Genomic DNA, 57,671 nt, shown 5'->3' with positions numbered 1-57,671 from the left:
AGAGGGCAGGCAACCCCCGTCGGGGGCAACCACGGGACCGAGCCCCTCGCGCTCGTGTTGCCACGGCACTGTTCATCCCCGGACCTGTTCCCACCTTCCGGTTGATGGAGTGGTGGACCGCGCCCTCCATCCAGCCAGTCAGCAGGAGGAGCCAGCCATGTTCCAGCGCAAAGACGTCAGGGAAGGAATGGCCGTCCGCAGCATCGACGGCGAGAAGCTCGGCAAGGTCTTCGCCATCGGCGACGACGCATTCCACATCGAAAGGGGCCTGTTCTTCCCGAAGGACTACCGGGTCGCCTTCACGGAGGTCAGCGAGATTCGCGACGGAGAGGTGATTCTCAACCGGGGCAAGGAAGCGCTCCAGCAGGTCTCCGACGCGGAGCGCGCCAAGGCCACCGCGGGCACGGGCGTAGCGGCCGGAGCCGTGGGCCTGGCCTCCGAGCGCACGACGACCACGAAGGAGACGCGGGTACGCGACGCGGACCTGGGCACGTCCCGGGGCTCCGTCACGTCGCTGCCTGGCGCGAACCTGGGCACGGACGCCAACTACGCGGCCAACATGCGGGCGGACACCGACATCCGCAGGGGCGACACCCGCCTGGAGACCGACAGGCGCCTGGAGACCGACAAGCGCCTGGGCACCGAGATGAGGCGCGACGCCGACGACATCTCCATCCCCGTCCACCGGGAGAAGCTGACGGTGGAGAAGCGCGACACGCAGGCGGGCGAGTTGCGCGTGCACAAGGACGTGGTGGAGGAGGAGGAAGTGGTGAAGGTCCCCCTGCGCCACGAGAGGGTCCGCGTGGAGCGCCGGGCGGCGACGTCGGACAAGCCCGTGGTGGGCGCGACGTTCAAGGAGGAGACCATCGTCGTCCCGCTGCACGCCGAAGAGGTGGACATCACCAAGCGCTCGGTCCTGGACGAGGAGGTCGTCATCCACAAGGACGTCGTCGAGGAGGAGCGCCGCATCACCGAGAGGGTGCGCCACGAGAACGTGGACATCCGCACCGAGGGCGAGGTCGACGCGCCTCGCACGCTCAACGCCACGCCCGACGACCCGTCGCTGCGTCGTTCATGAAGTGACGCCCGGGCACCTTCCGCCCGGGCGCTCGCTCGGCCTGGAATGGGGCGGGAGCCCCGCTCCGTCTTCTGGAGTGGGGCCGGCCCCCCCTGCTTCGACTCAGGTGGGGCCACAAGCCTTGCTCCGTCTGGAGTGAGCCCCGGTGCCCACCTGAGTCAGGGCGCGGCCTTCTTCTGGGGCATGGGGCGAGGCTCCGTGTCGATGTCCTCCTGGGGAGGCCACCCCTCTGGGGGAGCCCGCACGTCGCGGGACGCCACCGGAGGCTGTCCCCCGGCCTCCGTGCGGTCCAGCCGGTTCAGCTCTCGCAGCCGGTCCGGGAAGTGCCGGGCCATCAGCCGCGACAGCTCCGTGTCCTTCGCCGGCGTGACGATGTCCAACAGCCGCTCCGCCATCTCCTGCGCGCTCGCGAAACGCGCCGTCGGAGACTTGGCCAGCGCCACCTCGAGCACCTCCCACAAGGGACGGGAGATGGTGTCCGGCCGCGTCAGGCGCTCGTCGCAGATGGCCTGCATGGACCGCAGCTCGTCTCCCCTGTCAAAAGCGCGCCGCCCGGTGAGCGCCTCGTAGAGGATGAGGCCCATGGCGAACAGGTCGCTGCGGGCGTCCAGCCGCTGCCCCCGGGCCTGCTCCGGCGACATGTACAGCGGCTTGCCCTTCACGATGCCCGGCAGCGTCATCGTCCGCTGCGCGCGGACTTTCGCCACGCCGAAGTCCAGGACCTTCACCTGGCCGTCGAAGCCCACCATCAGGTTGTGCGGGGACAAGTCCCGGTGCACCAGGTGCATCGGCTTGCCGTCCTCGCCCTTGAGCAGATGCGCCGCGTGCAAACCATGCAGGGCCTGCACGACAATCGCCGCCGTCTGCTCGGGCGTCAGCGGCCCCTTCTGCGCGCGCAGCAGCCGGTCCAGGTCCACGCCCCGCACCAGCTCCATGGCGATGAAGTACGCCCCCTGGGCCTCGCCGAAGTCATAGACGTGCACGAGGTTGGGGTGCGACAGCCGCAGGCCGATGCGCGCCTCGTCCAGGAACTGCTGGACGATGGCCGGTTCCGCCGTCAGGTGCGGGAGGATGCGCTTGAGGGCCACCAGCCGCCCCAGGCCCTCCGGGCCTCGCGCCCGCGCCACCAGCACCTGGGCCATGCCACCGGTGCCCAGCGGCGTCAGCACCTCGTACTTGCCAATGCGCCCGCGCGGCACCGGAGTGTCATCCAGCGCCAGTTCGTCCAGCCGCTCCAGGGGCCCCTGCCCGTCCATCAGCGCCAGGAAGGCCAGCACGGCCGTGTCCAGCTGCTCGCCGATGGCCTCCACCAGCTTCATCACCAGCCCGCCACCGTCCGCGAAGCCGCCCTCCACCGCCAGCCCCAGGCCGCCCAGCTCCAGGTTCCCCAGCTTCAGCCGGGTGCAGAACAACATCCGCCCGTTCTTCAGCCGGTGGGGCCCCCGCCAGCTCGCGGCCTCGAACACGTCCGCGCCCAGCTCGCCCAACACCCGCGTCAGCACCGGCCCGCGCGTGCCCCGCAAGGACACGAAGCCCGCGGGCGCGTGCACCATGCGCGCGCACTGGGTGAGGAAGACATCCAGCCCCGCGTCCAGCGTCAGGCCGCGCTGGAGGCAGTCCTCGAGGATGTCGTCCGACATCCGATGAACCGCCACCAGGCCGCGCAGGAACGCGACCTCTGTCTCCAACGAAGGGAATTCCACGGGCCCATTACACACCCGCACGAGCTTCCCCGGAAAGTCTGGGGTTGCCGCTAGACGCGCTCGCGGTCCTTCAAGGACACGCTACCGGACACCCGCTCGGCGGTGGCCGAGGGCAGCGGCAGGGCACGACCGTCGATGAGGCCATGGACCTCCAGCACGTGCTCCAGGTGGGCCACGCGCGCCCTCAGCATGGCCGTGTCCGGGTGCTGGCCGAGCTGGGCCTCGCGCAGCCGGATGAAGGCCTCCATCACCGGCTTGAGCGAGAAGCGCAGCGTCAACCCGAGCAAGGGGATGCCGCACGTCATCGCCACCACCAGGACCATCACCACGCCTTCGACTGGATCCATGACTCGGTACCTCGAAACGGACAGGGGGTGATTCACCTACGCGGGAGGCGCGGAGATGATTGCACGCCCCCGTCCGAAATCCGGGGGTGCTCGTTCAGCTCGCCTGGCCGGTGTAGATGGCGTCGGCGATGCGGTAGGCGCTGCCCTCCAGGCGCTGGAAGGCCTCCTTGAGGGCCACCGCGTCGGAGGTGTTGAGCATGCCCTTGAGCCGCTCCAGGTCCGTCCTGATTTCCTCGCGGTCCTTCTCCGACAGGAGGCTGGCGTACTCCTCCAGGCTCTTCTCCGTCGTGTAGATGAGGCCGTCGGCGTTGTTGCGCAGCTCCGCCAGCTCCTTCTTCTTCTTGTCGTCGGACGCGTGCGCCTGCGCGTCGGAAATCATCCCCTGGATTTCCGCCTCCGACAGACCGGAGTTGCTCACCACGCGCACCTGCTGGACCTTGCCGGTGCCCAAATCCTTGGCGCTGACGTGGACGATGCCGTTGGCGTCGATGTCGAACGACACTTCAATCTGCGGCACGCCGCGCGGCGCCGGGGGGATGCCCACCAGTTCGAAGCGCGCCAGCGTCTTGTTGTCCGCCGCCATCTCGCGCTCGCCCTGGAGGACGTGCACGCTCACCAGCGGCTGGTTGTCCACCGCGGTGGAGAACACCTGGCTCTTCTTGCAGGGGATGGTGGTGTTCTTGTCGATGATCTTCGTGAAGACGCCGCCCGCCGTCTCCACGCCCAGCGACAGCGGCGTGACGTCCAGGAGGAGGACGTCCTTCACCTCACCCTTGAGCACGCCACCCTGGATGGCCGCGCCCACGGCGACGACCTCGTCCGGGTTGATGCCCTTGTGCGGCTCCTTGCCGAAGAACTCCCGCACCTTCTGCTGCACGCGCGGCATGCGCGTCATGCCGCCGACGAGGAGCACCTGGTTGACGTGCTGCGCGCTCAGGCCCGCGTCCTTCAAGGCAATCTTGCAGGGCTCGATCGTGCGGTCGATGAGGTCCGCGACCAGCGCCTCGAACGTGGAGCGGTCCACCGTCTCCGTCAGGTGCTTGGGGCCGGACGCATCCGCGGTGATGAACGGCAGGTTCACCTCCGTCTCCGGCGCGCTGGACAGCTCGTGCTTGGCGCGCTCGGCGGCTTCCTTGAGCCGCTGGAGCGCCATGCGGTCCTTGCGCAAATCCAGCCCGTTGTTCTGCTCGGCGAAGCGCTTGGCCAGATAGTCGATGAGCCGCTGGTCGAAGTCCTCGCCGCCCAGGAACGTGTCGCCGTTGGTGCTCTTCACCTCGAACACGCCGGCGGTCAGCTCCAGGATGGAGATATCGAACGTGCCGCCGCCCAGGTCGTAGACGGCGACGCGCTCGGTGCCGCCGTCCTTCACCTTGTCCAGGCCGTACGCGAGCGCCGCCGCGGTGGGCTCGTTGATGATGCGCAGGACGTTGAGGCCGGCGATGCGGCCTGCGTCCTTGGTGGCCTGACGCTGGCTGTCGTTGAAGTACGCGGGGACGGTGATGACCGCCTCGGTGACGGGCTCGCCGAGGTAGTCCTCCGCCGTCTGCTTCATCTTCATCAGGATGATGGCGGAGACCTCCGGCGGGCTGTGGCCCTTGCCGCGAATCTCCACCCACGCGTCGCCGTTGGGGCTGGTGGCCACCTTGAACGAGCTGACGCTGATGGCCTTCTTCGCCTCCGGCGAGTCGAACTTGCGGCCGATGAGCCGCTTCACCGCGAAGACGGTGTTCTCCGGGTTGGTGATGGCCTGCCGCTTGGCAATCTGGCCCACCAGCCGCTCACCGGAGTCCGTGAAGCCCACCATCGAAGGCGTGGTGCGGCTGCCCTCGCTGTTGGGAATGACCACCGGCTCGCCGCCTTCCATGACGGCGACGCACGAGTTGGTCGTTCCGAGGTCGATTCCTATCACCTTGCCCATGACGCTTACTGACTCCCCCCGGAAGTGCTGTCCGACTGCTGCTCGGTCGCCTCGGCACGCGGCTCACCGTCCGGCGAGGACGGCGCCTCCGCGGACTCGGGCGGCGTGTTTGACGTGGTGTCGACGGGCGCTGGCGCCTCCGGCGCGCGCGCGACGACGACGAGGGCCGGACGCACCAGCCGCTCGTTGAGGAAGAAGCCGCGCACCACCTCGAAGGCCACGTGGCCGACGGGGACGTCCGCCGTCTCCACCTGCTGGATGGCCTCGTGCATGCGCGGGTCGAACGGCTGACCCTTGGCGCTGAAGGACTTCACGCCGTGGCGCGCGAGCGCGTCCTCGAAGGACTTGCGCGTCATCGCGACGCCCTTCTGGAAGCTGTCGATGTCGGTCGACTTGGCCGCCGCCTCGAGCGCGCGGTCCAGGTTGTCCATCACCGGGAGCAGGTCCTTGAGCAGCTTCTCCGAGCCGAAGCGCTGGACCTCCTCCTTCTCCTTCTGCGCGCGCTTGCGGTAGTTCTCCAGGTCCGCGGCGGCGCGGACCATGCGCTCCTGCGCATCCTTCGCGCGCTCGTGCGCCTCGCGCAGCCGCTCCATCGTCTCGCGGCCCTTGGCCTGACTGAATTCGACCTGCGCCTTGAGCGACTCCACCTCCTCGCGCAAGGCGGCGACCTCTTCGGCTGTCGCCGGAGTCGCCACGGGGTCTTCGGGAATCGCGGAAGACTCGGGGGAGGCGACGAGGTCCTCGTCAGAGGCGGCGGCCTGGGGGGCCTCCACCTCGATGACGGTCACCTCGTCATCCTCCATTCGACGCTCGACGCTGCGGACCGCCGCGTCGATGACGTCCTGCCCGATTTCCGCCTGGATGCTGTCCTTTTCGCTGGAGCCGGCCACGGCGCGCACTATCTCACGCGCCGCACACCGTTCCAACTGGCGGGAACGACTGGCGGAACCCGGACCCGAGGTATGTGCGGGCGCGATTCAGGCGGAACGGAACTTCACGCTCCGGCGGTGGGCTTCTTGGCGCGGCCCATCGTCTTCTTGGAAGCCGGGGCGGCCTTCTTCGCCGCCCGCCCGCCCGCCTTCTTGGCGCGGCCAATGGACTTGGTGCCCGCCTTCTTCGTGGCGCGAGGCTCGGCCTTCGGAGCCGGGGCCTCGGCGGCCGGGGCTTCGGGGGCGCTGGCGCGGGAGGCGCCCTTGGCCTTCTTGCTGGCGGGAGGCTTGGTGGTGGCCTCGTCCTCCGGATGGAAGGCGCGCTCCACGGCGCCCTCGACCTGGCGCACGGCGGTTTCAATCTTCTCCGCCGCCACCTTGGTGGTGCTGGCCGCCCAGGTGCGCAGCTGCTCCAGGCCCTCCTTCACCTTGGCCTGCTTCTCCGGGTCCTTCACTTCCTTGAGGAGCCGCTGCGCCTCGCCGCGAAGGTCGTCGGTCGTGCGCTTGAGCTCGTCACCGGTGCGCTTGAGGAACTCCATCAACTGCTTGTCCCACTTCTCGGCCATTGAGCGTGTCCTCTCGTCGGGCGGCGGCAGCCCCCCATGGTTCCCGCGACTCTCGAATATGTCACGGACGACGCGGACGGCCATTGCCGTTCCAACGCAGCGCGACTTCCTGGGGCTCCGTCCGTGTTCGAGGGTGTCATCGTCGCGCAACAGGGATTTCGCTAGAGTGTCTCGTTTCAAATGCGGGCCCGGCCGATGGCTCGCCCTGCTGGAGCCCACATCCATGTCTCTCATCCGCGCCGCCGGGGCACTCGTCGTCCTGGCCTTCTTGAGCGCCTGTTCGGGAAGCCGCCACGATGACCCAGGCGGGGGCCCCAAGCTCCCCACCTCCGAGCTGACCGACACCACGGTGGGCGCCACCTATGAGGTGCACCTGACGGCCACGGGTGGCACCGCGCCCTTGAGCTACACGCTGGAGACGGAAGTCCCCCCGGGCTTCTCCTTCTATTCGGCCGACGGGAAGCTCACCGGCCCCGCCAGCGCCTCTGGAGAGTTCTCCCTCCGGGTGAGCGTGCGGGACGTGGAGAAGAGCGTGGATACGCGGACGTACAGCCTCAAGGTGTGGCCGGCGCCGGTGCTCTCCGCCGTCTCGCCGTCCGCCGCATTCACCGGCAACGGCTACACGCACACCTTCTCGGTGGCGGGCGGGCGTCCCCCGCTGACGTTCTCCGTGGCGGAGGGCTCGCTGCCCTCGGGCCTGTCGCTGACGCAGGACGGAGAGGTGACGGGCGTGGCGGAGCTGGCGGGCACGAAGACCTTCACCCTGCGGGTGCAGGACGCCAGCGGCGTGAAGGCGGAGGGCCGCTTCTCCCTGGAGGTGAAGCCCGGCACGGGAATCCCCGATGGGGGCCCTTCGACGAGCTTCCCGCTGGCGGTGGGCAACTGGAACATCGAGTGGTTCGGCTCCCCGACGGAGGACCCGGCGGACGACGCGCTCCAGCTCGCCAACGTGCAGTCCGTGATTGGCGACGCGGGCGTGGACGTGTGGGGCCTGGGGGAGATGGTCAACACGGCGCAGTTCAACACGCTGAAGGACCAGCTGCCCGGGTACGAGGGCTTCCTTTCCAATGACCCCACCGTGACGTTGGGACCCACCTACTACTCGTTCAACGAGCAGAAGGTGGGCCTGCTCTACAAGACGGGGCTGGTGGAGGTGCGCCAGGCGCAAATCGTCCTGAGCGAGTACGAGGATGACTTCGCCGGCAGGCCGCCGTTGCGCGTGGACCTGCGCATCACCCGAGGCGTCTCCAGCGTGGACCTGACGGTGCTGGTGCTGCACATGAAGGCCATGACCGGGGCGGACGACTATGCACGGCGGCTCGCGGCGGGGCAGCACCTCAAGGACTACCTGGACTTCAACCTCCCCACACAGAAGGTGATGGTGGTGGGTGACTGGAACGACGACGTGGACGGGTCCACCACGACGAACCCCAGCACGGGGGGGAAGTTCGACACACCCTACCGCGACTTCGTGGACGACACCGTGCGCTATGCCTTCGTCACCCAGGCCATGTCGCTCCAAGGGGTCGCCTCCACGGTGAGCTTCTCGACGTTCATCGACCACCAGCTCGTCAGCAACGAGATGCTGGCCCACTACGTCTCCGGCTCGGCCGCCGTGCTGCGGCCGAACATCCCCAGCTATGGCTCCACCACGTCGGACCACTACCCCATCATCAGCCGCTACAACTTCGGGGAGGTGCCGGAGCACACCGTGAAGCTCACCGCGCCCAACGGCGGAGAGTCATTGAGCGCGGGCGTGGCGTTCGACATCACCTGGACGTCGGCCGGGGTGAACACGGTGCGGCTGCAGTACTCCCTGGATGACGGGCTCACGTGGAGCGACATCGTCGCGTCCGTGCCCGCCACGCCCGCGACCTACACCTGGACGGTGCCCGCGGTGGAGTCCTCCACGGCACGGGTGCGCATCAGCGACGCGCAGGATGGCGCCCTCGCGGACGTGAGCGACAACGTGTTCCTGCTGAACCGTCCGGTGCCCACGTTGTTCATCAACGAGTACCTGCCCCACCCGAACAACGTCTCGGGGACCCCAACGGTGGACTTCGACAAGATGTTCGTGGAGATCCGCAACACCGGCACCACGGCCGTGGACCTGGGCGGCTACTCCATCCACGACGAGGAGTCGCGGCGGGGCGACAAGCCCGCGCGGCACGTCTTCCCCGGGGGCACGATGCTCCAGCCCGGCAAGGTCTATACCGTCTACTCCGGCGCGTCGGCGGTGCCCTCGGGCGTGCCCAATGTGGCGTACGCCAACGGCGGCGACGGGCTGCGCTTCAACCGGGGCCAAAACACGGGCAGCTCCGGCGACACCGCCTTCCTCGTCCGCCCGGACGGCTCCGAGCAGGACAAGGGCAAGTACGTCAACGCGACCCAGGGTGTCTCCTACAACCGAAACCCTGACGGCTCGGCCGCGGGGAGCTGGGTGCCGCACAACACGCTGTCCTCCTCGACCGCGTCTCCCAGAACGCGCGTCGACGGCTCGGCGTTCTGACCGGCCGAGGGTGAAGTCCGCTCGACGCCATGACGGCGGCCCGTACCCACGGGTCGCCCGGCGTCGGGCGGCCTCAAACTGAGATCTCCCCGAGGTCGGCGGCTCATGCCTGGAGACGCGGGACGCGCCTTCGCGGCAATGGGCCGGAGTGGCTGGACGCGAACTCGGCCGCCACCTCCGCACCGTCAGGGCCTGCCTTCGCACCGCGTCGGCGGGCCCTCCGGGCCCTGGCAACTCCAGACGCCACGCGCCCCCGCCCCACAACCCGCTCGATAGGAGAGACCCCATGACGGAGACACTCACGCTGTACCGCCCGGTGGGGCTGAAGGAAGCGGAGCTCGTCCTGGCCATCGACTGTCGCGGCTTTCCTCCCCGCCTGCCGGACCAGCCCTTCTTCTACCCGGTGATGAACGCGGACTACGCGCGGCAGATCGCCCGGGACTGGAACGCCCCGGACGCCGGCTCCGGCCACGTGGGCTTCGTCACCGCCTTCGACGTGGAGTCCTCCTGGCTCACCCGCTACCCCGTCCGGACGGTGGGCGCCGCGCGACACCAGGAGCTGTGGGTGCCCGCCGAGGAGCTGGAGGACTTCAACGCCCACCTCGTCGGCCCCATCCGCTTCATCGAGAGCTGGTACGGCCTGGACGCAGCCCACCGCGCCACCGTGCTCGCCCGGCTCCAGACCGCCTGGTCCCAGGTCCATCCCCACTCGGCCCTCCCCTTTTCTTGAGGCCGGCCCAGAAATAGTTCGAGGGCATAAGACCGCGTCCCGACAACTATTTCTGGGTCGTGCCGCAAGGAATTCGGCATCCCTTCGTTGACGTGGACAACCCATTTCGCGAGCAAGCTCCGTATCCCTTTCAAGGGTGACGGCTGGTCGGGCATTGGGCTCGAGCCGGCTCGCGTGGTGTCGGAGAGACCGTGCTGCCAGGCAATGACCGCTCCGTCCTGGAGTCCTTCCGTCGTGGGGATTCGTCCGTCCTCACCCAGGTGTACCGCGCCTATTCGCCGGAGGTGCTGCGCTACCTCTCGCGACGCTTCTCCGTGGGCCCGGATGGTGGGGCCACGCGCACCGTGTCCCTGTCCGCGCTGGACCTGGACGCGGCCCATCAGGAGACCTTCGTGCGCGCGTTTCGTCCCAACATGCGGCAGGCCTATGACGGGGTGCGGCCCTACCTGGGGTTCCTGCTGACAGTCGCTCGCTCGACGGCCATCGACCTGATGCGCGCGTCGGGACGGGTGTCCCGGGAAGCCGTCTCGCTGGACGAAGCACCGGAGCTCAACCAGTTGCCCAATGAGGGGCGCAGCCCGGAGGAAGAGGCACTCGGCACCGAGGTCCGGACGCTGGTGCGCCGCTTCCTGGAGACGCAGTCCGAGGAAGGTCGCGCGCTGGCGCAGCTGCGGTTCGTGGAGGGGCTGTCCCAGGAGACCACCGCCGAGCGACTCCGACTCACCCGAGGCGAGGTCCGCGTGCGCGAGCGCAAGCTGCGCACGCAGTTCACCGAGCACCTGAAGTCCTCCGGCTGGCTGGAGACGACGGCCGAGCCTGGACGCCTGGAGCTGGGCGTCCTCTTGGCCACCCTCGCCCTGTGCGCGATAGGGAGCATCCCATCATGAGGTGGTACGAGCGACACATCGACGCCAGCCTGCCGCGCTGGGCCCAGGGAGAGCTTCCCCCTGCCCAGGCCTCGCGACTGCTGCGCCATGCCCACGTCTGCCACCGCTGTGGCCCCCTCTACGAGCGATGGGCCCAGGCGCACCGCGCGCTGGAGGACTCGCTGGACGCGCCCTCCTCCATGGAGCGGCTCGCGTTGACGGAGGGGGGACTGGAGGCGGCGCTGGCCGCGGCGGAGCCCCTGGCCGCCCCTTCACGGTGGCCGTCGATGATGGCGCTCGCGGGCGCGCTGACCGCCGTCGTCGCCGCCATGGTGCTGTCGCCCGCGCTGACCGACGAGTTCCGCGCCCGAGGCCTGGGCACGCCGCCGCCCGGCGTGGCCCTGCGCATCTTCTGCGCCACCCCGGGTCAGCCGCTGCGGGAGCTGCACTCGGGGGAAGCCTGCCCGGCGGGCGCCATGCTGGCCTTCGCCGCGGGCGGGCAGGCGCCGTACACGCATATCGCCGTCCAGGTGCGCGGCACGCAGCGCGCGGAGCTCACCGCCGGCCCCTTCCTCCTGTCCGGTGCGCCAGGCAAGGAGGCGCCCCTCGCGTTGACGGTGCCGCTGCCGGAGACGGTGGGCGAGGCGGAGGTGACGGCTGCGTTCGCCGACAGCCCGTCCGCGGCCCTGGCGGCCTTGCGTGGTGAGGAGCAGGGGGGGGCAGTGGTGCTCAAGCAGGCCCTGAGGGTAGAGGAAGGTCCATGAACAAGCTGGGAGTGCTCCTCGGGGTCGCCGCGCTCTTCGCCGCACGCGACGCCTCGGCGGATGCCCTGGTCCGCCGCGCGCTCGTGATTGCCCACAACGGCAGCGACGACCCGTCGCTGCCCGCGCTGCGTTTCGCGGACGATGACGGCGTGCTGTGGGCGGAGACCCTCCAGCGGCTGGGGGTGGAGACGACGCTGCTGGTGGACCCGGATGCCTCCACGCTCGCGGGCGCGCGGCCGGTGCTCGCGGGCGCGCGGCCTCCCACGCCCGACGAGGTGAAGCGCGAGGTGGCCCGGCTGCGCGCCGCCAGCCTCGCCGACGACGAGCTGGGCCGCGAGACGGACGTGCTCGTGGTGTACGTGGGCCACGGCAACACGGACGAGGCGGGCCGCGCCTACTTCACCCTGGCGGGAGGCCGGCTGGACAAGGCGAGCCTCTACGCGGACGTGGTGGACCCCCTGGGCGCCGACTACGTGCACCTCATCGTCGACGCCTGCCGCGCGTCCGGCGTCGTGGGCAGTCGGGGTGGGCAGACGGACGCGGCGGTGCTGGCGGAGCTGCGCGGCATGCTCGCTCGCGAGCAACTGGCCACCCGGCCCACCGTGGGCGCCGTCTTCGCGGAGAGCGACGATGGAGAGACCCACGAGTGGTCCCGCATCCGCGCGGGCGTCTTCAGCCACGTGGCGCGCTCGGGGCTCCTGGGCGCCGCGGACATCAATGGCGACGGACAGGTGGAGTACAGCGAGCTGGGCGCCTTCGTCTCCGCGTCGCTGCAAGGCGTGAAGGGCCTTCCGGCGCGGCTGAGCATCCACGCGTTCGCGCCCACCGGAGCACCCCGCCGTCCCCTCGTCGGCCCGGCCCCCAGCGGCCCCAGCCTCACGCTGTCCAGCGGCTTCGGTCACTCGCGACTTTCCGTGGAGGACTCGGACGGACGGCGGCTCGCGGACGTGCGTCGCTCCGAGGACCAGTACGTGATGCTGCGGCTGCCGGAGCGCGACGTGTACTGGCTGCGCACGCCCACCAGCGAGGCCCGCGTCACCCTGGCGGAGCTGTCCCAGGAGGTGCTGCCGGACCTGAGGCCCCGCGAGCTCCAGGAGCGCGGTCCCGCCGAGGAGGCCCTGCGCCGGGGCCTGTTCGCCGTGCCGCTCGACAAGGACTTCTATGACCAGTACGTGGTCGCCGCGGGGCTGGTGCCGGTGGACTTCTCCCGCGCCTTTCCTCCGGCCGCGGGCGGCGGCGACTTCGTGTCCCGGCGCTTCGCGATGGCCAGCCCCTCCGCCTTCTCCGCGTGGGAGGTGGGCCTCGTGGGGCATCAGGCGCCCCTGGGGCTGAGCAGGTTCTCCACCGGCCCGAGCCTCTCCTGGCGCGATGACACGTGGCCGCACCTCTACTACGGCGCGCGCGCCACCTACTCGCTGATGCCGGTGGCGTTCGAGGGCATCCGCACGCATCGCACCACGGTGCAGGGCCTCTTCGGCCTGAGGGATGGGGAGCGCACGCCACTGTTCCTCGAGGCGGGACTCGGCTGGGGTGTGCTGGGGGTGACGTCGCCGAACAAGCGCATGTGGGACCCGACGCTGCTGACGACGCACGCGGCGGCGGGCGTGGCGGGGCGGCTGCTGGGACTGAAGCTGCGACTGGCCGCCACGGCCTCCGCGGACCGCGTCACGCTGGACGGTGACGACAGGTGGGACCGGATGTTCGGCATCGAGCTGGCGCTGAGACGCTGACACCGTGCGGCCCGGGGGAGAGCCTTCGTGATGCGACCTGTCTGGATGACGCTGCTCGTGCTCACCGTGGGCTGTGACGGAATCGACCTGGAGCAACTCGTCCGTCAGCACAATCCCCTGTCCCGCTTCGAGCCCGAGCCCTCCGGCGAGAACTGCGAGCACGGCGGACGGCGCACGCTCACGGGCCTGGACCTGGACGACGACGGCGTCCTGGACGACGCAGAGGTGAGCAGCACCTCCTACGACTGTGCCCTGGCACCGCCGCGAGTGCTGGTGGTGACGCAGACGCTTCCTCCGGGGACACCCTGCCCGTTGGGCGGCCAGCGCTTTCGCGCGGGCCTGGACGTGAATGGCGACGGGCAGTTGGAGGACGCGGAAGTCACGCAGGAAGTCGTCACCTGTCGGGATGCGTCCACCGTGGTGTACCGCGTGAGCGACCTGGACTCGTATCCGCTCGCCTGCGACGAGGGGACGTCCCTCCTGGAGGCAGGGCCGGACCTGGATGGCGATGGCGCGCTGGGGGACACGGAGCGCCGCGCGCAAGCCATCGTCTGCGCTCCCGCGTCGATGGTCCGCGTGCGCCCGCAACCCGAGCCGCCCGGAGCCCGCTGCGCCTCCGGTGGCACCCGCCTCAATGTGGGCACCGATACGAACGGCAACGGCACACTCGAGGACTCCGAGGTGGCCACGCGCACCTACGTGTGCCTCTCCGAAAACACGTTCACCGGCGACTACTATCTGCGCGACGCGGTGGACCTGGAGGTGCTGCGCACCCTCTCCCGCATCCAGGGCTCGCTGAACATCCAGGACACCGCGCTGGCCGAACTCGTCCTGCCATCGCTCACCGCGGTGGAGGGGCCGCTGTACGTGGGCGGCAACACGGCCCTGACGCGTCTGGAGATGGACGGGCTGCGCTTCGTGGGCGGCGACATCACCGTCTACGCCAACCCGGAGCTGGAGACGCTGACGCTCGGTGGCTCGACGGAGCAGGGCGCCCTGTGGGTGGAGCGGGACTTGTCCGTGCAGCAGAACCCGCGCCTCGCCAGCCTGGATGGGCTGAAGAACGTGAGGCCCCGGGGCAACCTGTCCTTGTTCGACAACGACTCGCTCACCCTCCCTGCCTCGTGGAACCTCACGGAGCTGCCCGGCTCGCTCGATGTCATCGGCAACGCGAAGCTGACCCGACTGCCCTTCCGCGTCCTCAAGCAGGTGGGGGGCTCCATCGCCATCAATGAGAACCCGGCGCTGACCGAGCTGGAGTTGACGCAACTGGAGACGGTGGGCAACACCCTGACGCTCCGCCAGAACGGCTCGCTGACCAACCTGTCGGGCCTGCCCGTACTCCGGACGATTCAGGAGGGGTTCTACGTGACGGACAATGACGCCCTGGTCTCCACATCGGGGCTGGGCGAGCTGAACAGCGTGAGCTGGCTGTCCCTCGCCGACAACGACGCCCTGACGGCCTGCGACTTCCCCCAGCTGACGGCCATCCACGGCCGGTTCGACCTGACGCGCAACAGGGCGCTGACGCACCTGGGGACCTTCCCGGCCCTGTCCTCCCTGCCGCGACTGGCGCTCTCGGAGAACGACGTGCTGAACGATGTGTCGGGGCTGGGCAACCTCCGGAGCATGGAGGAGTTAGAGGTGACGGGGAACCCGGCGCTGAAGCACCTGGATGGGCTCTCACACCTCAAGTCGCTGACGAAGCTCAAGGTGGACTCCAATCCCGCGCTCGAGCGACTCGGGTTGGGCGACCTCCAGGAAGTGCGCCAGACACTGGGCATCGTCTGGAACACGGCGCTGCCCACCTGTCTGGCCAACACCTTCGCGGACCGGGTGTTCATCGGAACGGAGCGCGACATCCGGGGCAACGACGACACGGCCACCTGCGCGACGCCGGTGCTCCCTGTCGGCGATATAGCAGCGCAGGGCGCGTGGGCCCCCGAAGGAAGCACTCGATGAGATGGTCATGGCTGGCGTTGCTGCCCCTGGTGATGGGCTGTGAAGCCCTCCGGTTGAGCGAGCTGTTCCCCGCGCTCTCCCGCACCATCGTGGAGCCTCCGGGGGAGCGCTGTCCCCTGGGAGGACGGGTGATGTTCGTGGGCACGGACCTCAACGCGAACAGCGTGCTCGACGACGACGAGGTGACGAGCACCGAGGTCCAGTGCGCCATCGTCCCCGACCTGCTGGTGATTGTGGAGCCGGTGCCCTTCGGGACGCGGTGCCTGGGAGGAGGACAGGTCACCCGCGCCGGGCACGATGCGAACGGGAACCACACATTGGACCCGGAGGAGGTCGCCCGCGAGGTGTACACCTGCTGGAAGGTCTCCGACGCGCCCATCCTCTCCCGCGTGCGCATCCCCGAGCCGCCCCCGAGTTCCTGCCCCGAGCCCACCAGGCTCACCCTCGTCGACACGGGGCCCGACGAGAACGGCGACAAGAACCTCGACGACGACGAGGTGCGGACCACCCTCACCCTCTGCGCGCAGGAGCCCCAGCTCCTGGTGGAGCTGGACTGGGAGCCGGCGGGTGAGAAGTGCGCGGCGGGCGGGACTCGCGTCTTCGCGGGCATGGACCAGAACACCGACAGGGTGTTGGACGCCTCGGAGGTCCTCGCCTCCAGCTTCATCTGCCGGGACCGGAACACCTTCGAGGGCGACTTCCTGGTGCGGAACGACACGGACCTCGCCGTGCTCCAGGGCATCGGCCGCATCCGAGGCACCCTCCAGTTCCGGGGCGGCGGTCCGTCGCTTTCCCAGGTGAGGGTGCCCTCACTGGAGGTCGTCGATGGCGCCGTGGTCATCGAAGGCAATCCCTCCCTGACGCGCATGCAGTTGCCCGGCTTGCGCTTCGTCGGACAGGGGCTGGAGATTCGCGGCAACGACATGCTGGAGACGCTGGAGGTCGGCGGCGCGAGCGGCGAGAAACTGTGGGTGACCACGAATCTGGCCGTCGAGTCCAACGCCCGGCTGACGAGCCTGGACGGCCTCCGGTTCGTGGTTCCTCGCGGCGGCGTGCTCCTGAAAGGCAACGCGGCGCTCACGCACGCGCCCGAGAGCCCGGGGCTGCATTCCATCCAGTTCCTCGAGGGAGCGTTGACCATCAGCGCTCACGGCACGCTTCCGAGGCTGCCCCTGCCCAACCTGGTGCGAGTGGCCGGGGACGTCGTCATCGAGGGCAACACCCACCTGGTCACGCTCGGGGGGACGAAGCTGGAGTCCGTGGGTGGAAACCTGCGGGTGAAGGGCAACCCCCAACTGCCGAACCTCATGGGACTGTCGTCACTCCAGGTCGTCTCCGGCGAGCTGGAGGTGAGCGAGAACGCGGGGATGCTCAACTCCTACGGTCTCTTCTCGCTCCGGCATGCGGGGAGCATCACCTTCGCCCGCAACGACGCGATGACGGTGTGGGGGGACCTGCCCGAGCTGCGGAGCGTGGCGACGGGCATCTCGGTGGACTCCCTCCCGGAGCTCAAGACCCTGGGGGGCCTGATTCCACTCGTGAACGGGCCCTGGCTCTCTCTCGACAACAATCCCAAGCTGACCGCGCTACATGGGCTGGCGAACCTGGAACACCTGCGGGGGCTCTCGGTGCGGCGCTGCGACGCGCTCGGCAACCTGGGTGAGCTCGCGAAGCTGCGCACCATCGAATCGCTGATGGTGGAGGACAACGCCAACCTGACCCGCCTGGGGTTGGACACGGTGCAGGAGGTGTCCAGCTACCTGTCCGCCCAGCGCAACCCGCGGCTTCCCACCTGTCATGTCCTCGAGTTCGTGGGGCGCGCCTACACAGGCACTCCCGGCGTGCTCTTCGTGGCGGACAACGACGACCAGGCCACCTGCCCATGAGTCCATCTGGTGGGGACAGCGCGCGCGACGAGAAGCGACCAAGAGGAACTCCGATGCGATGGACCTGGGTTGTTCCGCTCTTCTTGCTGGGGGGCTGCGATGCGATTCGCCTCGGCGACTTCCTCGAACCCCACGCGACGCTGATACGCAAGGAGCCGGAGCCCGCGGGCGAGCACTGCGAGCATGGCGGGGAGGCGATGCTCGCGGGCCCGGACGCGAATGACGATGGGCTTCTGTCCGACGACGAGGCGGACAACATCCAGTACTTCTGCGACAAGGCGCCCCCACGAGTCGTGCAGCGCACGCGGGAGGAGCCGGCGGGCACGCATTGCGAGCACGGCGGTCGCCGGGTGGAGTCGGGCATCGACACCGACCTGGATGGCGTGCTCGGCGACACCGAGGTGACGGCCGAGGAGTACGTCTGCGCCACGACCTTCCCAGGGGTCTTGGTGCGCACGCGGAGCGAGCCCCGGGGCGAGGCGTGTCCGCTGGGCGGCCAACTGACTCACGCGGGCAACGACACGAACCAGGACGGCATCCTGTCCGACGACGAAATCACCCGCGCGGTCTACGGCTGCCAGGAGCCGGACACGGTGCTCACGCGCGTGGTGGGGCTCGGGACGCGCGAGGACAGTGAATGCGGCTCCTCGGACGTCTACGCCGTGGAGTCCGGACCCGACCTGGACCAGGACGGCACCCTCGACGACGACGAGCTTCGCGCCTCCACCCGCATCTGCAGACCGCCGGGGAGCATCCTGACACGCCAGCACGCGGAGGCGCCCGGCGTGAACTGCATCGCTGGCGGCGTGGCCGTGGCCTACGGCGGAGACGAGGACGGGAGTCTGGTGTTGGAGGAACTGGAGGTCCTGGGCCGGCAGTACGCATGCCGGTCCGCCGCCACCCATGACGGCACCTACGAACTGCTCGACGCCACGGACGTCGCCGCGCTCCAGAACATCTCCCACATCCGAGGAGGGCTCATCATCTCCTCGCAGGTGGCCACGGAGGTGGTGCTCCCCGGGCTGGAGTTCGTCGAAGGCTCCGTGGACATCCACGACAACCCGCTGCTCGTGCGCGTGGCGCTCACGGGGCTTCGCTTCGTCCGGGATGACGTGGTCATCGCCCGCAATCCGCAACTGAACTCGCTGATGTTCGGCCCCGCCTCCTTCCCCCCGAGCCGCGCAGTCCAGGTGGGCCGGAGCCTGAGGGTGGAGCAGAACGCCCGGTTGTTCTCCCTGGCGGGGACGGGCGCCCTCACCCCTCGACAGGGCCTTGAAATCACGGACAACGCCATCCTCGAAGGCGCGGGGACCTTCAGTTTCGTCGAGAGCATCACGGGCACCGTGAGAATCACGGGCAACCCAGCGCTGAGAGACGTTCCACTGCCGCAGGTCGCCCTCGTCGGGGCCCTCCACATCGTCGACAATCCCTCGCTCCTTTCGCTGGCCGGGCTGCGCAAGCTGCGGACCATCCCGGGTGACGCCTCCCTCGTCCGCAATGAGGCGCTGGAAGACACCGCCCTGCTGGAGAACCTCCAGACCGTCGGCCGGGAGTTCGTGGTGTCGGGAAACCCTCAGCTCAAGCGCCTGGAGCTGCCCAACTTCTCCCGGGTGGGGGGCTTCACCATCGAGAACAACAACAACCTGTCCGTCCTCGGCCCCATGCGGGCCTTGCGGGACGTGGGGCCCTACTTCCGCGTCATCGGAAATCCGAGGCTGTATCAAGTCACGGAGCTGGGCTCCCTCCAGAGCATCCGCGGCGAGCTGGTCATCACCAACAACCGGTCCCTGATGGACCTGTCGGGCCTGGAGCGACTGACCATCGCCAGCAACCTCTACGCGGATGGGAACACGAACCTGCCGACCCTCGTCGGGCTGAAGGGCCTGCGAGAGGTGGACGGCCTGACGGTCCGGGACAATCCCAGCCTCACGGAGCTCCGGCTCGACTCCCTGGCCCAGGTCCGCGTCGGCTTCATGGTCACCGGCAACACGTGGCTCCCCTCGTGTCGGGCCACCCTGCTCGCGGAGGCCGTCCACACGGGCGCCCTCGACGAGCGCGTCATCGATAGAAACGACGAGGCGGCCACGTGCCCGCCGTAGCCCGCCTCGCGGGCGCTCGCTGACGCCAGGGCTCCGGGCGGCCCGCGCACGGCCCGTCCGCCCGCCTGGAGGACCTGCGCTGTCCGGTGCGTTCTCTCCCAAGGGGAGCGAACCGCATGGCCAAGCCCGTCATCCTCGCGGTGGACGACGACACGGAAGTGCTGCGCGCGGTGGAGCGCGACCTGCGGCGGCAGTACGGCCGCGAGTACCGCGTGCTGAGCGCGGACCGGGGTGAGGCGGCGCTGGAGACGGTGCGTCAGCTGCGGCTGCGCGGAGACCCGGTGGCCCTCTTCCTGGTGGACCAGCGCATGCCAGGCATGTCCGGCGTGGAGTTCCTGGAGCAGGCCAAGGCGCTCTACGACGAGGCCCGGCGCGTGCTGCTCACCGCGTACGCGGACACGCAGGCCGCCATCCACGCCATCAACGAAGTGCACCTGGACCACTACCTGCTCAAGCCGTGGGAGCCTCCCGAGGAGCGCCTCTATCCGGTGCTGACCGACCTGCTCGAGGAGTGGTGGGCGCACCACCCTCCGACGTTCGAGGGCATCCGCGTGCTGGGCAACCGCTGGGCGCCTCGCTCCCATGCGCTGCGGGACTTCCTGGGCAGCAACCAGGTGCCCTACCAGTGGCTCGACGTGGAGGTCAGCGACGAGGGCCGGCTGCTGCTGGCCCAGGCCGGCGGCGCGGCCGTGGAGAAGCTGCCCCTGGTCCTCTTCCCGGACGGCACGCGGCTGATGGGGCCTTCCACGCTGGAGGTGGCCGAGCGCATCGGCCTGAAGGTCCGCGCCACCAAGCCCTTCTACGATCTGGTCATCATCGGTGGAGGACCCGCGGGGCTCGCCGCCGCCGTGTACGGGGCCTCCGAGGGCCTGAGCACCGTCATGGTGGAGCGCAGCGCACCGGGCGGACAGGCGGGCACCAGCTCGCGCATCGAGAACTACCTGGGCTTCCCGGCGGGCCTGAGCGGCGGAGACCTGACCCGGCGCGCGGTGGCGCAGGCGGCGCGTTTCGGCGTGGAAATCCTCACGCCCCAGGAGGTGAGCGGCCTGCGCGTGGAGGACCCGTACCGCATCGTCACGCTGGCGGATGGGACGGAGCTGAGCTGTCACGCGCTGCTGCTCGCAATGGGCGTTCAATGGAAGAAGCTGGAGACCCCCGGCATGGAGGCGCTCACCGGCGCGGGCGTCTACTACGGCTCGTCGCGCACGGAGGCGGTGTCCTGCAAGGAAGAGGACGTCTACATCATCGGCGGCGCCAACTCGGCGGGACAGGCCGCGCTCTACTTCGCGCAGTTCGCCCGGCAGGTGACGCTGGTGGTGCGCGGCGACTCGCTGGAGCGGGGCATGTCCCACTACCTCGTCGAACAGGTGCGCTCCCTGCTCAACGTCACCGTGCTGCTCGACACCGAGGTGACGCGCGTGGAGGGCGGCGCCCACCTGGAGCGCCTCGCCCTGGCCACGCGGGGACAACCCGAGCGCACCGTGCCCGCCACCACGCTGTTCGTGATGATTGGCGCCGTGCCCAGGACGGAGTGGCTGGACGGACTGGTGGCCCGGGACGCGCGCGGCTACGTCCTCACCGGACCGGACCTGATGCCCGGAGGCCAGCGCCCCAAGGGCTGGAAGCCGGACCGCCCACCGTTCCTCCTGGAGACGAGCGTGCCGGGCATCTTCGCCGCGGGCGACGTGCGCCATGCGTCCATCAAGCGCGTGGCGTCCGGCGTGGGCGAGGGCTCCATCGCCATCTCCTTCATCCACCAATACCTGAGTGAGGTGTGACGTGTCCGCGGACGTGAAGGAGCCCCAGGAGCGTCTGCGATGCCTGGAAGGCACGCTGCTGCGCCAGGAGAAGCTGGCCGCGCTGGGCCGCCATGCGGCGGGGCTGGCGCACGAGATGAACAACCCCGCCTCCGCGGGCCGCCGCGCCACCGAGCAGCTCACCCTGGCCATGGACGCGCAGGAGGACCTGTCCCTCGCGCTGGAGCGCTGGAAGCTGACGGAGGAGCAACGCGTGCTGCTCCTGCGCACGTGCCGGCAGAGCCAGGGCCGGGGCGCCACGCGGGACCTGGACCCGCTGACCCGAGGTGACGCGGAGGACGCGCTCGCGACGTGGATGGATGAACGCGGCGTGGTGAACGCGTGGGACCTCTCGCCCACGCTGCTCGACGCGGCCATCGGACAGGAGAAGCTGGAGGCGCTGGCCCAGGCCCTTCCCGCCGACGCGCTGCCGGACGCGCTCGCGTGGCTTGAGGCGATGGTGCGCACGCGGGCACTGCTCGCGGAGGTGAAGCAGAGCACCACGCGCCTGGCGGAGCTGGCCGGCGCGGTGAAGTCCTATACCCATGCGGGCAAGGAGCAGCTCGAACCCGTGGACGTCCACGAGGGCCTGGAGAACACGCTGCTGCTCCTCAACTACAAGCTGAAGCACGGCGTCGAGGTGAAGCGCGAGTACGACCGCGACCTGCCACGCGTCCAGGCCCTGCCCGGCATGCTCAACCACGTGTGGACCAACCTCGTCGACAACGCCATCGACGCCATGGGCGGCAAGGGCCACCTCACCGTGCGCACCGCGAAGGACGGTGACTTCCTGCTCGTGGAGGTGGTGGATGACGGGCCCGGAGTACCGCCGGAGCTGCTGCCGCGCATCTGGGAGCCCTTCTTCACGACCAAGCCCATGGGCCACGGCACCGGCCTGGGCCTGGACATCACCCGCCGAGTCGTCGTGGACCGACACCACGGCGACGTGCGCGTGGAGTCGAAGCCCGGGCGCACGTCCTTCCAGGTCCGGCTTCCGCTGAAGACACCTCCGCCGGGGTGACACCGCTACGCGCCGCGCAGCTCCTCGAGCTCCGGACGCGGCTGTGGAGAAGGCGCACGCGGACGCGCGGGCTCGGGGATGAAGGCGCTGTCGAGTTCGAGGGGCAGGCGGACCCGGAAGCGCGTCTCGCCCGGCCTGGAGGTGACGACCACCTCGCCTCGGTGCAGCGTGGACACCACGCGGTGGGTGATGCTCAGCCCCAGGCCCGTGCCCTCGCCCACGCCCTTCGTGGTGAAGAACGGGTCGAAGACCCGTGGCAGCACGTCCTCGGGGATGCCGGGGCCGTCATCCACCACCTCCACCTCCACGTGGTCCCCGTCGCCGCGCGTGCGCAGCAGCAGCGTGCCCCCGCCGTTCTCCTTGATGGCGTCGGCCGCGTTCTCGATGAGACTGGTCCACACCTGATTCAGCTCCGTGCCGTACGCGGTGATGGGCGGCAGGCTCCGGTCATAGTCCCGCTCCACGCGCACGCCGCGCAGCCGATGCCCCAGCACGGCCAGCGTGCTCTCCAGTCCCTCGTGGACGTCCACGCGCTGCAGCGGCGCTTCATCCAGGTACGTGTACGCCCGGGCCGCGTTCACCAGCGCGGCGATGCGCCCCCCCGCCTGCCCCACCTCTTCGAGCAGCACCGAGATTCCCCGCGTCGCGGCCACCCAGCGCAGCGTGCCCTTCAGCACGTCGCCCTGCAGCGACTCCAATTCGTGCTCCAGTCGCTCGAGCGACAGGCCCGACTCCACCAGCTCCGGCGCCAGCACCCACGCGTCCTCCACGCCGCGCGCGCCCAGCCACCGCGCGAGCGCGTCCTCCGCGTCGCCCCGGTCCAGGGGACTGCGGGAGACGGGCTCCAGCGAGGCGCGAGCCTCCAGCGCCCGCACCTGGGGCTCGGACAGCGTGCGGCAGTCCAGGGACAGCGCCAGCGAGGGCAGCTCCCCCAGCCGTTCCCCCAGCTCGCGCACGCCGCGCATCACCGCCGACACGGGGTTGTTCAGCTCATGGGCCAGCCCCGCGGCCAGCGTTCCGAGCGATGCCAGCTTCTCCTGCTGGAGCGAGATGGACTGGAGTGCCTTCATGCGCTCGGCCATCTTCCGGAGAATCTCCCGGTTCGCCGTGGGGCACTCCGCGAGCATCTGCCAGAAGGCCTTGTGACTGAGCCGCACCAGCCGGCAGTACGAGAGGGCACGGCTGCTGGCGAGGAAGCGCTGGCCGAGCAGCAGCGGCACCTCCCCGAAGAACTCTCCGGCGCGGAACACGGAGACGAGCGTCTCCACGCCTCCCACCGTCTTGGTGATGCGCAGCTCTCCTTCCAGGATGAGGTAGAAGGCAGCGGGTTCCCCTTCGTGGCCCAGCCACTCCTGGGGTTGAAGCTCCACGTGCGTGGACTCGCCGCGCAGCCACTCGGCCTCCTCGGGGTCCACGTCGGAGAAGAGCGAGACGGTCCGCAGCTCCGACAGGAAGAGAGTCGCCGCGTCGCCTTCCTCCGCTCCTGCCGAGGTGGGCGGAGTGCTCGTCGGCGACAGGCCCGGGGCCTCCGTGCGCGGATGGGGAGCGGCGTGCGGCTCCATGCGGAGCTCCTTCCTGTCAGGGTTCCCCCAACATTGCGCCCCGTCCGCGAGTCTCGCTTCCCCACAAGCTCCGTCGTCCGCCACCCTGCCGGACATGCGTCGCGCGGGAGCGGACAGCCAGGCGGTGGCCGCCTGCTCCCAGTCGGGTGAGGCCCCCCCCTCGAGCCCCAAGGCGCCGGGCGCCTACAGGGCTTGCATCCCACGGTCCATGTCGATTCCGGGTCCACGGGGCCATCCGGAGATGGACACCCTTCCTCGGACCCAGGCAGCATCGAAGGGACATGGGAAGCGAGGACATCGTCACAGCGCTGCGCCGGGTTTCACTGTTCTCCCGGCTGGGCGACGAGCAGCTCCACTGGGTGGCCAGTCATGGGCGCCAGCTTCACTTCGCCGCAGGGACTCGAGTCGCCGCGCAGGGAGACCCCGCCGACGGCCTGTCCGTCATCCTCGAGGGACGCACGGTGTGGTCCCGCCGGGTGGGAGACCAGGACGCACCCACGGGCACGCTGGAGGCGGGCGACATCTTCGGGGAGCTCATCCTCTTCCTGAACTCCCCCTATCCCACCACCGGCCATGCGCAGACGGACGTGCGCTTGCTGAGGTTGGAGCCCGCCGCCTTCTGGGAGCTCTTGCGGCAGGCGCCCTCGCTGGGACGGGGGCTCATGGAGGTGGCGGCCCAGCGCACCCAGCCGCAGGAAGTGGTGTCCACGCAGCAGCCCGGGCTGCTGACGCCCGGGCAGATGGTGGCGGGGCTCGCACCGGAGCTGGGCAACCCGGCGACGGCGGCGAACCGGAGCGCGACACGGCTGCGCGACACGCTGCGCCTGGTGTCCGCTCGGGCCATGGCGCTGGGGCAGCATGGCCTGTCCTCCGCGCAGCGTGGCGCGTTGCTCGCGCTGCCTCGCGAGGCCGCCGACCGCGGCCGGGCGACTCCCGCGCTGGAGCCGCTCGCGCGGACGCGGCGCGAGGAGGACGTGGGCGCGTGGCTGGAGATTCGCGGCATGACGGACGCGTGGGACGTCGCGCCCGCGCTGGTGGCGTCCGGGCTGGACGTGGCGTGGCTGGACTCGGTGGCGCACCGCGTGGGTGAAGCGCTGCTGCGCGACACGCTGTCCTGGCTGGTGGCGGCGGTGAGCGGAGACGTGCTGCTGGCGGAAGTGGAGCGCGGCAGTGCCCGTGTCTCCGCCCTCGTGGAAGCGGTGCAGGCGTACAGCTTCATGGACCGGGCACCGGCCACGGAAGTGGACGTGCATGACGGCCTGGAGACCGCGCTGGGCGTGCTGCGCCACCGGCTGGATGGCGGCCACGTCACCGTGGAGCGGCAATACGAGCGGACAGCCCCGAAGCTGAGCGCGGAGGGTGGCGCGCTGGACGAGGTGTGGACGCAGTTGGTGCTGAACGCGCTGGAGGCGCTGGGTGAGCGCGGTGGGACGCTGAAGCTGCGCACCTGGACGGAAGCCGGTCAGGTGGTGGCGGAGGTCGCCGACGACGGGCCTGGGATTCCCAGGGACTTGATGCCGCGCATCTTCGAACCCTTCTTCAGCACGAAGCCGCACGCGGCGGGGCTGGGGCTGGACATCAGCCGGCGCATCATCGAGCGGCACGGCGGTGACGTGCGCGTCCTCTCCGAGCCAGGCCACACGCGGGTGCAGGTGCGGCTGCCGGTGTAGCGCTCCGGGCGGGTGTCCTGCGGAGCACGCGCGGAGCATCCACCGGGAGACGGAAGACCTGTCCTCGACGCTCGCGAGCGTCGTGCCGTGCACGCCCGCGTGGGGGGCCCTCTGGTTCGCGAGGGGCCACGCGGGTGGAGTGCTCTCCAGTCAGGGGAGCAACTCATGTCCGGCGAAATCCAGGGCGCCTGGTTCAAGGCCATCCTCGGCGCGATGACGGCAGCGTCTTCGCGCTTTCCAGCGCACCAGCGCACCATCAACAGCATGCGTGACGACACGTGGTACGCGTGGGAGGACTACGTGCGCATGACGGGGGAGCTGCACGCGGCGCTGGGAGACAGGGCGGTGGAGGCCATTGCCCAGCGCTCGGCGATGCGCACGCTGCCGCTGGCTCGGGCGAAGGGCTTCGACTCGGTGGAGAAGGTGTTCAGCGACTTCGACTCGGTGCTGCGCGCGCTGGTGAAGGACCTGCCCGCGACGGACAGCACGCGCACCGTGGCCTTCATGCCCCTGGCGGCGGAGCTGGAGAGCGGCTCGCGCCTTCCCGCGCCGCTGCTCTTGGGGACGTTCCGCGGCTTCCTGATGGGGTTCGGGAAGATAGTCACCGAGGCGAAGATGACGCCTCGGCACACCGTGCGGCGCTACTCGCTCAAGTGGATGTGAGCTTCGCACGCGCGACCAGTCGCTCCACGCTTCGCAGGTGGGCACGGCCGAAGACGGCCATGGCCAGGGTGGCGCCGCAGAGGGCGAGGAACATGTCCCACTGCGCGTCCCAGATGTCGCCTTGCGAGCCGAGGAACTTGTCGCCGCCCTCGGGGTCCAACAGGAGCGCGGCCCACCACTCCAGCAGTTCGTAGAAGGCGCTGATGGCCAGCGCCACCGCGCCGGTGAGGAAGTTCAGCCAGCCGCCGCGCCGCAGGGGCGTGGCGCGCAGCAGCACCTCGCGGATGATGAACGCGGGGAAGAAGCCCTGAACGAAGTGCCCCAGCCGGTCATAGGGGTTGCGCGACAGGTGGAAGGTGTCTCGCGCCCAGTCGCCCAGGGGCGTGAGGGCATAGGTGTAGTAGCCGCCGTACGTCAGCACGAGCACGTGCAGGAAGACGCAGACGTAGACCCAGCGAGACATGGGGAAGCGGCGGAAGGTGGCGGCCAGGACGACCATGCCGATGAGGCCGGGGCCCACTTCGAGCAGCCAGTTGAGCGGGCCCTCCGGGCTGAGCAGCAACGTGGCGATGAGAATGGGAGCCAGCACGCCGGCGAGCACCAGCGGCACCCGGGCTTCTTCTCGCGTGCCGCGCACGGGAGCGAAGTACGGAGCGACGAAGTCGGCGGAGGGCGTCGAGGACAGGGGAACCGCGGGCTGCATCAAGGGGCCTCGTCTCGGGCGTGCCCGGATGTGAAGGCCGGGCCGCGCACAGCATCGCATGTCCCCAGCGGAGGCGTGCTCGCCCCATGCGTGCCGGCACGGCATGACACGAACGGCCTCGCTTCGCGGGGCGACACCGTGAAGGCGCTTACACGCTCGGACCTCCGTCTCTGGCAGGCTGCGCCCCCATGGCGCGCATCGGAATCATCGGGACGAAGTGGGGGCGCATGCACGTGGGAGCCTTCCGCGCGGCGGGCGCGGATATCGCGGCCCTGTGCGGACGCGACCCCGTGGCCACCCGAATCGCCGCCGAGCAGGAAGGCATTCCCCTGGCCACCACGGACGTGCATCAACTGTGCGCCGCCGTGGACGCGGTGGTCGTGGCGAGCCCAGACGCACTGCACGCCACCCATGTACTCGCCGCTCTGGATTCCGGACGCGCGGTGCTCTGCGAGAAGCCCCTGACTCGCACCATCGAAGAAGCACGCCTCGTGGCACGCCGCGCCCACGACACCCCGACGCCCAGCGCCGTCAACTTCCCCTACCGCATGCTGCCGCCCCTTCGCGCCCTGAAGCACTGGCTCCGTGGACGCTCCGTGCGCCACCTCGTCCTCACGCTGCGCACTGGCTTCACGTCCATCGGCGACGATGCACCCGACGCGCCCCTCACTGGCGAATCCGGAGACTGGGGCGGCCTGTCGCACGTCATCGACGCGGCCTTGTGGCTGACAGGACACGCGCCTGTCTGGGTGCAGGCCTCGCTCTCCGGCCGGCCCGTCCACACCGCCGCGTTGCACGTGGGACTCTCCTCCGGCGCCGTGCTGGTACTCACGCATGCCGCATGTCCTGAGCCGGGCCTTCACGGCGGATGGACGTTGCTCGGCCACGACTGGGAGGTGGGCTTCTCCGGGGGCTACGTGCCCTCGCGCGGAGGCTGGTGCATCTCCCCCGTACGCGGCTTCGAGCAAGGCACCTGGAAGGACCTCGCCCCCGGCGTCGAGCCCCGACCCGGCGAGCCCGAGCCCTGGGCCCGCGCCCACGAGGAAGGCGCGCGCCGATTCCTCGGCCTGCTGCGCGGAGCACCCCGCGACGGACTCGCCACGGTGGAAGACGGCGCCATCGCCCAGGAGGTCATCGCGGCGGCGCTCCGCTCCAACGAAGAGGGCCGGAGGGTCCACGTGCCTTCCACCTCGGCGTCGTGAAGGACACGCCGCGACAGGGGACCCCTCCCTCCGGACAGACAGAGCAGGCAAGGTGGCTCGCGCGACTACCCCGGGGGTGGATACCTTTCACCCGCACGAAGCCTCATCCCACGAAGGAGCACGACATGCCGACGGTCGAAAAGCATGCGGTCGGAACACCCACCTGGATGGACCTGACGACGCCGGACCTGGAACGGTCTCGCGCCTTCTACAGCGCGCTGTTCGGATGGACCTACCTCATCGGTCCCGAGGAGTCGGGCTTCTATTCGATGTGCCAGCTCAACGGCCGCATGGTGGCCGGCATCGGCCTGAAGCCCAAGGACGCGCCCTACCCCACCGCCTGGAGCGTCTACTTCGAGGCGGATGACGTGGATGCCTTCGTCCAGCGCGTCGAGAAGCTGGGAGGCAAGGTGGTGGCAGCCCCCATGGACGTCTTCGACGCGGGCAGGGTCGCCGTCTGTACGGACCCCACGGGCGCGAGCTTCGGGCTCTGGCAGTCACGCGGGCACAAAGGCGCGCAGCTCGTGGGAGAGCCCGGCACCATGGCCTGGCACGAGGTGAACACCCGCGACGGCATCCGCGCGAAGGACTTCTACTCCGCCCTCTTGGGCCTGGAGGCCAAGAAGCTGGACCTCGGCATGGACTACTGGACCCTCGACAAAGGCAGCGAGCCCGTGGCCGGAGTGCTCCAGATGACCGCGCAGTGGCCCGGCGACCTGCCACCCCACTGGATGAACTACTTCGCTGTCACGGACACGGACGCCTCGGTGCGCAAGGTCACCGAGCTGGGCGGCAAGGTCCACGTGAAGCCCACCGACTCGCCCTATGGCCGCTTCTCCGTGGTGACGGACCCGGTAGGGGCGGCCTTCACCCTCATCGCGCCGAGCCGGCCCGCGTAGAGCCCTGTCGGACGCACGCCACTCCCGTGGGCACCCGCGTTTTCGCTTCCGCGCGGTGCCCACTAGAGTACTGGACGAATGTCGTCCTTCTCCCCCGGCAGCGCCCGCGTCTCCCGTCCCGCCGAGCCGTGGCTCGAGGAGCTCGACATCTTCGTGCGGGCTCGCTACCCGCTGCTCTACCTGGTGTCGTGGGAGGAGCACCGCGTCGACGCCATCCTCGCGGAGCTGGCGCGCGCGCACGGCAAGGCCCTCTTCACCTGGTCCATCACCCGGGGCCTGCGCAGCATGGGCACCTCGCGCACCGCGCCCCTGCCCGAGGACACGCGCAATCCCATCGACGCGATGGCCGCCATCGAGAAGCTGGGCGAGCCCGCGCTGGTGGTGCTCAAGGACTTCCATCCCTACCTCGAGGACCGGGGCGTGGTGCGCGCGCTGCGGGAACTGGCGCACTTCCTCAAGAGCACCTTCACCACCGTCATCCTCCTGTCGCCCACCCTGCTCATCCCCGTGGAGTTGGAGAAGGAAATCTCCGTCATCGACGTGCCCATGCCCGGGTACAACGACTTGCTCCAGCTCTTGAGAGAGATTGTCGCGGTGGTGCGGCGCACCAACAAGGCGACCATCGACCTGTCGAGAGACCACGCCGACCAGCTCATCAAGGCGGCGCTCGGGCTGACGATGGCGGAGGCTGAGAACGCCTTCGCCAAGGCCATTGCCCATGACGGCAAGCTGGGCCCCGAGGACATCAAGCGCATCCAGGACGAGAAGCGGCAGGTGATTCGCAAGAGCGGGTTGCTCGAGTACTACCCGCCCGAGGAGTCGCTGGGGAACGTGGGAGGGCTGGAGAACCTCAAGGGGTGGCTGAGCCAGCGCACCGCGGCCTTCGGCGAGCGGGCCCGCCAGTTCGGCCTGCCGGAGCCTCGGGGCCTCTTGCTCCTGGGCGTGCAGGGCTGCGGCAAGAGCCTCACCGCGAAGGCCGTGTCCGCGCACTGGAACCTGCCGCTCTTGCGGCTGGACATGGGCCGCATCTTCAGCGGGCTGATTGGCTCCTCCGAGGAGAACCTGCGCAAGGCCATCCGCGTGGCGGAGAGCGTGGCGCCGGTGGTGTTGTGGGTGGACGAAATCGAGAAGGGGCTGTCCGGTGTGGCCTCCTCCGGCGCGGGAGACACCGGCGTGTCCGCGCGCGTCTTCGGCACGCTGTTGACGTGGCTCCAGGAGAAGACGGCGCCAGTGTTCGTGGTGGCCACGGCCAACCGCATCGACGGCCTGCCGCCAGAGGTCCTTCGCAAGGGACGCTTCGACGAAATCTTCTTCATCGACCTGCCCGAGCAGGCCGAGCGCGAGGCCATCTTCCGCATCCACCTGCGACGGAGGAAGCGGGAGCCAGAGGGCTTCTCGACGGAGGAGCTGGCCACGCTCACCGAGGGCTTCAGCGGCGCCGAAATCGAGCAGGTGGTGGTGGCCGGGCTCTATGAAGCCTTCGCGGAGGACACCGAACTGGCCCAGCGGCATCTGGTGCGCACCATCCAGGACACCTTCCCGCTGTCGGTGACGATGCACGACGAGATTCGCCGGCTGCGCGACTGGGCGAGAGGCCGCACGCGTCCGGCCTCGTCCGGGAGGACCCTGCCCCAGAGGGCGACATGAGCTCCAAGTTGTCGCGCTTCCTCCACCTGGAGAAGGACCGGGGCGAGCGCGCGAAGCGGGAGCTGCCACCCCAGCTTCAAGACGGAGGGCGCCGCTTCGAGGACATCGCCGAGCGCGGCGCGCTGCCCCAGGGCGAGGTCCCCGAGGCGCACCTGGAGCGCTTCAAGGCCCAGGCCCCGGTGGTGTTGGAGCAGCGGCCCGACAGCTCGGAAGACGACGGGCCGGACTTTCCCCGCTGCGTCGTCTGCGCGTCGAACAACGGCCGCTTCGCGAAACACTGCCAGCAGTGCGGCGCGGACCTGGGGACACCCGAGCAACTCGCCTACAGGGAGCAGCTCGCGCGCGAGCACCGGGAGCAGCGCGCGAAGCAGCTCGGCGTCGAGCGGGAGGGCGCGCTCCAACGGCTGGAGCAGGAGCGCCGCGAGGACTCGGAGCGCTACGCGTTCCTCCTGGGGAAGCTGCGCGCGGAGGAGCAGAAGCACGGCGCGTGGCGCCTCTTCGCGCGTCACTCCACCGTGGGCACCGGGCTGCTGGCCCTGCTGCCCTCGACGTTCGCGCGGTGCCTCGCCATGGGGGCCTATGTTGGGGTGACGCTCGGACTGCTTCGCTTCGGCCCGGGCGACGTGCGCTGGGTGGGCATCGGGATGATGTTCCTCCTCGCCCTGTTGTTCACACCGTGGCGGAGCCGGTTCAGGCGCTGGCGATGAACGGCCGGGGTGCCCGCGCCACCCGAACTGGCGAAGGGCGGCACCCCGGACCTGGACTCCTCGCGACTACGAGGCCTCGGTCGTCGGACCGTCGATGGCGATGGCGCTGCGGTTGCCACGCATGAAGGCATCGAGCTTCTCGGGAGACACCTCGATGGGCGCCTTCGAGGGATGCGCGGGGTCACACACGATGAAGTTGCCCTCGTCCGTCACGCCCACCACGGCGACGAAGTGTTCGATGGCGCCACCGCCCTGGGTCCAGGTGTCCTTCTTCTTCTCGGTGGCGAGGGTGTACTCACCCGGCGCGGTCTCGTCGGGGAGGAAGTCGCCGTTGTCGTCCACGTAGACGCGACCCTCGGGGGCCCTCAGCGCCTCGGGCGTCAGGTCTGTCGCCGTCGAGTACTCGTAGAACGAGCCGGAGATGACCACCGTGCTGCCGTCGCGAATGGCATCCGCGATGGCCGCCGGATTCGCCGCCGGCCGGTAGAAGGTGCCGCCCGCGGCCGTCACCGCGTGCTCGATGTCCGTGGTGCCGGTGTAGCTCCCGTTCTCCCCCAACGCGTAGACGACCTCGCCCTGGTCATTCGTGCCGACGCCGTCATCGCCGGAGTCGTTCTCGTGATTGCCCCAGTAGCGCACCGCCTGCACTTCCGCGCCCGTGGTGTCCTGACCGTGCGTGGTGACGAGGTCGGGGATGGGCGGAATCTCCAGGCCCTCGTTGCGCAGCGCCGTGAGCGTGGCGGAAGGACCGCAGTTGGCGTTCTCGCCGTCGCCGCCCACGTCTCCCTCGGCGCCGAACTGGTCGACGTAGACGTCCTGGTACTCCGCCGAAGCCGCCGTGTTTTCGTCGCTGGGAGTCCCCACCGCCACGGGCGCCTGCGCCGCCTCGGCCTCCGTCAGCTCCCGGGTGAAGGACGTGCTCACCCAGCCCGTGCTCCCATCGGGGCCGCGCACGTAGACGAAGCCAGCCTGCTCCGGCGAGCCCTGCGGCGGCGCGATGACCTCCAATCGCTCCCCGTTCCTGAAGCCGCCAAGGTCCCTGGAGCTCGCCAACGGGCGCTCCCGCAGATTCACCCCAATCCCCGATTCCACCTGGAGCTTGTCCCCCACCTCCAGCCTGTCGTTGCCCTGCACCGACGCGTTCGTCACGGGAGGCGGCGGGACCTCCAGCGACACCTGCGCGCGAGCGGGACGGGCTTGCTCGAACGACGACACCGCGAAGTTCATGGCCGCCTTGGCCACCTGCTGCAGCGGCGGCGGCACCGTCTTCTCGATGGCGACGTTCCCCACGGTCCGGATGACAGGCCCCAGGCTCCTACGGATTGCATCAGTCATGGAATTTCCCCCTCTTGCCAGAAACAAACTAGCAAGAATGTTTTCGCATGACCATGTCCCCCGGTTCATCCGTCATCTGGCCGGGGGGCCTTACACAACCTGGAGGACCGCGGCTCAGCTTCGCTGGCTGAGCGCCACCAGGGCCGCGGCGACCACCTGCTTGAGCGGGACACCAGCGGCCTCCGCGAGGCGGCGGCAGTCCTCGAATTCGGGGTGCGCGTTGAGGACGGCGCCGTCGCGCAGGCCGCGCTTCACGCGCACCTGGCCCCAAGGCGTCTCCACCTCCACCCAGTCGCGCTCCAGCGCCTGTCGCTCCACGCGGTGGTAGCGCACGCCCAGCGTGGTGGACTCGCGCAGCAGCGTGTCCACCACCGTGTCGCGCAGGCCGCCTTCCACCAGGGCGCTCAAGAGGTGCCCGGGGCGGCTCTTCTTCATGACCACGGGCGTCACCCACGCATCCAGCGCGTCGACGGCGAGCAGCCGCTCCACCAGGTGTCCCAGCAGTTGGGGCGTGGCATCGTCCAGGTTGGCCTCCACCACCCACAGCCCCTCCGAGCGCGTCGCCTCCATGCGGCCCAGGGACGCACGCAGCACGTTGGGCCTGTCCTTGAAGTCCTTGGTGCCCACGCCGTAGCCCACCTTCTCCACGATGAAGTCGGGAGGGTGGCCAATGTGCGCGAGCACCTTGAGCAGCGCCGCGCCGGTGGGCGTCGTCAGCTCGCCCACGCCCTCGAAGCGCACGGGCACGTCTCGCAACAGCTCCAACGTCGCCGGCACCGGAATGGGCATGGTGCCATGCGCCACGCGGATGGAGCCGCTGCCCAAAGGAGGCGGCGCCGCGTGGACCTCCGGGTCGCCCAACAACTCCAGCACCACCGCCGCGCCGCAGATGTCGACGATGGAGTCCACCGCGCCCACCTCGTGGAAGTGGATGTCGTCGATGGACACGCCGTGCACCTTGGCCTCGGCCTCGCCGATGGCGCGGAACACCGCGAGCGCGCGCTCCTTCACGCGAGGCGACAGCGTGGACGCGGACTCGATGAGGCGGCGGATGTCCGCATAGGCGCGGTGCGGATGCGCCTCGCGCGTGTCCAACACCACATCCAGGTGGGTGCCGCTGATGGCGTGGCGCACGGCGCGACTCACCGCCAGCTTCCACCCCGGGACGCTCAGGCCCCGCAGCGCGGCTTCAATCGCCTCGGGCTTGAGCCCCAAATCAATGCCCGCCGCCAGGAACATGTCCCCGGCGATGCCGCCCACCGGCTCCAGGTAGAGGATGCGTCGCATGGGGCTCACCGCCGTCCCTTCGTGCGGGAGACGAGCGCCGCGTAGAAGCCTCCACCGAAGCCGTTGTCGATGTTCATCGTCGCCACGTTGGAGGCGCACGAGTTCACCATCGCCAGCAGCGCGGACAGGCCCTTGAAGTTGGCGCCATAACCCACGGACGTGGGCACCGCGACGACGGGGATGCCCACGAGCCCCCCCAGCGCGCTCGCGAGCGCCCCCTCCATGCCGGCCACCACCACCGCGACGTGGCACTCCTGGATTTCCTCCCGGCGCCGCAACAGCCGGTGGATGCCCGCCACGCCCACGTCGTAGACGCGCCGCACCTCCGCGCCCATGGCCTCGGCCGTCACCGCGGCCTCTTCCGCCACGGGGATGTCGCTGGTGCCCGCGGTGACGATGGCCACCTTGCCAGAGCGCACCTTGCCCTGCTTGAGATGGAAGATGCGCGCCACCGGGTGGTACAGCCCCTTGGGGAAGCGCGACACGAGGACCTCGGCCTTGTCCGGCTGCAGCCGCGTCACCAGCACCGTCTGCTTGCGCTCCACCAGCGCGCCGACGATGCCCAACAGCTGCTCCACCGTCTTCGGCTCGCCCAGCACCACCTCGGGGAAACCGAAGCGGAGGTTGCGGTGGGTGTCGAGCGTCGCGTAGCCCAGCTCCGCGAAGGGCAAATCCTTGAGCTTGCCCACGGCGGCGTCCACCGAGACGCGGCCCGACTTCACGCTCCCCAGGAGCTGCTTCAGCGCCTTCTCATCCATGGGGCCCGTCTACTCCGAAACGGGCTACACGCCCAGCCGCGCCAGGAGCGCCCGGGAGCTGTCCCGCTCCAGCACCAGGAGCAACTGCCCGCTCACCGGCGGAGTCGCCGCCGCCATGAAGCGCGCCTCCAGCACCACCACGCGGCCGGCGTCGCCCTCCACCTGGGACACCGCCGCGTCCACCAGCGCTCGCGCCGTGTCCCTGCGCAGCGTGGGCACCGACGGCATCAGTCGCCACGACGTCAGCTTGCCGATGGCGGACAGGCAGGCGCTCGCGACGATGTTGGCGGCCTCCGAGACCGCGCTGTCACGCTCGGCCTGCCCGGCCCCCTGCCCGCCCAGGAGCAGCGTCTCCAGCGCCGTTCCATCCGCCAGCGGCATCGCCAGCATCAACACGCCCCGCAGCGCGCCGGTGATGGAGAGCCAGGCCGCCACCGCGGGCGCGTCTCCCCCCAGCAGTCCCGCGGCGTCCGAGGGGCCGGTGAGCACCACCCGAGGGACGGACAGGTCGACCTGGCGCCCGCCCATCAGGCGGGAGAGGGCGTTGGCGGCATGGCCACAGCCGATATTGGCCACCTCGCGCAGGGCATCGAGCTGCGCGTCGCTGGGGAGGGGAAAGCTCACGCGGACAGTAACCTCGGCACATCCAGGATGAAGACCGGACGGCCGCTCCCGAGGATGGTCACACCGGAGAGTCCCGGCAACAAATCCAGCGGCCGTGACAGCGGCTTGAGCACCACTTCCTCCTGCCCCAGCAGCCGGTCCACGCCCAGCGCCACCCGGCCGGAGTCACCCTCCATCACCACGAAGGGCCGCACGCCCCGCAGCCCCGGCGACGGCACCCCGACGAGCGTGTCCAGCGCATGCACGGGCAACAGCGAGTTGCCATGCGGCAGCAGCGCCGTCTCGCGGCTGCGGCTGAGCGCGTCGCCGTCCGCCTCCGTGGCGCCCACCACCTTGGCGATGGGCAGGCCGAACACCTCGTCCCCCACCTCCACCAGCAGCAGGTGCACCACCGCCACCGTCAGCGGCAGCCGCAGCGTGAAGCGCGTGCCCCGGCCCGGTTCGCTGTCGATTTCGAGCGTGCCGCCCACGCTCTCCACCACGCGCTTGACGGCGTCCATCCCCACGCCCCGGCCGGAGATGTCCGTGATGTCCTTCGCCGTGGACACCCCTGGCAGGCACGACAGCATGAACGCTTCCCGGTCCGTCAGCCGTGTGGCGACCTCCGGAGGGAGCAGTCCGCGCGCCACCGCCGCGGCCTTCAGCTTCGCGGGGTTCATGCCCCGGCCGTCGTCCTCCAGCTCGAGGATGACGCGGTCCCTGGCGCGCTTGACGGCCACGAGCACGCGCCCGCGCGGGCCCTTCTTCGCGGCGATTCGCTCCTCGGGGGATTCGAGGCCGTGGTCGATGCAGTTGCGCAAGAGGTGCAGCAGCGGGTCCGCCAGCTCGTCGAGGATGGCGCGGTCCAGCTCGATTTCGGCGCCGGTGATGACCAGGTCGACCTCGCGCTCCTTGCGGCGGGCGATGTCGCGCGCCGCGCGGGGCAGCCGGTCGGTGATGAGCGACAGCGGCGTCATGCGCGCCGACATCACCTTGTCGTGCAGGTCCTTCACCAGCGTGTGCAGCCGGTAGACGCCCTCGTCCAGCACGGGCCGCACGTTCTCCGGCAGCACCTTGCCCACCTCGCGCAGGCGCGCCGTGGCGAGCATCAGCTCGCCCACCGTGTCGAGGAAGTAGTCGAGCAGCTCCGTGCGCACGCGCACCGTGCGCGCCGAGGAGTCTCCCGTCGCACGGCCCCCCTCGGCCGTCGTCGTGGGGACGACCACCGGCACGGGGACGGCCACGGCCAGCTTCACCGAGACGACGTCGACCTCCGCCACGTTCTTGAGCGAGGACTGGATGCCCGCCTCGCCCACGGACGTCTCCAGCTCCAGCTGGATGTAGCCGTCCGGGATGCGCCCGGCCTTCAGCTCCTCCAGCGCGGGCCGCAGGTCCACCAGCGTGCCCAGGGTGGTGAGCCGCTTGTGCACCAGGAAGGCCCGCACGCCGGGCACCTGACACGTGGGGGAGATGCGCAGCCGCACCGCCCAGCGCTGGGTGGCGCGGTCGTCGGGAAGCACTCCCGTGGAGGCCGCCTTGAGCGCCGTCCCCAGGTCGGCCACCAGCGTCTCGGGGAGCACGGTCGGCGTCGCCGGGGACGCCATGCCATTGCCGGAGGACGGAGGCGCGCCGATTCCCAGCACCTCCCGCACGCCTCCCACCCCGGTCTCCGGAGCCGTCAGCCGAGCTGGCGCGTCCGGCGCGACGGCGCCCGAGGCTTGAGAGCCATTGCCGGGAGTCGTGCCTTGCGAGCCCGGCCCCGGTGTTCCGCCAGACGACGTGTCCGGCGCGGGAGTCGAGCTCCCGGACGTCCCCGATGACGTACCTCCACCGGAGCCTGACTCGGGCGTGCTCGAAGGCGTGGCCCCCGTGGAGCCCGCACCACCGCTGCCCGACGAACCCGTGCCGGAGCCAGACGCGCCGCCGCTGCCCGACGAACCCGTGCCAGAGCCAGACGCACCACCGCTGCCCGACGAGCCCGAGCCGGAGCCGGACGCGCCGCCGGTGCCCGACGAACCAGAGCCGGACGCGCCGCCGCTGCCCGACGAGCCCGAGCTGGGGTCCTCTCCGTTGTCGGAGCCCTCCGGCTTGAGCACGGTGACCTTGGCGACGCGGGTGGCGGTGGGCGCATGGCCCGTCATCGCCGTGACGCGGACCCCCAGCTGCGCGAGCAGCGCCGACGCGTCATCCGGTGGGCGTCCCTCCGCGACGGCGCGAACCTGCGCCAGCAGCGTGTCCGAGGCGCTCAGCAGCAGGTCCACCAGGTCCCGGTCCAACCGGCCACGGTCCTGCCGAACGGCGTCCACCAGGTCTTCCACCCGGTGCGCGACGATGGCGATGGGCTCGAAGCCCATGGACGACGCCATGCCCTTCACCGAGTGGGCATGGCGGAACATCGAGTCCACCGCGCTCGAGGAGCCTTCGCGCTCCAACTGCACCAGGTCCCGCCCGAGCGCCTCCAGGTGCTCGGTGGCCTCCGAGATGAAGAGGCCCAGGTAGCGGGACATGTCCATCGTCATGGCCCGACCTCGTCAGGAAGCGTCGCGAACCCGCCCGGAGGCGATGCCGCTCACGCCTCTCCCAGGACCTTCTTCACCACGGCCAGCACATCCTCGGCCCGGAACGGCTTGACGATGAAGTCCGAGGCACCCGCCTCGATGGCCTCCATCACCAGGCTCTCCTGCCCGAGCGCGGAGCACATGATGACCACCGCGCTGCTGTCGTGCTTGATGATCTCCCGCGTGGCCTCGATGCCGCTCTTGAAGGGCATCACGATGTCCATCGTGGTGAGGTCAGGCTTGAGCTCCTTGTACTTCTCCACGGCTTCCAGACCGTTGGCCGCTTCGCCGACGACCTCGAACCCTCCAGACGCGAAGATGTCCTTGATCATGTTGCGCATGAAGATGGCATCGTCGACGACCAGGACCCGCTTAGCCATGTGAAGAACTCCGCCTCCGAATCGCCTAGCCTAGAGGAGCGCGGACACTATCACCCGCGCTTTCCAGGGGGCTACTCACTTGGAATGGGTGAACAAGGCAACCACCGCGGCGTCCAGTCCCTCTGGATCCAGCACGGTCACTCCCAGCCCGCCCAGCCGAGCAACGCCACGGATGGCCGGCGTCGACTTGCCCGGTGCCGTGCTCACCCGCTCCACCGCCTCGATTCCATCCACGTCCGTCACCAACAGTCCCAGATCCCTCCGGCCCCGGTCCAGAAGAACCACGCGGGACGGCGGCGTGGCACCGTCCGGCAACCCCAGGAGCTGACGCAGCTCCACCACCGTCACCACCCGGCCCCGCAGGTTCATCACCCCCGTTATCGCCGGGGGCGCGCGCGGAACCCGCGTGAACTTCTCCGGGGGAACCACGACCTCCCGCACCGCCGACAGCGGCAGCCCGTAGCGTTCTTTCTCCACCCGGAAGATGACGTGCCGCACAGAGGTCGTGTTGTATCAGCTTTGCTTTGAGCGGGACGCGGTGGCGCGCCGCGCCGTGCGGGGCTTCTTCACCCCAGGCGCCGCCTTCTTCGCCACCGTTTTCCTGGCGGCCGGCGTGGATTTCTTCGCGGCCGGCGCGACTTTCTTCGCGACCGACGTGGGCTTCTTCCCGACCGACACGGCCTTCTTCCTGGCCGGGGTGGACTTCTTCACCTGGGACGAACGCGGCGGCTTGCCACCGTCCACGGCGTCGAGCACCGCCTTGGGCGCCACGGCGCGGAAGCTCTCGTGAACCCACAGGGACAACAGCTCCACCGGGGCCACCTCACCGGGGGCGAAGCGCGCCGTCACCCAGCCGCTCTTGCCCAGGCCGTAGCCGGTGGGTTCGGCGAAGGGGAGCATCAGCGCCGCCTCGTGGGACTGGGGCAGCTTGGTGGTGACGGTCAGCCCCTGCTCGTCCAGGACGAGGACGGCGAACATCTTCCCCCGCACCTTGGCCGTGCGGTGTCCCCACGGAAACTCCTCGGTGACGTGGGGAAACGCCAGCATGACCTCGCGCAGACGGACTTCCACGGCGCGCAGGGCGGCATCGGACGACGAAGCGGAGGACTTGCTCATGGCCCCAGACGGAAGCTGCGCACCACGCTCTGCAGCTCGACGGACAGGTTGGTCAGCTCGCTGGCCAGCGACGTCATGCGCGACACGGCGGCCGTCTGCTCCTGGATGACGGACTGGATGGCCTCCGTGGACGCGGCGTTGTTGCGCGCCACCAGCTTGATTTCCTCGATGGCCTTCACCATCTCCTCGCTGCCCTTGTGCTGCTCGCGGGTGCTCTCGGAGATGAGGTGCACCTTCTCCGAACCCTTGCGGATGGTGTCGGTGATGGCGCCCATGCTGCGCACGATGTTGGTGAGGTCCTCGCGGCCCTCGGCCAGCTCCGCGATGCCTTCCTTCATGGCGCTCACCACGGAGGTGGACTGACCGGAGATGTCCCGCGCCAGCTTCGAAATCTGCTCGGCGGAACGGCCCGCGCTCTCCGCCAGCTTGCGCACCTCGTCGGCCACCACCGCGAAGCCGCGGCCGTACTCACCCGCGCGCGCCGCTTCAATCGTCGCGTTGAGCGCCAGGAGGTTGGTCTGCTGCGCCACCTGGGTGATGGCGTCGACAATCTTCGAAATCTCCTGCGTCTTCTCGCCGAAGGCGAACACCTGCTGGCTGGCGGATTCGATTCGGTTGAAGACCTTCTTCACCTTGTCGCCGGCCAGCCGCGCCGCCTTGGAGCCGTCCTCCGCCGCGCTGCTCGTCTCCGCCGTGGTCCGCGCCGCGTCCTCCGCGCTGCCCGTCGCGCGCTGGATGCTGCTGGCCATCTCCGTGATGACCTTGGACGCCTTGGACACCAGCTGCGACTGCGACTCCGCGCCCCCGGCGATGATGTTCATCGACGAGCCCACTTCCTCCGTGGACCCGTTGACGTTCTCCGCCGAGCGCTGCAGGTCGATGGCGGTGTCCGCCACGCTCTTGGCCGTCTCCTGAATCTTGCCCACCAGCTCCCGCAGGTTCTCCTGCATGCGGATGATGGCGCCCGTCAGCTCGTCGATTTCGTCGCGCGTGCGGCCACCCTCGGCGGCCACCGGCTTGGACAGGTCTCCCTGCGAAATCTCATAGGCGGAGCGGCTGAGCACCTTCACGCGGGTGATGCGCACCAACCAGGAAGGCAGCAGGAACGCCGCGGTGAGGGTGAGCAGGAGCCCCACGCCCAGCCGCACTCCGTCCTTCCACGCCGCGAGCTGGGGGAACACGTCCTTGAAGAGCGCGTCCGCCAGGAACATCCAGCCGATGAGCACCAGCCCCAGCATGACGTAGCCATTGAAGATGACCTGGCGGAGGGAGACCTCTTTGGTCGCACGGGGACCCTCCACGGCGCGAAGGAGCCGCTGCATGGGCTCGCGGCGAGGGGTCAGGCCAGGGGCAGTGTCGTCACGTAGGGGACGGCGCACGGGATGCTTTCGGGGGTGGTGCGGAAGCGCCTTGGGTTTAGCCTTGCTGTCGGACAGGGTCAATCCACCTGGGATGCTACCGGAAGTGGTCGAACCCGCCCGGCCGGCGCACCGCGCGTCCCGCTTCATCGTGGATCACCCACCCCGCGCCCTCTGACAGCACGCCCACGCGCGTGACGACGTGCCCGCCGCGAGCACACGCCCGCTCGAATGCCCGCCCGCGCCCCGGTGCCACCGCCAGCAAGAGCTCGTAGTCCTCGCCTCCCGCCAGCGCCCCTTCCGGCCCCAGCTCCCGCCGCACCGCCGCGGACATGGGCAGACGCGCCAGCTCCACCACCGCCCGCACTCCCGATGCGGTGCACAGGTGACCCAGGTCTTGTGCAAGCCCATCGGAAACATCCAGCGCAGCGGACGCAAAGCGCGAGGCGAGCTGGCCCAGGGCCACGCGCGGCACGGGCCGGCGCTGGCGGCGAACGGCGGCGCCGCGTTTCAAACCGGCCTTCAAGTGGGCAAGGCCGAGCCTCGCGTCGCCCAGCGTGCCGGACACATAGAGCCAGTCCCCGGGCCGGGCGCCCGAGCGGGTGAGCGGTGGACGTGACAGCTCGCCCGTGGCGGTGATTGTGACGGACAGCTCGCGCGCGGAGGTGAAGTTGCCGCCCACCAGGTCCACGCGGTGCTCGCGCGCCAGCGCGGCCATGCCCCGGGCGATTCCAGACAGGTGGGCCGCGGGGAAGTCCCGAGGCAGCGCGAGCGCGCAGACGAACCAGCGCGGCGTGGCGCCCATGGCGGCCACGTCGGAGAGGTTCACCGCCAGGGCCTTGTGGCCGATGTCCGCCGGGGAGAAGCCCGCGCGGGTGAAGTGCACGTCCTCCACCACGGCGTCGGTGGTGACACACAGCGCGCCGCGCGACGGCGCGAGCACCGCGCAGTCATCGCCCGGCCCCACCGGCACGCGGGCCTTGGGGAAGTGGTGCAGGAAGCGGCGGATGAAGTCGAACTCACCAGGCATCGGCCCGGCAGGAAAGACCAGCCGCCGCTTCCAGGCAACGCGCGCGTGCGCGGCGGCTACTGGAACACGCTGACGCCCAGGCCCGGCACCTCGCCGCCGTGCAGCCACGTGGCCACGCCCACGCCCGTGGGGCTCACGGAGAGCCGGGGGAAGCCACTCTGCGCGGACGGCGCCGTGTCGAGCAGCAGCGCCCTGCCCCACCCCTGGCTGGCGGTGTAGCGGCTCGTCGCGACGCGATGGCCGCCCTCCAGTTCGTGCGACCACACCACGAGCGCCTGGTTGCGGCTCAGGGACACCACCTGCGGGTCCTTGGCGTGTCCCAGCGTCAGGGGCTGCGCGTCCACGTCCCGCCGCTCGCGGAAGCCGTACGTCGCGAAGTCATAGGACTGGGCGGACAGCCGGGTGAAGGAGGCACGGGCGCGGGGCCAGACCACCATGGCCCGTCCGCCCTGCTCCTGGCTGGCCTGGGCCGCGCCAGAGCTGCCCAGCGCTTCCTCCACTCGCTGCGCCTCGCCCCAGCCGGTGCCGGGCACGAAGGGCCGCGCCCACAGCTCCACGTTCACCCCGCCCAGTTCGCTCCACAGCGCGAGCACCGCGCCGCCCGGGCCCGCGAGCGGCTCCGCGTAGAAGCTGTCCACGCCGTCCGGACTGGTGCGCTCCGCGGCGCTCCACCCCTCGGCGGGCGTCCACCGGCTGAACCAGGCCATGCCAATGCCTTCCATCTCGTCGAACCGGTACCAGCCCACCACCGCGTGGCCGTCACCGCTGACGGACACCTGCGGCTCCAGGGAGAAGCCCGGCACCGGCGTGTCGATGCGGCGCGCGTCCTCGAAGCCCGTCTCGGGCGAGCCCCGCGTCACCCAGACATTCTCGCTGAGCGTGTCCCCGTCGAACTGCGTCCACACCGCCGTGACGGTGCCCGCCGCGTCGCGAGAGACCTCCAGGTACGTCGCGTCTCCCAGCGAGCGCGACAACACGCGGTCCGGCTTGCTCCACCCCTCCCCCGGCGCGTGGCGGGAGTACCAGAGCTGCGCCGCCCCGGAGCCTTCGCTCTGCAGCCACACCGCGAGCGAGCGCCCCTGCGTGTCGGCGACCACCTGCGGCTGACGCACCCGAAGCGCGTCTTCCGGGAACTCGCGCGACAGGCCCACCGTCTCGGCGGGAGTCCAGCCCGTCTGGGGCACGTACTCACTGAACCAGAGCCGCTCGTCGAGGCCGTCCTTCTCCGTCCACACCGTCACCGCGCGGCCATCGTCGGCCACCGCCACCCGGGGCGTCGCCACCTGCAGGCCCGGCGTGCCCATCAAACAGGGTGAAGCCCACCAGGCCCGGCTCTCCACGCCTGGCTCACCGGGGTCCTGGGCGCGCGCGAAGGCCGTCATCGTGGCGAGGTTGCGGCGCGCAAGCCACGCCTGGGGCAGCGGGCGCGCGCGCACCAGCAGGGGCGCCTGACCCGGCACGGGCTCCTGGGCGGCGGGGCGCTCCGGACAGAAGTTCGGAGGAGGCGGCGTCGGCGGGTCTTCCCCGCAGGCCGACACTCCCAGACCCATCACCACCAGCACGCTCACGACGACCGTGTTTCGCATCCGCCCTCCTGCCACTGCCGGTTGGACTGTTGACTCGATAAACAGACGCCCCACCGTCGGACGAGCCGTCGGTGGGGCGCCGGGTCCGGGCCTCTTCAAGGGAAGAAGCCCGGAAGCTCTTTCACCGCGAGCAGCCGCTTTAGCGCTGGCCGGCCACGAACGACGCGGAGCGCGCGTAGTCCTGGTGCCACGAGGCCGGCAGACGCTCCAGCACCGGGCGGGAGTCGGCCACGGGCGCCGTCAGCTCGCCCTGCATCGCGTTGTCGCCCACGCGGAAGCCGTTGGCGAACAGCGTGTTGGAGCCCTTGCCCGCGCGCGCCAGCTCCTCCTTGGTGCCCAGGTTGAAGTTGAAGACCTTGCCCGCGTACTTCTCACGGGTGACGGAGGTCAGCGTGGCCACGCCGTCGCGGGTGCTGACGCGGTCGGCGACCTTCAGCGTGCCAGCGGCCACGGCCTTGCCGTCCGCCATGATGACGGGGTGCCTGTCGGTGAGGCTGACCGCGTGGCCCTTGTCGTCACGCAGGTTCACCATCGGCTCCACTTCGCCACCCGTCTGCACGTCGGTCACCGTCAGCGTCTCGCCCTTGGCGTTCGTCACGATGCGGGCGCCGCGCTTGACGTCCTCCACGTTGGCGATGGTGCCGTCGGCGAGCACCACCTTCGTGCCCTCGGCCATGCAGCTGTTGTAGACCATGACGCCATAGCGATAGCGCGCGTCGCTCAGCATGCGCACCGTCACCGTGGCCACCGTGTTCGCCGGGGTGCCGCAGTTCACCTTGGTGCTCACCGTGATGACGTACTCCACCGCCTGGTTGAGGACCGTCTGGGTGCTGCAGTTCTCCGTACCGGTGCCGGCGATGGACGTCTCACGCGACAGGTCCGCCAGCAGCTTGACGGTGGCCGTCTGGCTGTTGATGGAGCTGGTCAGCGAGGGGACCAGGTCCGCCTGGCTCATGCACGTGCCGCCCGTGACGGGCTTCACCATGCGCACCTTGGAGCCCGGGAGGATCTCCTTGATGAGGCAGGCGACGCCGTTCTTGCTGCCCGCGTTGAAGGTGAACTTGGTGGGGATGTAGATGTGCGTGAAGTTCCAGGGCGCCGTCACCGGGAAGTTGTTGGCCGCGTCACCCACCCAGCTGGTGGTGACGGCCGTGTTGCGCAGCGCGATGCTCGCCGGCGTGCTGCCGCCCGAGGGAGCCAGCGTGGCGCCCACCGCGGCGTAGTCACAGTCGATGCCGCCGCGCATCTGGCACAGCTCCGTGTTGAGCTTCATGCTCGTGGGAACCGACAGCCGCGGGTGCTCCAGCGACAGGTCCGCGCCGCCCGTCGTCGTGCTGGACTGGCCGCGCACGAAGGTGACGACCTCCTCGCCGGTGTTCTCGTTCATGGCGATCATCATCGAGTCGAGGATGACCTGCCGGTCCTGGTTCACCGGGATGGCCGGCCGGACGATGACGTCGTCGAAGCTCTGGCCGGCGGCGTACTCCTCACCGGACGCCGAGTCGACCACGGCGGTGTCCGTCTCCGCGTTGTTCGCGTTGAAGGCCACGATGTCTGTGTACACGTAGCTGGCGCCGTTGAGACACGCGGCCCAGGGGTTGCTCTCGTAGACGCGCACCGCGCCGGCGGTGACGCCGCGGGTCAGGTTGAGGAAGTGGTCACAGCCCCAGTTGTTCACCAGGGACGCGCCTTCCGCCTCCTTGCCAGAGGCCTTGAGCGCCAGGGCCTTCTCGCGCGCCAGTCCCAGCCGCTGGAACAGCTTGGGCGAGTTGGTGGCCGTCTTGCCGGAGCCACGCAGGCGGTTCATCACGAAGCGGTACTGGCCCGGGTCCGCCAGGTCGATGGCAACGGCTTCACCCGTCGCGCCCCGGGACTTCTCCTCCAGGACACGGCGCATGTACTGCGAGTCCTCCACCAGGGTCGCGCGGTCCAACCCCCGGTCCGGGGAGCGCAACGGCCCGGCCCAGGCTGACGTCGCGAGCGCGACGAGCGGCAGGGCCGCGGAAACAGGCACCGAGAAACGCGAGTACGGCTTCATTTGTAACCCCCTCTGCTGCAGTGGACTGCCTTTGCCAACGACAACCACAACGCATCCGATGACTTCTCTTGAGACGGGCCCCCTCCTCACCAACGAGGAGAGAGCCCTTGACCCCCTGGGCATGGGGCACCTGCCCATGCCCGCTCACGACGGGACTGCTCGGCGCCCCGGCGGACGTGGGGGTGCGACGACCGCCAACCGGGACACCGGAAGACTCCGCGCTACAGCGCGTTGCAGGACAGACCGCAGACGTCCTGGGCCTGGTCCACGCAGATGACGTCCCAGCTGCCCGTGCAGCAGAACGGGTCGCCTTCGCACACGGACGCCGCGCACGGCGAGCAGTGCGTCGCGATGGGATTGCCCGGGTTGCACACGTTGTGGCACGGGCGCGGACGGCTGAGATACTCCTCGAAGACCGCCTTGCGGTGCGGCAGGAAGACGTTCTCCAGCGCCGGGGAGATGCGGAAGCGCGTGCCCTCCGGCCCCGCCTCCGTCAGTTCGCTGATGTGGGTGAAGCCCAGCGAGTTGGGCCACGTCAGGCCGCCGCCCAGGCCGTTGCTGTTGCTCAGGTCGTGGCAGCCGGCGCAGGACAGCGCCTTGGCGCGGTTGACGATGTTGACCGGCGTCAGCGTGCTGCCGATGCGGTCCAGCTCGCCCTGAATCAGCGTGCGCAGCGCGGACGCGTTGTTGCCGAACTGGCCGGTGTAGTTGTTCTCCCCGCCCTGGGCATCGCTCTGGCCGCCGTTGAACTGGTCCTGGACGTCCATGTTGAAGAGGTTGATGTCGTTGCGGGCCAGCGCCTCCACCTGGGTCGCGAAGAAGAAGCGGAAGTCCGCGGCGCGAGCGTGGGTGGAGTTCGGGTTGAACAGCCCACCGAACGGGTTCACCTTGTCCGTGGAGATGATGGCCTTGAGCGAGGTGCAGGTGCCCGAGGCGCAGGTCTTCTGCAGCTTGAACTCACGCAGGAGCCAGTTGCTCTGCATGAACTGGTTGGTGCGAATCTGGCCCGCGATGGTGGCCGGGTCCGCGCCGTAGTTGTCGATGTGGACGACGGGACGGAAGCCCGGCAGGCCCGTGAAGTAGAAGTTGCGCAGCTGCTGGGTGCGCGACGCGGGGTCCGCGTTGGCCGTCAGCCGGTGCCAGAACTCCGCCACGGGGAGGCAGCCATCCAGCCCCTCTTCCGGGTGGGGGTTGGGCAGCACGGCCTCGAAGATGATGAAGTTGCGCGACAGGATGTTCGTCTCGCCCGACTTGCGCGCGAAGATGATGCGGTACTCGCCGCAGTTGGCGCCGTCCGCGGGCGCCAGGTCGAAGCGGTTGAACAGGCCCACCGCCTTGTAGGCGTTGGCGGAAGCCGGGTTGGTGAACGGGTCCTGGGAGGCCTGCGAGCCTTCCTGGGTCCGGCACTGGTACGGGAAGCTGTTGAAGACCGGCTGACCACTGGAGGTCAGGTCATTGCAGTGCTGGCCCTGATTGAGTCCCGGCCGCGCGTTCTGCGTGTCCCAGAGCTGGCGGTAGATGGCCAGGCCCGTCAGGCCCGCGACCCCGCTCTGCGCGGCCAGCTGGTCGAACACCTCCCGCATGGAGAAGTTGTTGACGATGGCCGTCTCCGTCACGATGAGCGAGCGGAACGTGTTCACCGTCACCGTGGCCATCTGGGACTTGTCACCGGACTCGTGCAGCAGGCCGATACCGCCACGCTCGGAGTGCAGTGGAGCGGTCCGCGCGGGCGGGGCCTCCTCCGGCGCCTCCAGCAAGTCCTCCTGCGTGCTACAGCCCGCAAGAGCCAGAATCGATGCAAAAGCAAGACACGAGCGCCGCACGCGCTTGTCCATGTGCTCCCCCTCTTCGAATTGACACAGCTGGTTTCACCGCTTCTGTGCAGCGCGCGCCCTTATGAAGCATTCAACAAATAATTACAAGACATAATCGGAATTACCACAATACCCACATAAGCCAGTTCATGCGTACACACATAAGTATTCCCCACGATACGCGAGCCTTTGACCCTGGGTGCGTCAAGACTGCACACCCCTCGCGTCCGGGCGGTACGCCGGGCGCGTCCTCCCGGCACGCGGGAGGATGCGAGACAAAGACAATGTCGCGTTCAATCCGTACGCACCGGTGCGTCTCACCGGTACGCAAGGAATGTCACTGAAGCTCCATGGGACAGGCGGGGAGCATGTCGTTCTCCGGGGTGCGCACCACGTTCTGCGTCAGGCACATGGGCCGACAGGTCCCCCCGATGCAGTAGTCCCCTTGCGCGCAGCACCCGCCGTTGCAGAGCACCCCATTGGGGCAGCACACCCGGTCGCCGCCGTAGCAGGCCCCGCCGTAGCAGGCATCCCCCTGGGTGCAGGAGTCGCCGTCGTTGCACGCCGTGCCCGCCGGCCGCGCCGCGTAGCCACACGCGCCCGTGGCGGGGTTGCAGGTGCCGGGGCTGGCGTAACAGGTGCCGGGCGCGCTGTTGCAGCTCACCGTCGTCCCCACACAGCTCCCCGTCGCCCCACACTTGTCGTTGAGGGTGCAAGCATTGCCGTCGTTGCAGACGGCGCCGGCGGTCAACGGCGTGTAGACACACGTCGCCCCCGAGCAGCTCCCATAGGGGGAGAAGCAGGGCCCCGGTGGGGTGTTGCAGGGGCCGCAGGTGGACTCCACGACGAGGATGTTGAGCATGAAGCGGCCGCAGGAGCCGTTCTTCCCATCCACGGTGATGCGCACCTCCTGGTTGCGCGCCAGGTTGAGGATGGCGGAGGACGTGAGCGTGGAGGCCGAGGCGTTGTCGTTGCAGCCCAGCGAGGCACTGCTGTGCCAGTCCGTCACCTGCACCACCGTGTCGTAGTCGGTGGTGTCGAGCGGGTCCGTGACGAAGGTGTAGCTGCCGTCATACGGGGCGATGAAGTGGAAGCTCAGGTCAGGTCCGCTGCCACCGCCGCAGGCGGGCGTCACCTCGTTCGCCGCCCCGCAAGTGCGGCCCACCGCCACGCCTCGGCCCACGCGCAGCCGCAGGTCCACGTAGGAAGACGTGACCACGCGGGCCTCCTGGGTGACCAGGCTCTCCGGGGCCACCGGCTCCGCGCCGGCTCCACCCCCGGGGGACTGTGTGCAGCCCAGCCCCAGCAGCAGCACCCAAAGAAAGACACCGTTCCAGTGTCGATACTTGTTCTCCGCCATGACTGTCCCCCCTGCGTTCAACTCCCAACAGCATACACACTCACAGTGGGTATTACTATAATTCTACGACAGGGCGGTTTTCAGGCAGTCATTCAACGCGGGGAGTCGCCTGGGAGCGCAGGCTGGTGGCGAGTCCTCCCCACCACATCCCCATCATCGCGAGGAAGGCCGGGACGTCCTGGCCATGGCGGACGGGGTGGTCCGGACGGAGCGCCTCCCAGCCCCGGTGCTCCAGGACGACCCGGGTGCCGCCCTGGGAGGGCTCGAAGCGGACGTCCACCTGGGTGAGTTCGCCCGGGGCGAAGTTGCGTCCGCGCCACTCGAAGCAGAGCCGCGCGCCGGGCTCCCACGTCAGCACGCGGCCAATCTCGAAGGTGCCGGCGCCGTCCTCTTCGATCAAGCGGCCTCCGGCGCCTCCCTCGAAGCGCACCACGCTGTCGGCCGCGTGGGAGCCCCGGAAGCGTGGCCCGCGCCGCCACCAGAGGTTGGTCTCCTCGGTGAAGACGGTGAAGGCGACCCCTGGCTCCACCTCCAGGAAGGTCGTCACGCGGGCAATCTGCTCGGTCGTCATGTCGGGCCTCGCGAGGGACTCATGGCCGCTTCTTCGCGCGCGTGCGCTCGGCGTGTTCCTTGAACGACTGGAGCTGCTCGCCCCAGAAGGCCTCCACCTCATCGAGCCACGCGCGCAGCTCCGAGAAGCGCTCCGGCCTCAGCCGGTACAGCTTGACGCGAGCGTCGTCCTCCACGGCGTCCTCCTGGACGAGCCCCGTCTTGCGCAGGACACGCAGGTGCCGGCTCATGGCGGGGGGAGACATGTCGAAGGCGGCGGCCAGCTCTCCGGCGCGAAGGGGCTGCTCGCGCAGCAGGTCGATGACCCCACGGCGGGTGGGGTCGGCCAGGGCGGCGAAGGTGTCGTCGAGACGTCGGGCGGCTCCCATGGTGTGCTTTCGGGGCTCAGCCCTTCATGCGCTGGGCGAACCACCACGCGTGGCCCTCCAGGTCCTCCGCGCCGTAGCCCCGGTCCGTCCAGTAGTCGTCGCCGTAGTTCGTCGTCTCCGGCTCCCGGGTGATTTTCGCGCCCGCGGCCTTCGCCCGCGCGCAGTGCGCGTCCACGTCATCCACGTAGAGCATGAGGTAGGCGGCGCTGGTGCCTCCCGCCGCGGTCGGCGTGCGCCCCGGGTACTTCGCGCTGAGCGAGCTCAACATGATGACGCCCTCGCCGAAGACGAGTTCGGAGTGGACGATGACGCCCGGCCCTCCCTCCACCTTCAGCCGCGTCTGGAAGCCAAAGGCCCGCTCCAGCCAGTCGATGGCGGCCGGAGCATTCACGTAGAACAGCCCGGGGGTGATGCGCGCACAGCCCTCTGGAATCTTCTTCATGGCGGGTCTCCTGGCAACGAACTTCATTGCCTCCATGGGCAATATTTAACGCTGACGTTAACCATCTGCAAGCGCGAAGGACGCGTCCCCGCCGGGCGAGGAAGCGGCCATCGTCAGGACGGCGGGCTGCCGGGGCTCCAGGGGCTCAGCGGGCCGCGAGCCACGCCTCGACCTCGCGGGTCTCCTTCTCGCGGGCCTTGGGGAAGCGCCGGTAGACCTCCAGCGTCGTCTTCGCGAGTTCCTGGGAGCGGGCCCGCTCCTGGGGCGAGCCCACGAGGGCACGTGCGAGCAGGAAGCGCATGTCGGCCAGGATGAGTTCGTCCGAGCCGAAGGACTTCTCCTCATAGACGGCCAGGGAGCGCTCCAGGAGGGGGCGGGCCTTGTGCGGCTGTTTCATCGACAGGAAGGTCTCGGCGACGAGCCCGCGGTCGTAGGCGGCTTCGAGGGAATCGGGGCCCAGTGCCTTCTCGCGAATCGCCAGGGCACGCTCGTGGAGCGCGAGCGCCTCGTCGTGGCGACCCAGGTCGCGCAGAACCTGCCCCATGCCGGCCAGGGAGCTGGCGACCTGGGGATGGCCAGGACCGAGGAGCTTCTCGCGCAACGCCACCGCGCGGCGGTAGTGCTCCACGGACTCTTCTTCTTGTCCTCCCACGTGGCGGAGCATGTTGGCGATGTTGTGCAGCGCCGACGCCACGACCGGCGACTCCGCGCCATGCGAGCCCGTGTAGATGTCCAGCGCCCGCCGCTGATGCCCCAGCGCATCCTGGTACCGGTCCAGATACGTCTCTTGGACGGCCAGCGCCTGGAGGACAACAGCCACGTCCGGATGATTCGGTCCGAAGTGCGCCGTGTAGCGCTCCAGCGCCTCGCGCAGGAGCGCGGCGGACTCCGAGAAGCGCCCCGCGTAGCTGAGCATGGTCCCGGCGGTCAGCACGGGTGTGGCGAGCCGGGGATCCGTTGGCGGATATCTCTTCCGGGCCAACTCCAGGGCACGCAGCCCCTGGGCAACGGCCTCCGGAAGCTTTCCTTTCGCCTGCAGGAAGCTGGCGAGGTTGGTGGCCAGGGTGACCTCCAGAAAAACGTCTCCCCCGAGCCGCTGGACAGCGGCCGCGGCATGACTGGCGTACTGGTCCTCCGGATCCGGCTTCTCCTGGCGGCTGGCCACCCGCAGCAGCGAGACCCAGCCATCCGCGACGTGCCAGTCCAGCCCGGCCGCCTGGGCGGTCTGGATGTGCTTGTGAATCGTCTGGACCGCCTTTTTATCCCGGGCTCCCGCCTGGGCCTGCGCCAGGACGCTCAGCATTTCCACCTGCAGGGGCGGATAATCCAGTCCCTCGGCTCTCGCGGGCAGCGTGGAGGCCAGCTCCAGCGCGGGCTTGGGCTGCCCAGCGTGCAGCCGGGCGCGCACCGTGGCGAAGTCCTTCTGCAGCGCCTCCAGCTTGCGACGGGCCTCCGGGTCCTTCGGTGGGGGACGCGAGGCGGTGAGCGTGCGGACGTCGGAGCAGCGAGCGATGTCCTCCAGCGAGCCCACCGCGCGCGCCGCGTTCTGGAGCACCGCCGCGTCCGCCGACGTCAGCACGGCCACCAGCGCGGAGGCGTCCTTGCGCCGCTGGTCCAGGCACAGCAACTGCCGCTCGAACATCGCCTCCGTCTGTCGTCCGTGGACGTGCGTGTCCTCGCACGCCTGCCTCGACACCGTCATCCAATCACGCGCGTAGACATCCAGCGTCTGTTCCACCACCCGCCACGTGTCCGCCGCAAAGGGAAGATTGCCCTTGAACACCGCTGTCCGCACGCTCTCCCGCGCCTTCGCATCCCAGACGCCGTTGAAGGCGCCAGGGTCATCCGCGCACAGCGTGGGTCTCGTGGAGACGAAGACGCCCGCCCCCATCGCCATGAGCAGCACCGCCGCGGCGGCGCCCATGAGCAGCTTCTGCCTGCGCGAGCGAGGCTCCTGCCGCAGGGCCCGCAGCAGCACCTCCATGGAGGCGTGACGGTCTCCGGGGGTCGGCGACAAGCCCTTCAACACCGCGACGTGAACCCAGTCAGGGACCCCCGCCTCGCGCTGGAGGGCACGGACCTCGCGAGCGCGCTCGGCGGGCGTGACGTCCATCTGACAGGCCCGCGCGGAGGGCCTGACGCCATAGAGCGCCTCGAGGAGCGCGACGCAGAAGCTGAACTGGTCGCTGCGCGCGTCGGGCCGCTCGCCTCTCGCCTGCTCGGGGGACATGTAACCCGGCGTGCCCAGCAGCGCCCCCGTCTGGGTGAGAGACACACCGGGCACGGATGGGGCCACGAGCGCGGGCCCGGACTTCGGCGGCTCTTCGACACCTTCGTCGAGGATGCGCACGAGTCCGAAGTCGGTGATGCGAACCCGTCCCGCATTGTCGATGAGGACGTTGTCCGGCTTGAAGTCGCGGTGCACGAGTCCCGCGGCGTGCGCGGCGGCGAGCCCCTGCCCCGCTTGGAGGAACAGGCCCAGCACCTCGCGCCAGGGCATCCGTCCCGCGCGCATGCGGGCCCCCAGCGTGGTGCCCTCGACGAACTCCATCGCCAGGAAGACGCGCTCGTCGACTCGGCCGAAGTCGTGGATGGCGACGACGTTGGGATGGACGACACGCGCGGTCGCCTGGGCCTCACGCAGCAGCCGGCCCTGGGCTTCCGCGAGACGTGCGGGCTGGATGGTGTCGAAGCGCAGAATCTTGAGGGCGACGCGGCGGTCGAGCTCCGGGTCCCGCGCGGAATAGACGACACCCATGCCCCCCGAGCCAATGCGCGCCATCACCACGTAGCGACCCAGCGAGGTGCCGGGACTCAAGGGCTCCCATGGCGGTGTCGGCGAAGCCGTGGGTTGGCTCGCGTCGCCGTCCACCGAGACCACCGCCTCCGCCACCAACACTCGGCATGTGGGGCAGCCATCCAGGTGCTCCTGCACCACCGTGGCCTCTTCACCCCGCAACAATCCCCGACCGAAGGCGAGGAGGTTCTCCGTGGTGGGACATTGCATGAGTCCTCAAGGTAGGCTTCGGGTGGATGGCCAAGACACCGGACACCGAGGTCCATGAAGAGGACCTTGCGCTCGCGAGAGCCTGCGCGCACGGTGACACCGTGGCCCTGGCCGCGCTCGAGGCGCGCATCATTCCCCAGGTCCGCGTGGCCTTGAAGCGCCGTGGAGTGGACGAGACGACAACCGACGAGGCGCTCCAGGTCTTTCGCGCGCGTTTCCTCGTCGCCGACGGCGCCATGCCACCCCGCATCATGGAGTATTCCGGGCGCGGTCCGCTCTCCGCATGGCTCCGGATGACCGTGCTGCGGCTGGCCTGGGGACTGGTGAACGAGCGCAAAGGGCCGGCCCTCCCCGATGACACGCCGTTGGAGGCGCTGAGCGCCGCGCCCCACGACATGGAGCTGCAGTACCTCAAGTCCCGTTACGGGGCGGACTTCAACGCCGCCTTCCAGGAGGCGCTCGCGGGGCTGGAGCCGCGCGCGCGGACCCTGTTGCGCATGCATCTGGTGGACGGAATGGGCACCGCGCGCATCGCGGAGGCGTACGGCGTGGACCGCTCCTCGGTGAAGCGCTGGCTCGCCACCGCGCGCGAATGGCTGCTGGACCAGACCCGCACGCGCTTCGCGGCCCGCGTGGGCGCGCGCGTGCCGGAGCTGGGCAGTCTGCTCGCCCAGCTCCAGAGCCAGCTCGACCTGAGCATCCGCCGCCTGATGACGACGGAGGGAGACGCGCCATAGCGCGGCCCCCCTTTCGTGCCCGCGAGCGGACTACACGAACATCATCGGGTCGAACTCGTCCACGTTGACCGGCAGCAGCCGGGGCAGCGGGCGCTGGAACACCTTCGCGTTGAGCTCCAGGTCGACAATCTTCAGGCCCGAGGGCACCAAATCCCTGAAGCGCTGGCTGACGTACTCGCGCAGGCCGAGCACCGCCACCTGGCGCTTCTCCTCCAACATGGGCTTGAGCGCCTCGGCGAAGTCTCCGCCGTCATGGCTGGCCAGGCCCACCGCCGCCTTGGGGCGCTGGACGCGAATGGACTCCAGCAACTTGAGGATGCCCAGGTCCACCACCTTCTGGTCCTGCCGCCCGTACAGGAGCGCCACCTCGCACCCCGCGGACTTCAGCGCGCGGATGAAGCCAATCATCATGTCCGGCAGCTGCTCGCCCCGCGCGTTGAGCACCACCACGCAGCGCACGGGCGCGGGGAAGTAGCTCTCGCAGAAGGCCACCAGCCGGTCGAACTGGACGCGGTCCTGTGACTCGGGTTTGCGGCCGACAACGTTGGACACGGCCCAGTCGATGTTCTCCGCATCGATGAGCACATAGGAGGCGGCGGGGGGACGTCCGGTGAGCATGGGCGCGGACAATACGCTCGCGCGCCATTTCCAGGGGGGATTGCGTGAGCGCCGCGAGCCGCCCTGGCATGTCACGAACACCTGACGCCACCTCAGGCGACCTGACGCGTCAGAAGCGGTCCGGCCCCGGCGGCATCTCCGGCAGCGGCGCCAGCGCGGCCAGCAGGCCATGCTCCGGAATGGGCGGCTGCATGGGCAGCACCACCGTGAAGCGCGAGCCCCGTCCGAACTCGCTCTCCACGAACACCTTGCCGCCGTGGCCCTCCACCAGGCTCTTGACGATGGCCAGCCCCAGGCCCGCGCCGCCGTGCTCGCGCGTGGAGCTGCCGTCCACCTGGTAGAAGCTCTGGAAGATGCGTTCGAACTGGTCCTCGCGGATGCCCACGCCGGTGTCTTCCACGCTGACGCGATAGCCGGACATCCCCAGCGACTCCTGCGGGCCCGCTTCCGACAGCACCACCGACACCCGGCCCCCGGAGGCGGTGAACTTCAGCGCGTTGGCGAGCAGGTTCACCAGCACCTGCCGCAGCTTGTCCGCGTCCCCCGCCAGCCGGGGCCTGGGCAGGGGCGGCAGCCGCACCTCCAGCTCCACGCCCTTGCGCTGCGCCTGCGGCATGACGGAGGACACCGCCGTCTGGATGACGCCGGCCAGGTCCACGGGAGAAATCGCCAGGCGCAGCTTGCCCGCTTCAATCTGGCTCAGGTCCAGGATGGAGGAGATGAGGTTGAGCAGCGACTCACCCTTTTCGACGATGGTGCGCACGTAGAGCAGCTGCTCCGGGTTGAGCACGCCGGCCAGCCCCTCCGCCAACATCTCCGAGTAGCCGATGATGGACGCCAGGGGCGTGCGCAGCTCGTGGCTCACCGTGCCCAGGAAGGTGGACTTCAGCCGGTCCAGCTCCTTGAGGCGGGTGTTGACCTGCGCCAGGCGCGAGTTCTGCGCCTCCAGCTCCCGGTGCGTCTCCAGCATCGCCTCGATATGGAGCTGCGTCGTCAGGTACGTGCGGTGGCCGCTGGCCACCAGCGCGGCGAGCACCTGGCCAAAGTGCGTGAGCACCTGCGCCGCCGTGCGCTCGGGCGCGCGCCGCACCTTGGCCACCAGCTCCTGGGCGCGCGTCAGCTCCAGCCCGGAGATGTCCGTGAGCGTGTCGGGGAAGTCCCCCAGCTCCTCGGGCGTGAAGGGCCCCAGGATGACACGGCCCAGGAAGTCCCCCTCCCAGCGCACCGGCATCACCAGGTAGCGCAGGCCGGTGAAGCACGGCAGCGCGATGAGGCCCGCCTCCTCCGCGCCATCTCCCTGCGCCACGCGTGCGCCCTGCAGCGGGTGCACCGGGCCGTCCTTCACCCGCGCCACCGTCGCCGTGCAGCGCGTGCGGCCATCCGGGAAGGAGAAGACGTAGGCGCAGAAGTCGCCGTGGCCCACCTTCACGTCGGCCAGCTTGGTGCCTCGGGCGTCCAGCACCTTGATGCCCACGCGGTACAGCTCGCTGAAGCTCTTCACCACCTCGGAGAAGGAGGGCAGGTCCAGCATCTCGCCCAGCGACAGGCGACGCTGGAGCACCGACTCGCGGCGCGAGCCCGTGGCGCCTTCCGGTGGCGCGTTCCCCTGATAGCCGCTCATCGCCCGCCCCCCAGCTGCTCGTCGCGCCCCACCGCCGAGTAGCGGCCCGCCAGCGTGGTGCCCGACAGGTCCATCCGCCCGAAGACCTGGGAGAGGAACTCCGTCTCGGTCAGCCCCACGTTGCGCGCCAGGTGCGCCCGGGCATCCAGCCGCCGGTAGGCCGCCTGCGCCACCGCGTGGAAGGTCTCCAGCACGCCCTCGCCCTTGAGCGCCACCGCGCCCACGACGGCCTCCCCGCCGCGCTTGCGCGCCTCCTCCAGCTCCGCGTCCGTGCGCGCGTCGGGCAAATCCCGCTTGTTGAACTGGATGACGACGGGCACCTGATCCACGTCCAGGCCGTTCTCCTTCATGTTGTCCTGGAGGTTGCGCCAGTAGGCGTTGTTCTCCGCCGTCGCCCCGTGCCGACTGTCCGCGATGAACACCACCGCGTCCGCGCCCTGGAGCACGATGCGCCGGGTGGCGTTGTGGATGACCTGGCCGGGCACGGTGAAGAGCTTCACCTTCACCTTGAAGCCGGACGACGTGGAGAAGAAGACGGGCAGCAGATCGAAGAACAGCGTCCGGTCGTCGTGCGTCTCCACCGTCAGCAACCGGCCCCGCACCTCGGGGGACGCCCGGGCATGGAGCTGGCGCAGATTCGTCGTCTTCCCGCTGAGTCCGGGCCCGTAGTAGACGATCTTGAGCGTCAGCTCTCGCTGGGCGTGGTTGAGTTGCAAAGGATGGCTCGGGCAGGCGGGGTCTAGATGAGGAGGCCAGCCCTCCGTGGATGACCAGGGTTTTTATAGTGGGAAGGCGCCCCGCGCGGAAGGCCGGCTGGATGCCAGCCGTGGAAGCGATGCCCATTCTTGGAATGGGACGGGCCAGAGTCGGGTTGACCGGAATCCGCCCCTCACAACCGCGGGGGAGGCAATCTCCTCACTTGGGAAGACAATGTGCGCGGAATGACCGCGTGCACCGGTGGCGGGGGTGCGGTTAGGATCGCAGAGCGACGGAGGAGATGGCGATGACGATGAAGCAGGTGGACCCGGGCGTGGAGATGGCCCCAGCCCCGGTGCTGGAAGCGGCGGTGGGCCTCCCCAACGACCTGATGGCGGCGGTGAAGTTCACCCTGCCCACCGACGAAGACATGACGGCGGTGGCGGCCCTGCGCGCCAGCTCCGAGCCCTGGAAGAGCCGGGGTGAGACGCAGGAAGACAGCCTCAAGGCCCTGGCCCAGCTCAAGCCCTTCATCCACGTAGCGAAGCTGCAGACGCAGATCGTCGGCTACGTCACGGTGGAGCGCGACGGCCCGGTGCCCGGCGCCGCCTACCTGCGCAACATCGTGGTGAAGACGGAGCTGCGCAAGAAGGGCCTGGGCGCGGTGGTCCTGGAGCAGGCGCTCCGAGCCGCTCGGGACATGTACCGCAAGACCATTGCCCTGCGCGTGGACCCGTCCAATGCGCCCGCGGTGAGCTTCTACCGCAAGGCGGGATTCACCACCGTGGCCACGGTGGTGTCCAAGAAGTCCGGCAAGCTCCGGCTGCTGATGTCCCGCGAGCTGTAGTTCCTGGACCTGGCTGGCGGGAGGACGCTTGCCTCCCGCCGCCTTCGCTCCGAGCGGGCCTCCTGGCCCCGGAGCCCTCTCTTCAACCCTGGCGGACATGGCCCGGCCCCCTCGACAGGGTGGGTGTGGGGCCCACCGCGCTCAGCGCGGCGTGACTCCGTCCCGGGGTGGGCGCTTTTGCGTCAATGTCGACTATCCTGCGGTCCCCCGCGCTCCGCGCTCCGTCACGGCCCGAGTTCGAATCCGCATGAGACCCCTTGCAGAGCTGTTGCGCCATTTGTCGCGGCCTGGAGTGACGGAGCTGACCCTGGCCACCGGGCGCCCTCCCATGATTCGGGGCAGCAACGGCTACGAGCCGTTGGACCCCGCCGCGGTGACGACGGACGACGTCGTCCGAGCCCTCCAGGCCATGGTGGGTGTGGCGCGGGCATCCAGCGTCTCCGACGCACCCTCGAACTGGTCCGTCAACGCCAATGGACTGGGTGCCCTGTCCATCGCCGCGATGCGTCGGGGAGACCTCATGCACCTGAGGTTGTCCCGCGCGGCGGAAGTCGCGGCCAGCGCCCCGGCCGCCGTGGCCCCGCC

47 protein-coding genes and 1 pseudogene are annotated in these 57,671 nt (G+C 69.7%); 20 read left to right on the top strand and 28 right to left on the bottom strand.

Going from position 1 to position 57,671, the window contains the following annotated elements; all coding sequences use genetic code 11:
- Window positions 1–157 precede the first annotated feature (157 nt).
- Window positions 158–1,078, top strand: coding sequence for a YsnF/AvaK domain-containing protein (locus FJV41_RS08930; protein WP_141642008.1), 921 nt, complete (start codon window positions 158–160; stop codon window positions 1,076–1,078).
- Between the two features lie 158 nt (window positions 1,079–1,236).
- On the opposite strand, the gene FJV41_RS08925 is transcribed toward FJV41_RS08930, so the two are convergent.
- From FJV41_RS08925 to FJV41_RS08905, 5 genes are all read right to left on the bottom strand, one after another.
- Complete coding sequence (locus FJV41_RS08925; protein ID WP_246137098.1) at window positions 1,237–2,718, bottom strand: serine/threonine-protein kinase; 1,482 nt, start codon at window positions 2,716–2,718, stop codon at window positions 1,237–1,239.
- 113 nt (window positions 2,719–2,831) lie between these two features.
- Entirely contained in the window at window positions 2,832–3,128 is a 297-nt protein-coding gene (locus tag FJV41_RS08920; RefSeq protein WP_141642006.1) for a hypothetical protein, read from the bottom strand.
- A 94-nt stretch (window positions 3,129–3,222) separates the two neighbouring features.
- On the bottom strand, window positions 3,223–5,046 hold the full coding sequence (gene dnaK / locus FJV41_RS08915; RefSeq protein ID WP_141642005.1) for a molecular chaperone DnaK: 1,824 nt from the start codon (window positions 5,044–5,046) through the stop codon (window positions 3,223–3,225).
- Window positions 5,047–5,051: 5 nt separating this feature from the next.
- On the bottom strand, window positions 5,052–5,945 hold the full coding sequence (grpE, locus tag FJV41_RS08910) for a nucleotide exchange factor GrpE (protein ID WP_141642004.1): 894 nt from the start codon (window positions 5,943–5,945) through the stop codon (window positions 5,052–5,054).
- A 95-nt stretch (window positions 5,946–6,040) separates the two neighbouring features.
- Window positions 6,041–6,541 carry a transcriptional regulator gene (locus FJV41_RS08905; RefSeq protein ID WP_141642003.1) on the bottom strand — a complete coding sequence of 167 codons (501 nt, stop codon included), beginning with the start codon at window positions 6,539–6,541 and terminating at the stop codon, window positions 6,041–6,043.
- A gap of 223 nt (window positions 6,542–6,764) precedes the next feature.
- Here FJV41_RS08905 and FJV41_RS53560 point away from each other — a divergent pair, with 223 nt between their 5' ends.
- The 10 genes from FJV41_RS53560 (at window position 6,765) to FJV41_RS08855 (ending at window position 21,904) form a co-directional block, all read left to right on the top strand.
- Window positions 6,765–9,050 (top strand): lamin tail domain-containing protein, encoded by a 2,286-nt coding sequence (locus FJV41_RS53560; RefSeq protein WP_246137097.1) that lies wholly within the window; start codon window positions 6,765–6,767, stop codon window positions 9,048–9,050.
- A 286-nt stretch (window positions 9,051–9,336) separates the two neighbouring features.
- Complete coding sequence (locus tag FJV41_RS08895; protein ID WP_141642002.1) at window positions 9,337–9,780, top strand: hypothetical protein; 444 nt, start codon at window positions 9,337–9,339, stop codon at window positions 9,778–9,780.
- 191 nt (window positions 9,781–9,971) lie between these two features.
- On the top strand, window positions 9,972–10,667 hold the full coding sequence (locus FJV41_RS08890; RefSeq protein WP_141642001.1) for an RNA polymerase sigma factor: 696 nt from the start codon (window positions 9,972–9,974) through the stop codon (window positions 10,665–10,667).
- The gene (locus tag FJV41_RS08885; RefSeq protein WP_174460875.1) at window positions 10,664–11,410 is read left to right on the top strand and encodes a hypothetical protein; all 747 of its coding nucleotides are present in this window, start codon (window positions 10,664–10,666) and stop codon (window positions 11,408–11,410) included. Before FJV41_RS08890 ends, FJV41_RS08885 begins: the two co-directional genes overlap by 4 nt.
- Window positions 11,407–13,140, top strand: coding sequence for a caspase family protein (locus tag FJV41_RS08880; protein WP_141641999.1), 1,734 nt, complete (start codon window positions 11,407–11,409; stop codon window positions 13,138–13,140). The genes FJV41_RS08885 and FJV41_RS08880 overlap by 4 nt, the downstream gene beginning before the upstream one ends.
- Window positions 13,141–13,170: 30 nt before the next feature.
- The gene (locus FJV41_RS08875) at window positions 13,171–15,102 is read left to right on the top strand and encodes a DUF7151 family protein (protein WP_438616734.1); all 1,932 of its coding nucleotides are present in this window, start codon (window positions 13,171–13,173) and stop codon (window positions 15,100–15,102) included.
- Window positions 15,099–16,988, top strand: a complete 1,890-nt coding sequence (locus FJV41_RS08870; RefSeq protein WP_141641997.1) for a DUF7151 family protein — start codon at window positions 15,099–15,101, stop codon at window positions 16,986–16,988. The genes FJV41_RS08875 and FJV41_RS08870 overlap by 4 nt, the downstream gene beginning before the upstream one ends.
- Before the next feature lie 53 nt (window positions 16,989–17,041).
- The gene (locus tag FJV41_RS08865; protein WP_141641996.1) at window positions 17,042–19,087 is read left to right on the top strand and encodes a DUF7151 family protein; all 2,046 of its coding nucleotides are present in this window, start codon (window positions 17,042–17,044) and stop codon (window positions 19,085–19,087) included.
- 116 nt (window positions 19,088–19,203) lie between these two features.
- Window positions 19,204–20,865, top strand: coding sequence for an NAD(P)/FAD-dependent oxidoreductase (locus tag FJV41_RS08860; protein ID WP_141641995.1), 1,662 nt, complete (start codon window positions 19,204–19,206; stop codon window positions 20,863–20,865).
- Window position 20,866: 1 nt separating this feature from the next.
- A complete protein-coding gene (locus FJV41_RS08855; RefSeq protein ID WP_141641994.1) occupies window positions 20,867–21,904 on the top strand; it encodes an ATP-binding protein in 1,038 nt (345 codons plus the stop codon).
- A gap of 5 nt (window positions 21,905–21,909) precedes the next feature.
- On the opposite strand, the gene FJV41_RS08850 is transcribed toward FJV41_RS08855, so the two are convergent.
- A complete protein-coding gene (locus FJV41_RS08850; protein WP_181790499.1) occupies window positions 21,910–23,466 on the bottom strand; it encodes a sensor histidine kinase in 1,557 nt (518 codons plus the stop codon).
- Between the two features lie 281 nt (window positions 23,467–23,747).
- Between FJV41_RS08850 and FJV41_RS08845 the strand changes: the two genes are divergently transcribed.
- Both FJV41_RS08845 and FJV41_RS08840 read left to right on the top strand, forming a co-directional pair.
- Entirely contained in the window at window positions 23,748–25,136 is a 1,389-nt protein-coding gene (locus FJV41_RS08845) for an ATP-binding protein (protein WP_141641992.1), read from the top strand.
- A 165-nt stretch (window positions 25,137–25,301) separates the two neighbouring features.
- Window positions 25,302–25,799, top strand: a complete 498-nt coding sequence (locus FJV41_RS08840; RefSeq protein ID WP_141641991.1) for a hypothetical protein — start codon at window positions 25,302–25,304, stop codon at window positions 25,797–25,799.
- Here FJV41_RS08840 and FJV41_RS08835 read toward each other — a convergent pair.
- Window positions 25,786–26,502, bottom strand: coding sequence for a DUF2238 domain-containing protein (locus tag FJV41_RS08835; RefSeq protein ID WP_141641990.1), 717 nt, complete (start codon window positions 26,500–26,502; stop codon window positions 25,786–25,788). The genes FJV41_RS08840 and FJV41_RS08835 overlap by 14 nt on opposite strands.
- A 188-nt stretch (window positions 26,503–26,690) precedes the next feature.
- On the opposite strand from FJV41_RS08835, the gene FJV41_RS08830 reads away from it, so the two are divergent.
- From FJV41_RS08830 to FJV41_RS08815, 4 genes are all read left to right on the top strand, one after another.
- Window positions 26,691–27,704 carry a Gfo/Idh/MocA family protein gene (locus FJV41_RS08830; protein WP_141641989.1) on the top strand — a complete coding sequence of 338 codons (1,014 nt, stop codon included), beginning with the start codon at window positions 26,691–26,693 and terminating at the stop codon, window positions 27,702–27,704.
- Window positions 27,705–27,829: 125 nt separating this feature from the next.
- Entirely contained in the window at window positions 27,830–28,603 is a 774-nt protein-coding gene (locus FJV41_RS08825) for a VOC family protein (RefSeq protein ID WP_141641988.1), read from the top strand.
- 78 nt (window positions 28,604–28,681) lie between these two features.
- Complete coding sequence (locus FJV41_RS08820; protein ID WP_141641987.1) at window positions 28,682–30,250, top strand: Ycf46 family AAA ATPase; 1,569 nt, start codon at window positions 28,682–28,684, stop codon at window positions 30,248–30,250.
- Window positions 30,247–30,957 (top strand): hypothetical protein, encoded by a 711-nt coding sequence (locus FJV41_RS08815; protein WP_141641986.1) that lies wholly within the window; start codon window positions 30,247–30,249, stop codon window positions 30,955–30,957. The genes FJV41_RS08820 and FJV41_RS08815 overlap by 4 nt, the downstream gene beginning before the upstream one ends.
- Window positions 30,958–31,023: 66 nt before the next feature.
- On the opposite strand, the gene FJV41_RS08810 is transcribed toward FJV41_RS08815, so the two are convergent.
- The 18 genes from FJV41_RS08810 to FJV41_RS08725 all read right to left on the bottom strand — a co-directional run bounded on the left by FJV41_RS08810 (window position 31,024) and on the right by FJV41_RS08725 (window position 52,567).
- Window positions 31,024–32,292 carry an SH3 domain-containing protein gene (locus FJV41_RS08810; RefSeq protein WP_181790497.1) on the bottom strand — a complete coding sequence of 423 codons (1,269 nt, stop codon included), beginning with the start codon at window positions 32,290–32,292 and terminating at the stop codon, window positions 31,024–31,026.
- A 114-nt stretch (window positions 32,293–32,406) separates the two neighbouring features.
- On the bottom strand, window positions 32,407–33,579 hold the full coding sequence (larC, locus tag FJV41_RS08805; RefSeq protein ID WP_174486762.1) for a nickel pincer cofactor biosynthesis protein LarC: 1,173 nt from the start codon (window positions 33,577–33,579) through the stop codon (window positions 32,407–32,409).
- Between the two features lie 5 nt (window positions 33,580–33,584).
- Window positions 33,585–34,337, bottom strand: a complete 753-nt coding sequence (larB, locus tag FJV41_RS08800; protein ID WP_141641983.1) for a nickel pincer cofactor biosynthesis protein LarB — start codon at window positions 34,335–34,337, stop codon at window positions 33,585–33,587.
- Between the two features lie 24 nt (window positions 34,338–34,361).
- A complete protein-coding gene (locus tag FJV41_RS08795) occupies window positions 34,362–34,961 on the bottom strand; it encodes a chemotaxis protein CheC (protein WP_141641982.1) in 600 nt (199 codons plus the stop codon).
- Window positions 34,958–37,459 (bottom strand): chemotaxis protein CheA, encoded by a 2,502-nt coding sequence (locus FJV41_RS08790; protein WP_141641981.1) that lies wholly within the window; start codon window positions 37,457–37,459, stop codon window positions 34,958–34,960. The genes FJV41_RS08795 and FJV41_RS08790 overlap by 4 nt, the downstream gene beginning before the upstream one ends.
- 50 nt (window positions 37,460–37,509) lie before the next feature.
- A complete protein-coding gene (locus FJV41_RS08785) occupies window positions 37,510–37,878 on the bottom strand; it encodes a response regulator (RefSeq protein ID WP_015352829.1) in 369 nt (122 codons plus the stop codon).
- Between the two features lie 75 nt (window positions 37,879–37,953).
- Window positions 37,954–38,376, bottom strand: a complete 423-nt coding sequence (locus tag FJV41_RS08780) for a chemotaxis protein CheW (protein WP_141641980.1) — start codon at window positions 38,374–38,376, stop codon at window positions 37,954–37,956.
- A gap of 15 nt (window positions 38,377–38,391) precedes the next feature.
- Window positions 38,392–38,994: an MmcQ/YjbR family DNA-binding protein gene (locus FJV41_RS08775; RefSeq protein ID WP_141641979.1), complete on the bottom strand. Its 603-nt coding sequence runs from the start codon at window positions 38,992–38,994 to the stop codon at window positions 38,392–38,394.
- Complete coding sequence (locus FJV41_RS08770) at window positions 38,991–40,316, bottom strand: methyl-accepting chemotaxis protein (protein ID WP_217439534.1); 1,326 nt, start codon at window positions 40,314–40,316, stop codon at window positions 38,991–38,993. The genes FJV41_RS08775 and FJV41_RS08770 overlap by 4 nt, the downstream gene beginning before the upstream one ends.
- A gap of 133 nt (window positions 40,317–40,449) precedes the next feature.
- Entirely contained in the window at window positions 40,450–41,382 is a 933-nt protein-coding gene (gene thiL, locus FJV41_RS08765) for a thiamine-phosphate kinase (RefSeq protein WP_141641977.1), read from the bottom strand.
- Window positions 41,383–41,438: 56 nt separating this feature from the next.
- A complete protein-coding gene (locus tag FJV41_RS08760; protein ID WP_141641976.1) occupies window positions 41,439–42,968 on the bottom strand; it encodes a hypothetical protein in 1,530 nt (509 codons plus the stop codon).
- 139 nt (window positions 42,969–43,107) lie between these two features.
- Window positions 43,108–45,006 (bottom strand): Hint domain-containing protein, encoded by a 1,899-nt coding sequence (locus FJV41_RS08755; protein ID WP_141641975.1) that lies wholly within the window; start codon window positions 45,004–45,006, stop codon window positions 43,108–43,110.
- Window positions 45,007–45,227: 221 nt separating this feature from the next.
- On the bottom strand, window positions 45,228–46,841 hold the full coding sequence (locus tag FJV41_RS08750) for a hypothetical protein (RefSeq protein ID WP_141641974.1): 1,614 nt from the start codon (window positions 46,839–46,841) through the stop codon (window positions 45,228–45,230).
- A 316-nt stretch (window positions 46,842–47,157) separates the two neighbouring features.
- Complete coding sequence (locus FJV41_RS08745; RefSeq protein ID WP_141641973.1) at window positions 47,158–48,180, bottom strand: hypothetical protein; 1,023 nt, start codon at window positions 48,178–48,180, stop codon at window positions 47,158–47,160.
- An 88-nt stretch (window positions 48,181–48,268) separates the two neighbouring features.
- Window positions 48,269–48,751: an SRPBCC domain-containing protein gene (locus FJV41_RS08740; protein ID WP_141641972.1), complete on the bottom strand. Its 483-nt coding sequence runs from the start codon at window positions 48,749–48,751 to the stop codon at window positions 48,269–48,271.
- A gap of 19 nt (window positions 48,752–48,770) precedes the next feature.
- Window positions 48,771–49,118, bottom strand: a complete 348-nt coding sequence (locus tag FJV41_RS08735; RefSeq protein WP_141641971.1) for an ArsR/SmtB family transcription factor — start codon at window positions 49,116–49,118, stop codon at window positions 48,771–48,773.
- Between the two features lie 16 nt (window positions 49,119–49,134).
- On the bottom strand, window positions 49,135–49,560 hold the full coding sequence (locus tag FJV41_RS08730) for a VOC family protein (protein WP_141641970.1): 426 nt from the start codon (window positions 49,558–49,560) through the stop codon (window positions 49,135–49,137).
- A gap of 145 nt (window positions 49,561–49,705) precedes the next feature.
- A complete protein-coding gene (locus tag FJV41_RS08725) occupies window positions 49,706–52,567 on the bottom strand; it encodes a serine/threonine-protein kinase (RefSeq protein ID WP_141641969.1) in 2,862 nt (953 codons plus the stop codon).
- Window positions 52,568–52,593: 26 nt separating this feature from the next.
- Here FJV41_RS08725 and FJV41_RS08720 point away from each other — a divergent pair, with 26 nt between their 5' ends.
- Complete coding sequence (locus FJV41_RS08720) at window positions 52,594–53,304, top strand: sigma-70 family RNA polymerase sigma factor (protein ID WP_141641968.1); 711 nt, start codon at window positions 52,594–52,596, stop codon at window positions 53,302–53,304.
- A gap of 30 nt (window positions 53,305–53,334) precedes the next feature.
- On the opposite strand, the gene FJV41_RS08715 is transcribed toward FJV41_RS08720, so the two are convergent.
- The 3 genes from FJV41_RS08715 to FJV41_RS08705 form a co-directional block, all read right to left on the bottom strand.
- Window positions 53,335–53,922: an NYN domain-containing protein gene (locus FJV41_RS08715; RefSeq protein ID WP_141641967.1), complete on the bottom strand. Its 588-nt coding sequence runs from the start codon at window positions 53,920–53,922 to the stop codon at window positions 53,335–53,337.
- Between the two features lie 109 nt (window positions 53,923–54,031).
- The gene (locus FJV41_RS08710; protein WP_141641966.1) at window positions 54,032–55,543 is read right to left on the bottom strand and encodes an ATP-binding protein; all 1,512 of its coding nucleotides are present in this window, start codon (window positions 55,541–55,543) and stop codon (window positions 54,032–54,034) included.
- A complete protein-coding gene (locus FJV41_RS08705) occupies window positions 55,540–56,259 on the bottom strand; it encodes a GTP-binding protein (RefSeq protein ID WP_141641965.1) in 720 nt (239 codons plus the stop codon). Before FJV41_RS08705 ends, FJV41_RS08710 begins: the two co-directional genes overlap by 4 nt.
- Window positions 56,260–56,546: 287 nt before the next feature.
- Here FJV41_RS08705 and FJV41_RS08700 point away from each other — a divergent pair, with 287 nt between their 5' ends.
- Window positions 56,547–57,086, top strand: a complete 540-nt coding sequence (locus FJV41_RS08700; RefSeq protein ID WP_141641964.1) for a GNAT family N-acetyltransferase — start codon at window positions 56,547–56,549, stop codon at window positions 57,084–57,086.
- Between the two features lie 247 nt (window positions 57,087–57,333).
- Window positions 57,334–57,671: pseudogene (locus tag FJV41_RS08695) on the top strand (type IV pilus twitching motility protein PilT); the annotation flags it as partial.

This window comes from Myxococcus llanfairpwllgwyngyllgogerychwyrndrobwllllantysiliogogogochensis, from assembly GCF_006636215.1.
Lineage (GTDB): Bacteria > Myxococcota > Myxococcia > Myxococcales > Myxococcaceae > Myxococcus > Myxococcus llanfairpwllgwyngyllgogerychwyrndrobwllllantysiliogogogochensis.
This window is presented reverse-complemented; position numbering and strand designations above follow the sequence as displayed.

Excerpts from the sequence above, each read along its gene's own strand:
- FJV41_RS08905 (WP_141642003.1), bottom strand. The coding sequence starts at position 6,541 with ATGGCCGAGAAGTGGGACAAGCAGTTGATGGAGTTCCTCAAGCGCACC.
- FJV41_RS08730 (WP_141641970.1), bottom strand. The coding sequence starts at position 49,560 with ATGAAGAAGATTCCAGAGGGCTGTGCGCGCATCACCCCCGGGCTGTTC.
- FJV41_RS08875 (WP_438616734.1), top strand. The coding sequence starts at position 13,171 with ATGCGACCTGTCTGGATGACGCTGCTCGTGCTCACCGTGGGCTGTGAC.
- FJV41_RS08760 (WP_141641976.1), bottom strand. The coding sequence starts at position 42,968 with ATGCGAAACACGGTCGTCGTGAGCGTGCTGGTGGTGATGGGTCTGGGA.
- FJV41_RS08815 (WP_141641986.1), top strand. The coding sequence starts at position 30,247 with ATGAGCTCCAAGTTGTCGCGCTTCCTCCACCTGGAGAAGGACCGGGGC.
- FJV41_RS08750 (WP_141641974.1), bottom strand. The coding sequence starts at position 46,841 with ATGGACAAGCGCGTGCGGCGCTCGTGTCTTGCTTTTGCATCGATTCTG.
- FJV41_RS08870 (WP_141641997.1), top strand. The coding sequence starts at position 15,099 with ATGAGATGGTCATGGCTGGCGTTGCTGCCCCTGGTGATGGGCTGTGAA.
- FJV41_RS08850 (WP_181790499.1), bottom strand. The coding sequence starts at position 23,466 with ATGGAGCCGCACGCCGCTCCCCATCCGCGCACGGAGGCCCCGGGCCTG.
- FJV41_RS08725 (WP_141641969.1), bottom strand. The coding sequence starts at position 52,567 with ATGCAATGTCCCACCACGGAGAACCTCCTCGCCTTCGGTCGGGGATTG.
- FJV41_RS08790 (WP_141641981.1), bottom strand. The coding sequence starts at position 37,459 with ATGACGATGGACATGTCCCGCTACCTGGGCCTCTTCATCTCGGAGGCC.
- larC (WP_174486762.1), bottom strand. The coding sequence starts at position 33,579 with ATGCGACGCATCCTCTACCTGGAGCCGGTGGGCGGCATCGCCGGGGAC.
- FJV41_RS08845 (WP_141641992.1), top strand. The coding sequence starts at position 23,748 with ATGGGAAGCGAGGACATCGTCACAGCGCTGCGCCGGGTTTCACTGTTC.
- dnaK (WP_141642005.1), bottom strand. The coding sequence starts at position 5,046 with ATGGGCAAGGTGATAGGAATCGACCTCGGAACGACCAACTCGTGCGTC.
- FJV41_RS08865 (WP_141641996.1), top strand. The coding sequence starts at position 17,042 with ATGCGATGGACCTGGGTTGTTCCGCTCTTCTTGCTGGGGGGCTGCGAT.
- larB (WP_141641983.1), bottom strand. The coding sequence starts at position 34,337 with ATGGATGAGAAGGCGCTGAAGCAGCTCCTGGGGAGCGTGAAGTCGGGC.
- FJV41_RS08895 (WP_141642002.1), top strand. The coding sequence starts at position 9,337 with ATGACGGAGACACTCACGCTGTACCGCCCGGTGGGGCTGAAGGAAGCG.
- thiL (WP_141641977.1), bottom strand. The coding sequence starts at position 41,382 with ATGCCTGGTGAGTTCGACTTCATCCGCCGCTTCCTGCACCACTTCCCC.
- FJV41_RS08770 (WP_217439534.1), bottom strand. The coding sequence starts at position 40,316 with ATGCAGCGGCTCCTTCGCGCCGTGGAGGGTCCCCGTGCGACCAAAGAG.
- FJV41_RS08735 (WP_141641971.1), bottom strand. The coding sequence starts at position 49,118 with ATGGGAGCCGCCCGACGTCTCGACGACACCTTCGCCGCCCTGGCCGAC.
- FJV41_RS08830 (WP_141641989.1), top strand. The coding sequence starts at position 26,691 with ATGGCGCGCATCGGAATCATCGGGACGAAGTGGGGGCGCATGCACGTG.
- FJV41_RS08825 (WP_141641988.1), top strand. The coding sequence starts at position 27,830 with ATGCCGACGGTCGAAAAGCATGCGGTCGGAACACCCACCTGGATGGAC.
- FJV41_RS08840 (WP_141641991.1), top strand. The coding sequence starts at position 25,302 with ATGTCCGGCGAAATCCAGGGCGCCTGGTTCAAGGCCATCCTCGGCGCG.
- FJV41_RS08740 (WP_141641972.1), bottom strand. The coding sequence starts at position 48,751 with ATGACGACCGAGCAGATTGCCCGCGTGACGACCTTCCTGGAGGTGGAG.
- FJV41_RS08860 (WP_141641995.1), top strand. The coding sequence starts at position 19,204 with ATGGCCAAGCCCGTCATCCTCGCGGTGGACGACGACACGGAAGTGCTG.
- FJV41_RS08920 (WP_141642006.1), bottom strand. The coding sequence starts at position 3,128 with ATGGATCCAGTCGAAGGCGTGGTGATGGTCCTGGTGGTGGCGATGACG.
- FJV41_RS08755 (WP_141641975.1), bottom strand. The coding sequence starts at position 45,006 with ATGAAGCCGTACTCGCGTTTCTCGGTGCCTGTTTCCGCGGCCCTGCCG.
- FJV41_RS08810 (WP_181790497.1), bottom strand. The coding sequence starts at position 32,292 with ATGACTGATGCAATCCGTAGGAGCCTGGGGCCTGTCATCCGGACCGTG.
- FJV41_RS08820 (WP_141641987.1), top strand. The coding sequence starts at position 28,682 with ATGTCGTCCTTCTCCCCCGGCAGCGCCCGCGTCTCCCGTCCCGCCGAG.
- FJV41_RS08775 (WP_141641979.1), bottom strand. The coding sequence starts at position 38,994 with ATGAGCAAGTCCTCCGCTTCGTCGTCCGATGCCGCCCTGCGCGCCGTG.
- FJV41_RS08930 (WP_141642008.1), top strand. The coding sequence starts at position 158 with ATGTTCCAGCGCAAAGACGTCAGGGAAGGAATGGCCGTCCGCAGCATC.
- FJV41_RS08835 (WP_141641990.1), bottom strand. The coding sequence starts at position 26,502 with ATGCAGCCCGCGGTTCCCCTGTCCTCGACGCCCTCCGCCGACTTCGTC.
- FJV41_RS08925 (WP_246137098.1), bottom strand. The coding sequence starts at position 2,718 with ATGTCGGACGACATCCTCGAGGACTGCCTCCAGCGCGGCCTGACGCTG.
- FJV41_RS08880 (WP_141641999.1), top strand. The coding sequence starts at position 11,407 with ATGAACAAGCTGGGAGTGCTCCTCGGGGTCGCCGCGCTCTTCGCCGCA.
- FJV41_RS08715 (WP_141641967.1), bottom strand. The coding sequence starts at position 53,922 with ATGCTCACCGGACGTCCCCCCGCCGCCTCCTATGTGCTCATCGATGCG.
- FJV41_RS08885 (WP_174460875.1), top strand. The coding sequence starts at position 10,664 with ATGAGGTGGTACGAGCGACACATCGACGCCAGCCTGCCGCGCTGGGCC.
- FJV41_RS08745 (WP_141641973.1), bottom strand. The coding sequence starts at position 48,180 with ATGGCGGAGAACAAGTATCGACACTGGAACGGTGTCTTTCTTTGGGTG.
- FJV41_RS08700 (WP_141641964.1), top strand. The coding sequence starts at position 56,547 with ATGACGATGAAGCAGGTGGACCCGGGCGTGGAGATGGCCCCAGCCCCG.
- FJV41_RS08720 (WP_141641968.1), top strand. The coding sequence starts at position 52,594 with ATGGCCAAGACACCGGACACCGAGGTCCATGAAGAGGACCTTGCGCTC.
- FJV41_RS08710 (WP_141641966.1), bottom strand. The coding sequence starts at position 55,543 with ATGAGCGGCTATCAGGGGAACGCGCCACCGGAAGGCGCCACGGGCTCG.
- FJV41_RS08785 (WP_015352829.1), bottom strand. The coding sequence starts at position 37,878 with ATGGCTAAGCGGGTCCTGGTCGTCGACGATGCCATCTTCATGCGCAAC.
- FJV41_RS53560 (WP_246137097.1), top strand. The coding sequence starts at position 6,765 with ATGTCTCTCATCCGCGCCGCCGGGGCACTCGTCGTCCTGGCCTTCTTG.